This is a genomic window from Nannocystis punicea (assembly GCF_026965555.1).
GTDB lineage: Bacteria > Myxococcota_A > Polyangia > Nannocystales > Nannocystaceae > Nannocystis > Nannocystis punicea.
Genome location: NZ_CP114040.1, coordinates 13,124,700 through 13,182,370 on the forward strand (window position 1 = coordinate 13,124,700; position 57,671 = coordinate 13,182,370).

44 protein-coding genes (1 of these 44 only partly in view) are annotated in these 57,671 nt (G+C 71.2%); 18 read left to right on the forward strand and 26 right to left on the reverse strand.

Going from position 1 to position 57,671, the window contains the following annotated elements; all coding sequences use genetic code 11:
- Positions 1–140 precede the first annotated feature (140 nt).
- Positions 141–572 (forward strand): host attachment protein, encoded by a 432-nt coding sequence (locus tag O0S08_RS50645; protein ID WP_269036778.1) that lies wholly within the window; start codon positions 141–143, stop codon positions 570–572.
- Positions 573–672: 100 nt separating this feature from the next.
- Here O0S08_RS50645 and O0S08_RS50650 read toward each other — a convergent pair whose 3' ends face one another.
- The 3 genes from O0S08_RS50650 to O0S08_RS50660 all read right to left on the reverse strand — a co-directional run bounded on the left by O0S08_RS50650 (position 673) and on the right by O0S08_RS50660 (position 3,167).
- Positions 673–1,698, reverse strand: a complete 1,026-nt coding sequence (locus tag O0S08_RS50650) for an aldo/keto reductase (protein WP_269036779.1) — start codon at positions 1,696–1,698, stop codon at positions 673–675.
- Between the two features lie 206 nt (positions 1,699–1,904).
- Positions 1,905–2,084, reverse strand: a complete 180-nt coding sequence (locus O0S08_RS50655) for a hypothetical protein (protein WP_269036780.1) — start codon at positions 2,082–2,084, stop codon at positions 1,905–1,907.
- 327 nt (positions 2,085–2,411) lie between these two features.
- Entirely contained in the window at positions 2,412–3,167 is a 756-nt protein-coding gene (locus O0S08_RS50660; protein WP_269036781.1) for an EI24 domain-containing protein, read from the reverse strand.
- A 904-nt stretch (positions 3,168–4,071) separates the two neighbouring features.
- Here O0S08_RS50660 and O0S08_RS50665 point away from each other — a divergent pair.
- Together O0S08_RS50665 and O0S08_RS50670 are read left to right on the forward strand one after the other, a co-directional pair.
- On the forward strand, positions 4,072–5,292 hold the full coding sequence (locus O0S08_RS50665) for a metallophosphoesterase (protein WP_269036782.1): 1,221 nt from the start codon (positions 4,072–4,074) through the stop codon (positions 5,290–5,292).
- A 609-nt stretch (positions 5,293–5,901) separates the two neighbouring features.
- A complete protein-coding gene (locus O0S08_RS50670) occupies positions 5,902–6,651 on the forward strand; it encodes a hypothetical protein (RefSeq protein ID WP_269036783.1) in 750 nt (249 codons plus the stop codon).
- 11 nt (positions 6,652–6,662) lie between these two features.
- On the opposite strand, the gene O0S08_RS50675 is transcribed toward O0S08_RS50670, so the two are convergent.
- From O0S08_RS50675 to O0S08_RS50695, 5 genes are all read right to left on the reverse strand, one after another.
- Complete coding sequence (locus tag O0S08_RS50675) at positions 6,663–7,163, reverse strand: SRPBCC family protein (protein WP_269036784.1); 501 nt, start codon at positions 7,161–7,163, stop codon at positions 6,663–6,665.
- Entirely contained in the window at positions 7,160–7,504 is a 345-nt protein-coding gene (locus O0S08_RS50680; protein ID WP_269036785.1) for an ArsR/SmtB family transcription factor, read from the reverse strand. Before O0S08_RS50680 ends, O0S08_RS50675 begins: the two co-directional genes overlap by 4 nt.
- Positions 7,505–7,838: 334 nt before the next feature.
- Positions 7,839–8,204 carry a 6-carboxytetrahydropterin synthase QueD gene (queD, locus tag O0S08_RS50685; RefSeq protein WP_269036786.1) on the reverse strand — a complete coding sequence of 122 codons (366 nt, stop codon included), beginning with the start codon at positions 8,202–8,204 and terminating at the stop codon, positions 7,839–7,841.
- Between the two features lie 81 nt (positions 8,205–8,285).
- A complete protein-coding gene (locus tag O0S08_RS50690) occupies positions 8,286–9,311 on the reverse strand; it encodes a histone deacetylase family protein (protein ID WP_269036787.1) in 1,026 nt (341 codons plus the stop codon).
- Between the two features lie 48 nt (positions 9,312–9,359).
- The gene (locus O0S08_RS50695) at positions 9,360–10,259 is read right to left on the reverse strand and encodes a YihY/virulence factor BrkB family protein (RefSeq protein WP_269036788.1); all 900 of its coding nucleotides are present in this window, start codon (positions 10,257–10,259) and stop codon (positions 9,360–9,362) included.
- A gap of 247 nt (positions 10,260–10,506) precedes the next feature.
- Between O0S08_RS50695 and O0S08_RS50700 the strand changes: the two genes are divergently transcribed.
- The 5 genes from O0S08_RS50700 to O0S08_RS50720 all read left to right on the forward strand — a co-directional run bounded on the left by O0S08_RS50700 (position 10,507) and on the right by O0S08_RS50720 (position 20,809).
- Entirely contained in the window at positions 10,507–12,480 is a 1,974-nt protein-coding gene (locus O0S08_RS50700; RefSeq protein WP_269036789.1) for a BamA/OMP85 family outer membrane protein, read from the forward strand.
- 21 nt (positions 12,481–12,501) lie between these two features.
- Complete coding sequence (locus O0S08_RS50705) at positions 12,502–17,508, forward strand: translocation/assembly module TamB domain-containing protein (protein ID WP_269036791.1); 5,007 nt, start codon at positions 12,502–12,504, stop codon at positions 17,506–17,508.
- Positions 17,509–17,766: 258 nt separating this feature from the next.
- A complete protein-coding gene (locus O0S08_RS50710; RefSeq protein ID WP_096329507.1) occupies positions 17,767–17,961 on the forward strand; it encodes a CsbD family protein in 195 nt (64 codons plus the stop codon).
- A gap of 253 nt (positions 17,962–18,214) precedes the next feature.
- Positions 18,215–18,391, forward strand: a complete 177-nt coding sequence (locus O0S08_RS50715; RefSeq protein ID WP_096329508.1) for a DUF1328 domain-containing protein — start codon at positions 18,215–18,217, stop codon at positions 18,389–18,391.
- A 489-nt stretch (positions 18,392–18,880) separates the two neighbouring features.
- Entirely contained in the window at positions 18,881–20,809 is a 1,929-nt protein-coding gene (locus tag O0S08_RS50720; protein WP_269036792.1) for an IgGFc-binding protein, read from the forward strand.
- 85 nt (positions 20,810–20,894) lie between these two features.
- Here O0S08_RS50720 and O0S08_RS50725 read toward each other — a convergent pair whose 3' ends face one another.
- The 12 genes from O0S08_RS50725 to wecC form a co-directional block, all read right to left on the reverse strand.
- The gene (locus tag O0S08_RS50725; protein ID WP_269036793.1) at positions 20,895–23,171 is read right to left on the reverse strand and encodes a cation:proton antiporter domain-containing protein; all 2,277 of its coding nucleotides are present in this window, start codon (positions 23,169–23,171) and stop codon (positions 20,895–20,897) included.
- A 172-nt stretch (positions 23,172–23,343) separates the two neighbouring features.
- Entirely contained in the window at positions 23,344–25,596 is a 2,253-nt protein-coding gene (locus O0S08_RS50730) for a cation:proton antiporter domain-containing protein (protein ID WP_269036794.1), read from the reverse strand.
- Positions 25,597–25,620: 24 nt separating this feature from the next.
- Entirely contained in the window at positions 25,621–27,699 is a 2,079-nt protein-coding gene (locus O0S08_RS50735) for an AAA family ATPase (protein WP_269036795.1), read from the reverse strand.
- Between the two features lie 201 nt (positions 27,700–27,900).
- Positions 27,901–28,728 carry an STAS domain-containing protein gene (locus O0S08_RS50740; protein ID WP_269036796.1) on the reverse strand — a complete coding sequence of 276 codons (828 nt, stop codon included), beginning with the start codon at positions 28,726–28,728 and terminating at the stop codon, positions 27,901–27,903.
- Between the two features lie 2 nt (positions 28,729–28,730).
- The gene (locus O0S08_RS50745; protein ID WP_269036797.1) at positions 28,731–29,243 is read right to left on the reverse strand and encodes a hypothetical protein; all 513 of its coding nucleotides are present in this window, start codon (positions 29,241–29,243) and stop codon (positions 28,731–28,733) included.
- A gap of 111 nt (positions 29,244–29,354) precedes the next feature.
- A complete protein-coding gene (locus O0S08_RS50750) occupies positions 29,355–32,123 on the reverse strand; it encodes a beta-propeller fold lactonase family protein (protein ID WP_269036798.1) in 2,769 nt (922 codons plus the stop codon).
- A 158-nt stretch (positions 32,124–32,281) separates the two neighbouring features.
- Positions 32,282–33,181 (reverse strand): DUF2804 family protein, encoded by a 900-nt coding sequence (locus O0S08_RS50755; protein ID WP_269036799.1) that lies wholly within the window; start codon positions 33,179–33,181, stop codon positions 32,282–32,284.
- A gap of 118 nt (positions 33,182–33,299) precedes the next feature.
- Positions 33,300–34,754 carry a TIGR03790 family protein gene (locus O0S08_RS50760; RefSeq protein WP_269036800.1) on the reverse strand — a complete coding sequence of 485 codons (1,455 nt, stop codon included), beginning with the start codon at positions 34,752–34,754 and terminating at the stop codon, positions 33,300–33,302.
- Positions 34,755–34,816: 62 nt separating this feature from the next.
- Positions 34,817–35,548: a site-2 protease family protein gene (locus tag O0S08_RS50765; RefSeq protein WP_269036801.1), complete on the reverse strand. Its 732-nt coding sequence runs from the start codon at positions 35,546–35,548 to the stop codon at positions 34,817–34,819.
- A 532-nt stretch (positions 35,549–36,080) separates the two neighbouring features.
- A complete protein-coding gene (locus O0S08_RS50770) occupies positions 36,081–36,674 on the reverse strand; it encodes a nitroreductase family protein (protein WP_269036802.1) in 594 nt (197 codons plus the stop codon).
- 38 nt (positions 36,675–36,712) lie between these two features.
- Positions 36,713–38,326, reverse strand: a complete 1,614-nt coding sequence (locus O0S08_RS50775) for a heparinase II/III family protein (protein WP_269036803.1) — start codon at positions 38,324–38,326, stop codon at positions 36,713–36,715.
- Positions 38,323–39,594 (reverse strand): UDP-N-acetyl-D-mannosamine dehydrogenase, encoded by a 1,272-nt coding sequence (gene wecC / locus O0S08_RS50780; RefSeq protein ID WP_269036804.1) that lies wholly within the window; start codon positions 39,592–39,594, stop codon positions 38,323–38,325. Before wecC ends, O0S08_RS50775 begins: the two co-directional genes overlap by 4 nt.
- Before the next feature lie 33 nt (positions 39,595–39,627).
- On the opposite strand from wecC, the gene wecB reads away from it, so the two are divergent.
- From wecB to O0S08_RS50795, 3 genes are all read left to right on the forward strand, one after another.
- On the forward strand, positions 39,628–40,821 hold the full coding sequence (wecB, locus tag O0S08_RS50785; RefSeq protein WP_269036805.1) for a non-hydrolyzing UDP-N-acetylglucosamine 2-epimerase: 1,194 nt from the start codon (positions 39,628–39,630) through the stop codon (positions 40,819–40,821).
- 53 nt (positions 40,822–40,874) lie between these two features.
- Positions 40,875–42,347 (forward strand): glycosyltransferase family 4 protein, encoded by a 1,473-nt coding sequence (locus tag O0S08_RS50790; protein WP_269036806.1) that lies wholly within the window; start codon positions 40,875–40,877, stop codon positions 42,345–42,347.
- A 726-nt stretch (positions 42,348–43,073) separates the two neighbouring features.
- A complete protein-coding gene (locus tag O0S08_RS50795) occupies positions 43,074–43,271 on the forward strand; it encodes a hypothetical protein (protein WP_096329524.1) in 198 nt (65 codons plus the stop codon).
- 139 nt (positions 43,272–43,410) lie between these two features.
- Here O0S08_RS50795 and O0S08_RS50800 read toward each other — a convergent pair whose 3' ends face one another.
- Positions 43,411–44,982 carry a hypothetical protein gene (locus tag O0S08_RS50800; protein ID WP_269036807.1) on the reverse strand — a complete coding sequence of 524 codons (1,572 nt, stop codon included), beginning with the start codon at positions 44,980–44,982 and terminating at the stop codon, positions 43,411–43,413.
- A 218-nt stretch (positions 44,983–45,200) separates the two neighbouring features.
- On the opposite strand from O0S08_RS50800, the gene O0S08_RS50805 reads away from it, so the two are divergent.
- Positions 45,201–46,277 carry a type I glyceraldehyde-3-phosphate dehydrogenase gene (locus O0S08_RS50805; protein WP_269036808.1) on the forward strand — a complete coding sequence of 359 codons (1,077 nt, stop codon included), beginning with the start codon at positions 45,201–45,203 and terminating at the stop codon, positions 46,275–46,277.
- A 51-nt stretch (positions 46,278–46,328) separates the two neighbouring features.
- On the opposite strand, the gene O0S08_RS50810 is transcribed toward O0S08_RS50805, so the two are convergent.
- On the reverse strand, positions 46,329–46,640 hold the full coding sequence (locus O0S08_RS50810; protein WP_269036809.1) for a hypothetical protein: 312 nt from the start codon (positions 46,638–46,640) through the stop codon (positions 46,329–46,331).
- 84 nt (positions 46,641–46,724) lie between these two features.
- Between O0S08_RS50810 and O0S08_RS50815 the strand changes: the two genes are divergently transcribed.
- Entirely contained in the window at positions 46,725–46,913 is a 189-nt protein-coding gene (locus tag O0S08_RS50815) for an addiction module protein (protein WP_269036810.1), read from the forward strand.
- 422 nt (positions 46,914–47,335) lie between these two features.
- Here the strand turns inward: O0S08_RS50815 and O0S08_RS50820 are convergent, their stop codons facing one another.
- A complete protein-coding gene (locus tag O0S08_RS50820; RefSeq protein WP_269036812.1) occupies positions 47,336–48,730 on the reverse strand; it encodes an FAD-binding oxidoreductase in 1,395 nt (464 codons plus the stop codon).
- Between the two features lie 24 nt (positions 48,731–48,754).
- Entirely contained in the window at positions 48,755–49,150 is a 396-nt protein-coding gene (gene erpA / locus O0S08_RS50825; protein ID WP_267773565.1) for an iron-sulfur cluster insertion protein ErpA, read from the reverse strand.
- Positions 49,151–49,509: 359 nt separating this feature from the next.
- Between erpA and O0S08_RS50830 the strand changes: the two genes are divergently transcribed.
- Positions 49,510–51,057: a hypothetical protein gene (locus tag O0S08_RS50830; RefSeq protein WP_269036813.1), complete on the forward strand. Its 1,548-nt coding sequence runs from the start codon at positions 49,510–49,512 to the stop codon at positions 51,055–51,057.
- Between the two features lie 362 nt (positions 51,058–51,419).
- Here O0S08_RS50830 and ligD read toward each other — a convergent pair whose 3' ends face one another.
- On the reverse strand, positions 51,420–52,331 hold the full coding sequence (gene ligD / locus O0S08_RS50835; RefSeq protein ID WP_269036814.1) for a non-homologous end-joining DNA ligase: 912 nt from the start codon (positions 52,329–52,331) through the stop codon (positions 51,420–51,422).
- A 295-nt stretch (positions 52,332–52,626) separates the two neighbouring features.
- Here ligD and O0S08_RS50840 point away from each other — a divergent pair, with 295 nt between their 5' ends.
- From O0S08_RS50840 to O0S08_RS50850, 3 genes are all read left to right on the forward strand, one after another.
- Positions 52,627–53,259, forward strand: a complete 633-nt coding sequence (locus O0S08_RS50840) for a hypothetical protein (protein WP_269036815.1) — start codon at positions 52,627–52,629, stop codon at positions 53,257–53,259.
- 90 nt (positions 53,260–53,349) lie between these two features.
- On the forward strand, positions 53,350–54,333 hold the full coding sequence (gene dusA, locus O0S08_RS50845) for a tRNA dihydrouridine(20/20a) synthase DusA (protein WP_371879590.1): 984 nt from the start codon (positions 53,350–53,352) through the stop codon (positions 54,331–54,333).
- Positions 54,334–54,601: 268 nt separating this feature from the next.
- Complete coding sequence (locus O0S08_RS50850) at positions 54,602–55,549, forward strand: NAD(P)-dependent alcohol dehydrogenase (protein WP_269036818.1); 948 nt, start codon at positions 54,602–54,604, stop codon at positions 55,547–55,549.
- A gap of 109 nt (positions 55,550–55,658) precedes the next feature.
- Here the strand turns inward: O0S08_RS50850 and O0S08_RS50855 are convergent, their stop codons facing one another.
- A complete protein-coding gene (locus O0S08_RS50855; RefSeq protein WP_269036819.1) occupies positions 55,659–56,330 on the reverse strand; it encodes a TetR/AcrR family transcriptional regulator in 672 nt (223 codons plus the stop codon).
- A 95-nt stretch (positions 56,331–56,425) separates the two neighbouring features.
- On the opposite strand from O0S08_RS50855, the gene O0S08_RS50860 reads away from it, so the two are divergent.
- Positions 56,426–57,671: the 5' portion of an efflux RND transporter periplasmic adaptor subunit gene (locus tag O0S08_RS50860; protein WP_269036821.1), read on the forward strand. It continues 59 nt past the right edge of the window; 1,246 of the gene's 1,305 nt are visible here — the first part of the coding sequence; the start codon lies at positions 56,426–56,428; the stop codon falls past the right edge of the window.

Here is a 57,671-nt window from a genome sequence, read left to right on the forward strand (position 1 = left end):
AGTCCGGGGCGCCGCGCTGGGGGATCGCCGGGCGGGAATGGGCGGCCGTGGCCCCGAGGTTGTTCACGCGGCCGGGCGGCCCGTTCCGGCTTGTACGGCCCCCCGGCCTGCCCCAGCATCGAAAATGAGGAGGTACCGGAATGGAATCGACCTGGTTCGTCGTCGCGGATCGCAGTCAGGCCCTGCTCTTCGAGGTCAACGGCTCGCGCATGAAGCCCACGCTGACCCCGATCGAAACGCTCGAGAGCCCCGAACGCCCCCGCTACGAGCGACGCGGCGGCCAGAGCAGCGCCTCGGGCCGGCGCGACCTGGTCAGCGAGACCCGCGGCGCGGCCGAGGAGCAAGACTCGAAGTTCGTGCGCCAGATCGTCGAGCGGCTGACGCAGGCCCAGCACCAGCGCCAGTTCGGCCGCCTGGTCATCGCCGCCCCCGCCGACTTCGTCGGCCGCCTGCGCGAGGTCGCCAGGGGCGTCCTGCAGAAGTCTGTGATCCGCGAGATCATCGGCGACTACACCAACGACTCGGTCCAGGCGCTGCAAGAGCGGGCCCGCCGCCACGAGTGGCTGCACTGAGTCGATCCTCTCGGACATGTTGAAAGGGACAGGTCCTCTGGGACCTGTCCCTTTTCGCGAGCGCGTCGCGAGCCGGCGATGCGGCCGTCGCGAGCGCCCGCTACCAGCGGCCCTGGATGTTGCGGATCATCGCGTAGGGGTAAGGCAGCGGGCTGGCCGAGGCCTCGTCGAGGGCGCGCAGCTGCTCGCTCGACAGCTTGAGCTCGGCGGCCTTGAGGTTGTCGCGCAGCTGGTCCTCCGAGCGCGCGCCGAAGATGCACGAGGTGACGCCCGGCTTGTGCAGCAGCCACGCGAGCGCGACCTGCGACGGCGTGGCGCCGAGCTCGGCGGCGACCGCCCGCACGGCGGCGATGGTCCGCCAGTTGCGGTCGGTGTCGAAGGAGGCGAACCGCTCCTTCCACTTGTCGAGACGAGTGCCGGCCGGCGGCGGCGCGCCGCGCTCGAACTTGCCGGACAGGAAGCCGCCCCCGAGCGGCGACCACGGCAAGATGCCGAGGCCGTGGCGCAGGCACGCCGGCACCAGCTCGAGCTCGAGGTCGCGGACGATCAGGCTGTACTGCGCCTGCAAGCCGACGAACCGCTCGAGGTTCTTCGCGTCGCTGGTGTAGATGCTCTCGACCAGGCGGTACGCGGCGTAGTTGCTGCAGCCGATGTAGAGCACCTTGCCGGCGCGGACCAGGTCGTCCAGCGCGCGCAGGGTCTCCTCCTCCGGCGTGTCGCTGTCCTGCATGTGGATCTGGTAGAGATCGATGCGGTCGGTCTGCAGCCGGCGCAGCGAGTCGTCGACGCAGCGGACGATCCGCCGCCGCGAGGCGCCGGTGCCGTTGGCGCCCTTGCTCATGCGGAAGCGGAACTTGGTCGCCAGCACGACCTCGTCGCGGCGCTTGGTCTCGGCGAACCACCTGCCGATCACGCGCTCGCTGAGGCCGTCCTGGCCGTATACGTCGGCGGTGTCCCAGAAGTTGACACCTGCCTCGAGCGCCAGGTTCATGATGCGGAACGAGGTCGCCTCGTCGCACCCGACCTGGTGCATGAATGAATTCTCGTCGGCCTCGCCGAACGTCATGGTGCCGAGGCACAGCGTCGACACCGACAGGCCGCTGCGGCCGAGATTGCGGTACTCCATGGGTCCTCCCCCCGCGCGGTCGCGGGCGGGAGGACTCTACGGAAAGCCGGTTCCGGTCTGACGAACGGTTCGTCGAGAGCCGGCGACGGCCAGCAGCCTCTGCTGTGGATGTGACTGCCTGGGATCGATGCCCGCAAGCGCGGACGGGACGGGTTGTGGGGGTCTACAGGCGACAGTCGCCCGCGGCCCCCCGCAAGAACAGCGGTCTAGGCGCTGTCACGACGGGCGCCGAGCTTGCCCGGCGCTGCAGGAGTCGGGACCTCTGCGCTGTCGTTGGCCGGCCAGGTATGGGCTAGCCCCAGAGCCAGGCGGGCACCGACCTGCGGAAAGGCGTATTGCACCTTGAGGCACAGGTAAACCCAGGGAACTTCGGTCTTGGCGGACATGGCGGCTCCAGGGGGGGCATGTCTCCAACAGCAAGAAGCTTGCCAAGCGCGTGCAGCGTCAATTTGCCGAGAACGAGCCGCTAGGCCACCTTACGCGCCGACATAGCGGTGTTTATCCCACGTCGTGTGCACAGGGCTGGATGGCCCCGGGACAGCGGTCAGCTTGGGGGGGCGCGTCCACGCACCTCAGGGGCCTGACGAACGCGGTTCGAGCGCCGTCCCGATCGCGGACCCCGGGCCTCCGGCGGGCGCCGAGCGCGACCTGACCCTTCAGACAGCTCACGGACGATCGCCCGGACGGCCGTCCGATTGTCCCCGCGGACAGGATCAGTGCGCCGCGTCCGCCTCGAGCTCGTCGGCGACGACCGCCGCCACCGCCGCCTGCGCGAGACCAAAGAGCAGAGGGCCCACGAACGGGAGCGCCATGACGGCGACCCACGGGAGACCAAAGCCGGCGAGGGTCGCGCGATGCGCCCGCACGACGGTCTGCTGATGCGTGTAGTCGCTGCCGATCCGCTCGAAGTACGGATCCAGCAACTCCCAGGAGAAAGTCCGGGCGGCGTACCACAGCTGCAGCGGGGGCCCGAGCAGCGGGCCGACGAACGGCACGAGGGTGAGGCCGAACAGGACCACGGTGACGCCGAGGAAGTAGAGGGCGCGGCGAATGCTGCCGATGGTCGCGGCGACGAACCCGAGCTCGGACGACCGCTCGAGCCGGGTCGCCAGCGCCGGGTCGACCGCCCGCACGCCGGCCATGAACACGCCGTCGGCCAGGAACGGGAAGCCGATGCTGACGACGAAGTAGGCCAGCATCGGCGCGGCCACCAGCGCCAGCAGGCCGCCGCCGACGCGCAAGGCCCATCTCCCGAGCCATGTCGTCCAGGACATGTCCCCATCGACAGGTACCATCCACCACAAGAGACCGCCGAGCGCGACCGTCAGCGCGACGGCGAGGACGACCAGGACCACGGCCAGGCGAGCGTAGGCGCGGCGGACCTCGGCGCTGGCGAGGGCGAGCTGAAGGCCGCGACCGGCCAGCTGGAGGCCGCGCGGGAGGCTCGAGGAGACGGCAGCGGACGACATGACCTGCGAGTAGCACGAATCTCCGTTCGCGGCCGCGCCTCGGGCGCAGCAGCGCGAGGAGGACCGGCAAACCGGGGCAGGTCGATCGCGCCGGAGCCCGCGCCACGACGCAGACGCGTGCGTGGTTCGGGCCGGCGGCCTCGGAGCAGCAGGCGCAGGCGATCGCCGGCGTGGATCGGTTCGCGCGCCCGAGAGCGGGCAGGTTCGACGCCGGCGCCGGTGCTGCCTGGTATCGCTGGTTCGCGGCGGCTCGGCGCACGCGTGGGGGTTCACGTCGCGTGCGCTGCGGCTCTCGGGGGACGGAGTGAATGGGGCGCAGCACGGAGGCATCACGCGACGGCTCGGCTCGCACGGCGCTCGCGTCGCGTGGGCTGCGGCTTCGCTCGCATGGGCAGACCCGTCACGCAGTCAGCGGCGGCTCGGCTCTCACGTCGCGGCGCGAGTGGGGCGGAGCGAGCAGGCGCCAGTGGTGTGGGGCGCGGGCGAGCAGGCACTCGAGTTCGCGGTGCTTCGGCTCGTGCGCGGGGCTCACTTTGCCTGCGGCCTCGGCTCGCGCGGGGGCGGAGCGAGTGGACGCGCCAGAGCAGCGGCGCGAGCGTGCAGGTCGCGAGCGCGTGCAGGTGCGGTCGATGTTTTCCTCGCGCGGCGCGGGTGGTCGCGAGCCCGCTCGCGCGAGAGCGTGTCGCGGTCGTAATCGGCGCGGAATCACCGGACTTCGACGGCGCGTGCGGACGGACGACCGGCGTCGCGTCGAGGCCCCAGCAGTGACGATGGCAGAAGACCCGCGAGCTTGCGCACGTGCGTCGACGATCGGGAAGGGTTCACCCGCGCGTGTCCTTCCGGGCGCGCGGCGATGGGCCGCTCGTGTATATTGCCGCGGCCTGAGGGGATGATGGACATGAAGATGGTCAGCCGAATTGCGCATGGGACGGTGCTGGCGGCGATGTTCGCCGGTGGTTGCAGCGACGACGGGGGTACGGGCGCGGGCACCCAGAACGTCGACACCACGGCGCAGACGACCGAACCCGGCGCGACGCAGAGCCCGGGGCCGACCACGGAGCCGAGCGTGACCGGCTCGACCGGCGGCACCCAGTCGGGTGGCCAGACCAATACGACCAGCGAGCCCGATCCGACCGAAGGGCCGACGACCAACCCGCCGTCGACGACGACGACGACCGCGACTGCGACGACCACCCCCGACACGACGACCACCACCAACGCGTCCTCGACCACGGACGACGAGACGACCGGCGGCGCGGCCGGGCTGGTCCGCTTCGTGGTGCTCGGCGACGTCGGCGAGGGCAACGAGGACCAGTATCAGGTCGCCGACGCGATCATCGCCGTGTGCGAGCAGCGCGGCTGCGACTGGGCGATGCTCACCGGCGACAACTTCTACGACAGCGGCGTCGACGGCGTCGACGACCCGCAGTGGCAGGAGAAGTTCGAGCTGCCGTACATGGGCATCACGTTCCCGATCTACGCGGTGCTCGGCAACCACGACTACGGCGGCAACGGCATCGGCGTCGACTTCGACACCAACAAGTCCGACTACCAGGTCGAGTACACCCAGCACAGCGAGCTGTGGCGCATGCCGGACAAGTACTACTCGTGGAAGCAGGCCCACGCGGAGTTCTGGGGCCTCGACACCAACCAGGTGATGACCGACCCGATCAACGGCAGCCTTGAACCGCAGCAGAACTGGCTCGACCAGACCGTCGCCGCCAGCACCGCGACGTGGAAGATCGCCTTCGGCCACCACCCCTACCTGTCGAACGGCGACCACGGCAACGCCGGCGCCTACGAGGACCTCGAGGGCATCCCGCTGCCGTTCGTCGCCGGCGAGAGCGTCAAGGAGTTCATGGAGGAGTCGGTCTGCGGCAAGATCGACGTCTACATCTGCGGCCACGACCACACGATGCAGTGGCTGCAGGCGGCCTGCGGCACCGAGTTCATCGTCGCCGGCGCGGGCAGCAAGGCCAACACGATCGAGGGCGACAACCCGTTCCACTTCCAGATCGCCGAGATGGAAGGCTTCACCTGGGTCGAGCTCAACGACAACAGCTTCACCGGCGTGATCTACGACAAGAACGGCAACGAGCTGTACTCGCGCACGTTCACCAAGTGAGCGCGTGCCCGCGACGCGCCCTCGCAAGGGGCGCGTTGCTCGCGAGCGGCCGCCGGCGCATGCTTCGTGGATGAAGCGGCCGGCGGCGCTGGATGATGGGGTGCGGGCTGCCGTCGCTGCGGCGTTGGCGACCATGAGCGCTCGCGCCGGCGGTGCTCGAGTTCGATGAAGACGCGTCGTCCTTGCGGGTGAAGCGGACCTCAGCGGGTCGGAGCGCTCGAGCCTGGTGTTTGCAGCCAGGCGCGAGCGCCGTCGCTGTCGTGGGTGAAGGGACCTCGATTCGGAGGCGCGTCGCTCGCTCGGCCGGCGGCGTGTGCGAGCCCGTCGACGACTCCTTCACCGGCGTCAGCCTCGACTGGACCGGCGGAGAGACGCTCGTGGGCGTCGGCGAAGCCCGCGGCGGACTTCGGAGCGACGCCCGCACGTTGCTTGCGACGCCGGGGCGAAGCATGGTGAGTCCATTCGGAGGACGTCATGTCGCGGTTAGTTTCGCTCCTTTGCGTGTGGGCTATTGCAAGCGTTGCGTCTGCGGATGCGCCGGCTCAGCGCGGAGCGGACGCGGTCGCGGGGGCCGATCACAGGTCTGCCCGGGGACCCGGTGAGCCGGTGATGTGCCCGACGATTGCGACGATCGCCGAGGACGAGTTCGCCGCGCGCTTCGCCGCGGCGATCTGCGATCAGAAGGCGGCCTGCGGTTGTGGCGGAGGTGCGGACTGCGTCGCCGCGCTCGAGCCCCGGTTCGAGGCGGTGCTGCAGTACGCGCGCGACAACTCGCTGCAATACGATGCCGCGTGCGCGACGGAGCTCCTCACCGGTTCGGTGCTTCATCGCGGCTGCGGCCTCGAGTCCGATTACTACGGGCCGGTCTTCGAGTGCGGCGGGCGCTGCAAGGTCTTCCGCGGCGACATCCCGAGCGGCGGCGCCTGCACGCGCCCGGAGAACGACGTGTCCGCCTACGTCCACGAGTGCGCCGCGGCGGACGAGTACTGTCAGGGCGAAGGGACCCTCACCTGCCAGACGTACGACTTGCCGACCATGCAGCTCGGCGAGACCTGCATGGACGCGGAGTACAACGACCTCGGCTGGTGCGCCGAGGAGCTGTGGTGCAGCTTCGAATCGCTGGTGTGCGTGCCGCTGGTCGGCGAGGGCGAGGCGTGCGGCGCTCATGCCGAATGTTCGGTCGATCTGTTCTGCGGCGCCGGCGTGTGTCGGCGGCAGCGCCCGGGCGGCGACGCGTGCGAGGACGATCTGCAGTGCGGCTCGTCCGTGTGCCTCGACGGGGCGTGCCGCGACGAGCCGGTGATCTGCCTCGTCGACAGCCCGAGCGACCTGCGGTACTCGTTCACGCTGCGGCCGTGAGCCCGCGCGGCTCAGGCCGCGGCCTCGGCGGTGCGGCCGAACGACGCGAGGATGCTGCCCCAGCCGCCATCGCCGCCGAGAGTGGCGGCCATGTGCTCGGCCTTGTCGCCGTAGCGCTCGAGCAGGCGGTGCTCGAGCTCGACGCGGGTGCCGTCGCCCTCGCGGGTGAAGCGGACCTCGACCTCGGTCTGCTGGCCCGGGTCGTAGGTCCACTGGCAGTTGAGCTCCCACGACAGGACCAGCCGACCCGGCGGCTGCCACACCAGCACATGTCCCCAGAGACATTCGCTGCCGTCGACGCCGCGCTCGAACCAGCGGCCGCCGGCGAACGGCTCGACGACGGCGGTGGCGGCCGCGACCTGGCCGATGTGGTGGCTGACGAGCGGCCACCAGGTGCCGAGCTGCTCGGTGAACACGCGGAACGCCCGCTCGGGCGTGGTGGCGACGTGGATGGTCCTGGAGACGAGCAGGCTCTTGCCTTCGGTGGGGGGGACGGAGATCGGCTGGTTCATGGCGCTTCCTTGTCGTCGTCGTCGTCGTTGACGGGCTCGTCGGCCTCGGCCGCCCGCTTGAACGCCGACAACGCGAGCGTCCAGAAGCGGTCGAGGTCGGCGCGCAGCCGGGCGATGCCGGCCGTGTGGATCGTGTAGACGCGCCGCGTGCCCTCGGCGCGGTACACCACGAGCCCGGCCTCCTTGAGGACGCGCAGGTGCTGCGAGACCGCCGGGCGACTGATCGGCAGCTTGTCGGCCAGCTCGCCCACCGAGTGGGGCCGATCCGCCAGATGCTCGAAGATCACCCGCCGACTCGGGTCGCCCAGAGCGTCCCAGGGATTGGCTTGGTAAGTCGGCACGAACGGTAAGTAGCAACTGACATATGAGGCGTCAAGCGCTTCTGCAGCCGATGGGCGCGTTGCGGGAGACGCGCGCGGGTGGGTCACGCCGAGATGACCTGGAGTCAGATCGACGCTCGCAGACCAGCCGGCGGGGAGATCGAGCGTGGAGACATGTCCTTTTGGACATGTCTCCGACGCCGGGCGGTCTGGGCGAGCGGCTGAGTCCGAGGCCGCGCCGTCGCGGGTCGTGACGTGTCCTTCAGGACATGTTGAAGCCCGACGAGTGACCGCTCGTCGGGCCTGCGCTTACGGACATGTCCGAAGCGACATGTCTTCTGGATTCGAAAAATTTTCAGCGCTCGTCTTCGCCGCGGTAGATGCAGCCGGAGGTGCAGGTCTCGCGGACCACGACCTGCGACAGGCCCGGCAGGGCGGGCAGCAGGCGGCGCCAGATCCACCGGGCCAGCAGCTCGCTGGTCGGGTTCTCCAGGCCCTCGATCTCGTTGAGGTAGTTGTGGTCGAGGACGGCGTGGAGCGGCTGCCAGGCGGCGGCGATGTCGGCGAAGTCGAGGACCCAGCCGCTCGTCTCGCCGACCGGGCCCTGCACGTGGACCTCGATCATGAACGAGTGGCCGTGCAGCCGCGCGCACTTGTGGTTCGCGGGGACGTTCGGCAGGCGGTGGGCGGCCTCGAAGCGGAACTGCTTGAAAATGTCCATGGCTCGGCGGCGGAGGCGGAGAGTAACGGAAGCCGGCGCGCGCGCCGAGCTGGGCGAGCTCACGGGCGGCCGGCGACCCGGCTAGAAGCGCCAGTAAGGGGCCTGGGCGGCGCGGGTGCGGCGGACGGCAGCCTCGCCGCCGGCGCTCGCGGGGCCCCCGCCGGGCGGGGTGCTGCCCGCGAGCACGGCGGTGCAGGCGTGGACGCTGTCGGCGAGGCCGCGGAGGTCGTAGCCCCCCTCGAGCAGGAGGACCACGCGGCCGTCGGCGAGGCGGTCGGCGAGGTCGCAGACCACTCCGCAGAGGTGGGCGAAGCCGTCGGCGGTGACCTGCATGTCGCCGAGGGGGTCGTCGCGGTGCGGGTCGAAGCCGGCCGACACGAGGATCAGCTCGGGGGCGAACTGCTCGGCGATCGGGGTCAGCAGGTCGCGGTAGACGGCCGCGTAGTCGCCGTCGCCGAGCCCGCCGGGCAGCGGGACGTTGACGGTGAAGCCGCGACCGTCGCCGGTGCCGACCTCCCCGGCCGCGCCGGTGCCCGGGTAGTGCGGCGATTGATGGGTGTTGAACACCATGACGTCGCGCCGGCCCTCGAACAGGTGCTGGGTCCCGTTGCCGTGATGGACGTCCCAGTCGATCACCAGGACGCGCGACAGGCCGAGGGCGACGCGGGCGTGCTCGGCGGCCGCGGCGATGTTGCTGAACACGCAGAAGCCCATGGCCATGCTGTGCTCCGCGTGGTGCCCCGGCGGGCGCACGAGGGCGAAGGCGCGGCGGGCGGCGCCGCCGACCACCGCCTCGACGGCGGCGATACCTGCCCCTGCGGCCAGGTAGGCGGCGTCGACGCTGCCGGGCGCGAGCAGGACGTCGGGGTCGAGGTCGAAGGCGACGCCGCGGGCGCCGTCGACGGCGTCGACGTAGATCGGGTGGTGCACGCGGAGGACCTGCTCGCGCGTGGCCGGCGGGGCCGAGAGCCAGCGCGTGCCGGCGATCGGCTCGGCGCTCAGGCGCTCGCGGATCGCCCGCAGCCGCGCCGGGCTCTCGGGGTGGCGGGGGCTCTGCTCGTGGCCGAGCATGCGATCGTCGCAGACGAGGAGCGTATCGTGCGCCATGGCGTGGCTCGGCAGCATAGTCGCCGCCGCACGCCGACGCTACCGCGACTAACGACTCGAGGTCACGGCGCCCGCGGGGACCTCGGCGCCCTCCTGCCGCGCGCACGAGACGATCGCGCGACCGGAGCGCCGCGCGTGCGTCTGCGTGACCTCGGCGCCGAACAGGAGGATGAGCGACGAGTAGTAGACCCACGCCATCAGCACGACCACCGAGCCGGCCGCCCCGTAGGCCGAACCGACGGCGGCGCGGCCGATGTAGACGCCGATGCCCCACTGACCGATGGTGAACAGCAACGAGGTGGTGGCGGCGCCGACGACGACCTCGCGCCAGCGGACCTCGGCGTTGGGGAGCAGCTTGAACAGCAGCGCGAACAGGCCGGTCATCACCGACAGCGAGACGCCGAGGTCGACGAGCCGCCAGAACCACCCGAAGTCGGCGGCGCCGGACAGCGCCGACAGGCCGGAGACGATCGAGCCGGCCACCAGGAGGGCGACGACTGCGGCGCCGAGGGCGAGGATCAGGACGAGGCCGAGCAGTCGCCCGCGCACGGTGTTGCGCCAGCCGGCCTTGCTCGGAGCGGCGCCCCAGATGTGATCGAGCGCGGCCTGCAATTGCCCGAACGCAGTGGTCGCGCCGAACAACATCACCACGCCGCTGACGATCGCCGACAACCACCCGCCGCCGGCCTTGTGCGCGTGGGCGAGGATGTCCTGCGCCAGCCCGGCGGCCTGTTCACCGATGAGGTGCTGCAGCCGGTCGACGACCTCGCCGCGCGCCGCCTCCTCGCCGTAGATCAGGCCGACGATCGCCACCAGCAGCAGCAGGAACGGCGCCAGCGAGAACATCGTGTAATAGGACAGCGCGCCGGCCTGCGTGAACGGGTCCTCGCGCGAGAACTCGAGCGCCGCGTCCTTCAGCATCTGGTAGATCTCGCGCAACGTCCGCATGTCGCCTCCGGGCCTGCTCGGCGATTGTGATCCGGATCGGCGGGCGCGGCCAGCGATCGGAGAATGTCCGAAAGGCCATGTCGTTACAGTCATGTCATGATTGGCCAGCGCGCAGGTCGCCCGCTCGCGGAGTTTGCGCGGGCCGGCTGCGCGACGCCGCTGAAACGGCTGGAAGACCGCCAGGGCGAGGAATCTTGCGCAGCCGCGCTTGGCCCCTGAGGCCGGTCGGGATCATAGTTCGCGCGTCGTGCGCCAATTGTGGACATGTCTCTTCGGACTGGTGCTCGCGGTCCTCGTCGGCTGCTCGAGCAAGCTCGACGACGTCCGTGGGTCCGACGCCTATATCAAGGACGTCCAGTTCGTCGGGGTCGAGCGGTTCACCGAGGCCGAGCTGCTGGCCTACCTGCACATGGGGGAGACGTCGGTCCTGCCGTGGAAGGACCGCTACGCGTTCCTGCCGGCCAACATCCCGGTCGACGCCAAGCGCATCGTCGAGGTCTACAAGGCCCACGGCTACTACGACGCCGAGGTGGTGTCGATCACCCCGCACGTGAAGGCCGGGCGGGTGCGCCTGTTCACGCGCACCCCGGGCGAGCGCGCGCCCGGCAAGGCGACCATCAAGGTGGTCGTCCGCGAGGGCGAGCCGACGCTGGTCGAGGCCATCCAGCTGGCGTTCCCGGACGGCCGCCCCGGCAGGCAGGTACCTGACCCGAAGGTCAGCGAGGACGCGCTGCGCACGAGGATCGCGCTGCAGACCGGGCGCGCGTTCGAAGTGCCGAAGCTGAACCGCTCGGTCGAGCAATTGCTGGAGACGCTGCGCGACGCCGGCTACGCCAAGGCGGACGTGCGCGAGTCGGCCGAGGTGTCACCGGGCGTGGGCGCCCGCGTGCGCTTCGAGATCCGCCCCGGCCCGTACTACAAGATCGGCGAGGTCCGCTTCGAGGGCCTCGGCGACGTGCCGGAGCGCTTCGCCGCCAACGAGGTCGACTACGCGCCCGGCAAGCCCTACTCGCCCAAGCTGGTGAAGAAGGTCGAGGCCGCGACCTACGGCCTCGAGGTGTTCGACACCGTCACGATCGAAGAGAAGCCCTCGGAGTCGAAGCCGGGGACGATCGACCTGGTGGTCAAGGCGCGGCCGGCCAAGCCGCAGTCGATCAAGCTCGGCGTCGGCTTCGGCCTCGACCCGGTGCGCTGGGAGCAGCGCGGCACCCTCCTTTACACCCACAAGAACCTGTTCAAGAACCTGACCCGCTTCGACCTGCGCGCGCGCGCCGGCTACGCCGAGCTGCCGAGCATGTTCAACCCGCAGGAGCACGGGCCGGTGGTCAAGCTCGAGCCGACGCTGCGGCAGAAGGGCCTGATCGAGAAGCGCACCGTGGCGTCGCTGTCGCCGGCGTTCGAGCTGGGGATCTGGGAGGGCTACCAGTTCTACAGCCCGACGATGCGGGCCGGTCTGTCGCGCTTCTTCAGCCGCTTCGTCGAGGCCGAGCTCGCCTACAACTTCCGCTTCGTCGACTTCTTCAACGTGTCGCCGACCCTCGAGGGCCAGGACTCGATCCTCGGCCTCGACTTCCGCGACCCGTACACCCTCAGCTACCTCGAGCCGTCGCTGCGCATCTACCTCACCGACTCGGTGCTGCGGCCGAAGAACGGCGCGATCCTCGGGGTCGTCTACGACATCATGGGCCTGGGCGGCGACTTCAGCGCTCACCGCGTGCGCCCGAGCGTCCGCCTGTACTGGACCCCGCACTGGCGGATCACCTTCGCCGGTCGCTTCGAGATGGGGTGGATCGTGCCGTACGGCGCCAAGGGCGGCGCGCCGATCGACATGCGCTTCTACCTCGGCGGCGCCGACACCGTGCGCGGTTGGGGCCTGCGACGGCTGTCGCCGCAGGTGTTCCCCGACGGCTGCATCCCGGGCGACGCCGATTGTCGCGGGATCCCCGTCGGCGGCAACACCATGATCCTCGCCAACATCGAGGCGCGGGTGCGGGCCACCAAGATGCTCAGCTTCGTCGCCTTCGCCGACGGCGGCGACGTGCGCGCCGGCGTCAACGAATTCGCGCTGAATCAATTCAACTACTCGGCTGGGCCCGGTGTCCGCCTCGACACGCCGATCGGCATGTTCCGCCTGGACGTCGGCTTCCGCCTCAACGAGACCGTGTACGCCCTGGGCCAGAAGATCTGGGCCGTGCACTTCGGCCTCGGTGAAGCATTTTAACTTCGAGCTGCGGGGGATCGGATGACGACGAGGATCGGGAAGATCGCACGCACGACCGCCAAGGTGCTCGCGGCAGCGCTCCTTGTCGTGGTCGCGGCGGTCGTGCTGATCTTGACCACCAACGCCGGGCTGCGGCTGGCGCTGCGCGTCGGCCTGCCGATCTACAACGGCAAGATCGCCGGCAGCGTGGCGATCGAGGCGGCGGAGGGCACGCTGCTGGGCTCGTTCACCCTGCGCGGGGTGACCCTCGCCGACCGCGAGGGGCGCGCGCTGATCACTGCCGACGCGATCGCCCTCGACTGGTCGCCGCTGGCGCTGCTCGGTCGCGACCTCGCCGTCGACTCCCTGGTGCTCGAGCGCCCGCGCGTCTACCTGCCCGGACCCGGCGGCAGCTTCGCCGACATCGCGCCGCCCGGCGATGATGTCCCGAAGGACATGTCCTTGCCGCCAGGCCCGGACCTGCCGCTCGGCATCGCCGCGGTCCTGCGGCTGCGCGACGCCGCGGTCTACTTCGCCGACGGCGCGCCGATCGTCGAGGCGTTCGACCTCGACCTGCGCGCGCGCGGGGTCGGGCGCGCGGCCGAGGCGGAGGTGCTGGCGGGCCACGGGCGGCTGCTCGGCAGCCGCGAGATCGAGGAGCTGGTGCTGCGCGCGCGCTGGGGCTCGCCGGTGGCCGCGGTCGAGGGGCTGCGGGTGGTGGCCGACGCGGCGGTGATCCAGATCCCGCAAGCGCAGGTCGACGTCCGCTCGTGGCGGACGGTGCTCGACGTCGAGGCCCGGGCGGCGCTGGGGCTGCTGGCCGAGTACCTGCCGCCGGGGTCGGTCGAGAAGTTGATGGCGCCGGCGGGCACGCTCGAGCTGGCGGTCGCGGCCGAAGGTGTCCCCGAGGACATGTCCGCCGAGGTCCGGCTGGCGCTGGCGCCCGACCTGGCGCTGCGCCTCACGGGGGCGGGCGCGTGGCGCGGGGTCCCGGCCGCCGACGTGACAGTGGCGGCCGACGTCGACCTGGCGCCGTGGACGCAGGCGCGGCTCGGTCGGGTGCGGCCGACGCTCGAGCTGCACGCGCGGCAGATGCCGAGCAACAAGCGGATCGCCGTGGCCGGCGGCCTGCGCTGCCCGGAGTGCGGGCGGCTCGGCGGGGTGTCGCTCGACCTCGAGGGCGTGGTCGATCCGGCCGGAAAGAACCTGTCCCTTGCGACAGCCCTCGACGCGGCCGGGATCGGGGCCCTGGTCGACGTGACCGCCGTCGGCGGGGCGCTGCGCCAGGTCGACTGGCGCCTGGCGGTGGTCGACGTGGCTCGCACGGCCGGGGTCGCGCGCCAGTTCGCCGCGGTGCCCGAGCTCGCCGGGACCCTGTCCGGCCGCGGCGCCTGCGTCGGGCCGGAGCTGCGCTGCGCGGGCGCGCTCGAGCTGCGGCGGGTCGACGCGGCCGGCGTGGCGGTCGAGCGCGGGCGGGTCGACGTGGATGTACTTCAGGGCATGTCGGAAGGGACAGTCGCGGTCGCGGTCGACGGCCTGCGGGCCGGCGGGCAGGCGATCGATCGCGGCGAGGTCCGGCTCGACGTCGAGAAGCTGGCGCCGGGGCCGGTGGCGCCGCCGGTGCCGGCCGCGCTGCCGCCGCTGCACGCGCGGCTGCGGGCCGGGGCGCGCGGGCCGGGCTCGCGGGCGGAGGTCGATCTGTCTGTGCGGACAGGTCAGGAGCTGGGCGCCGAGCTGCGGACCTTGACCGCCGAGCACGCCGGCTTCCACGCCGAGCTCGAGCGGCCGGCGCGGGCGGTGCTGTCCGGCACGCGGCTGCAGGTCGAGGACCTGGCGCTGCAGATCGCCGGCGGGCGGCTGGCGGTCGGAGGAGTCGTCGACGCCGACGGGCCCTCCGACCTGAAGGTCGACCTGTCGGGCCTGGCGCTGGCGCGGCTGCGGCCGCTGGTGCCCAGGCTGCGGCCGGCGGGCCTGGCCTCGGCGCACGTGCGGGTGCACGGGCGGCCGGAGGCGCCGTCGCTCGAGGCCGACGTCAGGGTCGCCCGCGCGGGCCTGCGCGGCAACACCTTCGGCGACCTCGACGTCGCGGCCCGGCTGGCGAGCGGGCGCGCCCAGGTCGACGTGAACCTGCGCGGGCCGCTGGCGCGCGAGCTGCGGGTGCGCGCCGAGGCGCCGGTCCATGTGGACATGTCGCAACGGACAGGGTCCATTGGACAGGCGTACACCAAGCTCGATCTGCAGGCCCGCGAGATCCAGCTGGCGCGGCTGCGGCCGTGGCTGAAGCGGCCGGAGATCGACGGCCGGCTCGACGGGATGGTGCTGTTCGAGGCCTACACCGAAGAGGGGCCGCTGGCCTCGCCGCGGGTGGTGACCGAGTGGCGGGCGCGCGGGCTGACGATCTCCGGCGCGCCGGTCGGCGACGTCGCGGTCAGCGTCACCCACCGCGGCGAGTGGCTGCAGGGCAAGGTCGACCTCCACCGTAGCGGCGGGCGGGCGCAGCTCGACGTGCAGGTGCCGCTCGAGTTCGACCCGCTGCACGGGCGCTTCGCGTGGCACCGCGAGCGCGAGCACCGGGCGCTGCTGCAGCTCGACGACATCGACATCGCCGACCAGCTCGACGCGATCGCGCCGGGGCACGACGCCGGCGGCAAGCTGACGCTGCGGGCCGAGATGACCGGCCCTGCGACGAGGCCGGCGCTGGAGGCGGAGCTGCACGGCGAGGGCTTGATGCACCGGCGGATCGCGCTCGGCTCGCTGTCGCTGGTGGCGACCATGCGCGACGGCGGGGCGGCGGTCGACCTGTCGGGCGGCGGCGGCCAGGTCGGACGGTTCCAGGTCCGCGCCCTGGCCCCGGTCGCGCTCGACGACTCGGGCGTGCGCTGGCGTCGCGACGGCTGGTACGCGCTGATGCTCGACCTCCGCGAGCTCGAGCTGACGCCGCTCGAGCCGCTGCTCGGCCTCAACCTCGGCGGGCGCATCACCGGCGGGGTGACCTTCGACGGCGCGGGCCGCCACCCGAAGCTGCGCGGAGCTGTCCGTGCGGACAGGTTGTCGTTCAAGGACCAGCCGGTCGGCGCGCTGCGGGCCGAGCTCGAGTTCCGCGACGGCCTGGCGAAGGTCGGCGGGCACGGGCGGCTGGGCAAGCAGACCACCATCGACCTGGCCGGGCGCGTGCCGATCGACGTCGACCTGGCGAAGGGCGAGTTCGCGTGGGCGACGGAGCGGCCGGGCAAGGTCAAGCTCGACATCAACGACCTCGACCACGACGCGCTCGAGCCGTTCAGCCCGCTGCCGCAGCAGGCGCTGGTGGCGCTCGACATCCACGCGCAGGCCGAGGTCGACGCCGAGCACGTGCGCGGCAAGACCGAGGTCACCGGCGAGATCGGCCACAAGGTGCTCGGCGGGCTGCCGCTCAAGATCCAGCTCGACGTCGACGACCTCGAGCAGAGCGTGCGCGGCAGCCTCGGCCGGCGCACCGAGAAGGGCTCGCTGACCTTCGCGGTCGACACGAAGGCGTCGATCCCGAAGCTGCGGGCCAAGCAGGCCAAGCTCACCGACGCGCCGCTGCGCGGCGAGCTCAAGGCGAGCGCGACCGACCTCCGTTACCTGAGCGGCTTCTTCCCCGAGGCGATCTACGACTTCACCGGCCACTTCTCGAGCGATGTCACCGCCGGCGGGGTGATCGGCAAGCCCAAGCTGCGCGGGTCGGCGCGGCTGCAGAAGGGCGGCGTGACGGTGGTGGCGCTGCAGCAGCGGTTCCGCGACCTGAACTTCCAGATCGACGCCGACGGGCCGAAGGTCACGCTCACGGGCCTCACCGCGACCAGCGGCGAGGGCCGGCTCAAGGGCAGCGGCGGGGTGACCTTCTCCAGCGGCGGCAAGCTGAACGCCGAGGCCGAGCTCGACCTGCGCAAGTTCCCGGTGGTCCGCCCGGGCCTGCCGCAGATGATCGTCGACACCCACGTGCGCGCCGGCGTGAAGCGCAGCCCGGCCGGGCTCGGGGTGGCGATCGACGTCGACGGCGCGGAGGTGTGGGTGTCCGACCTGACGACCCGCGCGCCCGATCCGCTGCCCGAGAACGAACACGTCAAGATCGTCACGGGGCCGTTTCCGGAGCTGCAGGCGGCCGTGGGCAGCCAGGCGGCCGCGGCGAGCGACAAGGAGCCGCCGGTGGTGGTCGCCGAGGAGCGGACGATGCCGCCGTCGAAGACCCCGCCGACGGGCGACGTCGAGGGCAGCCACCTCGACCTCGAGGTGCGGCTCAAGCAGCCGGTGCACATCAAGGGCCCGTCGATGGACATGAACTGGAGCGGCGCGCTGGCGCTGCACCGCAAGGGCGAGGAGGCCGAGGTGACCGGGGGCTTCCGCGCCGACCGCGGCCGCTTCGAGCTGCTCGGCAACCGCTTCACGATCGACCAGGGCCGCGTGTTCCTGCCGGAGGACGGCTCGACGATCGACCCGTACCTCGACCTGACCGCCGACACGACCACGCCGCAGGCGGAGGTCAACGTGGCGATCCGCGGCCGCCTCAGCCGGCCCGAGCTCAAGCTGCGCTCGCGCCCGTCGCTGACGGAGGGGCAGATCTTCGCGCTGCTGCTGACCGGCACCGCCGACACGCAGGAGAGCGACCCGAAGAAGACGCAGGCCAGCGCGGCGGGCCTCCTGGTCAACTTCAGCAACCCGACGCTGTCGCGCTTCGCCGACCAGAAGCTCGGCATCGACCGCATCAAGTTCGGCTTCGCCGACGACGTGACCCAGCCGGTGCTGAGCGTCGGCAAGCACCTGACCAAGAAGATCTACGCCGAGACCACGTACCACCACAACGCGCCCGCGCGGACCAACCGCATCGAGGGCTCGTTCGAGTACCGCTTCAAGCCGCAGTGGTCGGTCGAGACCTTCTTCGGCGACGCCGCCGTCGGCGGCCTCGACCTGTTCTGGCGCCGCACCTTCGGCCGCACCGGCGCCGAGCCCAAGCCGGCGAGCGAGCCCCGCCACGAGCCGGCGCCGACGCCGACGAAGCAGACGGCGAAGGCCGCGACCACGCGCTGACACGCCGCGCGAATGGCCGGAGTTCGGCGCTGCCCTCGAGTCGAGGGCAGCGCCGAATGCCTATAGGACAGGTGATGCATTCCCGAGGATTCAGCGGCGTCTGCGCCGGCAGTGGGCGCGCTCGCCGCGTCGCCGGCCGCGCGGGCGAGGATCGGGCGCAAAATCCCGAAATAACGCCGTTCTGAGAGCGTAGTCGACTTCGCCCTGGGGGCAACAGCGATCAGACTGTGAGCAGGAGAAGAGAGCCAAATGCGATCGATGAATCAGGATCAGGCGCAGGGGAAGTGGGACCAGCTCAAGGGCAAGGCCAAGCGGATCTGGGGCGAACTGACCGACGACGATTTCCTCAAGGCAGAGGGCTCGGCCGACAAGCTGTACGGCATCATTCAGGAGCGCTTCGGCGACGGAAAGGAGGCGATTCAACGCAAACTCGAGGACCTCCATCTGCCATAGCAACGAAGCGCCGGCGACACGCAGCCGCCGGCTGAATCACCGCGCCTGCCCCTCACGCGATCGGGGGGCAGGCGCGGTCCCTTTTTAAAACGGGCTAAAAAGGCCTATGGAGCGGCGCTGGGCCCGCTCCGCGGGCCTTCGTCGCAATGTGGGCAATGGGTTGAGGGTCGCCGACGAATGATTAAAATACGCCAATGTCGAGCTTGCCGCGGTGGCGAACCTGGCTATGAATATAGTAGGAGGAAAAGTTACCATGCTTCGTTGGGCCGTCGTGTTCTTCATCATCTCCATCATCGCTGCGATCTTCGGCTTCGGCGGGGTCGCCAACGCCGCCTCCGACATCGCGCAGGTGCTGTTCTTCATCTTCATCGTGATCTTCGCGGTGATGCTGGTGGCCGGCCTCGTCGCGGGCAAGAGCATCTCCGGCTGACGCGCCTCCGGGCGCGCGCTGTCCCGCCGACGGGACGGCCGCGCCGGACGGCGCCCGCGTCCGTCACGGGCGCAGGCGTGGAGGATGCGAGCGACAAGTCAGACGTGAGCCGTTCGACGACGACGTCGCGGGCCGCCTCGCGGGACCTGGTCTCGCGGCGCGCGCCACGCGACGTCTTCGCGTTCGCAGGTCGGCCGCACGAGATGTCTCGAAAGACAGATTGGACCGCGCAGCGCGCGTCCCGCGGCTTTCCTGGGCGGCCGGGATGTCCCGAACGCCAGGTGCTCCCAAGGACAGGCGCAGCGGGCCACGGGTGTCGCCTTCGATCCGCAGACGCGGAGTTGCGAGTCGAGCGCACGGGCGCGAGCGCGCCGAACCGCCGCACATGCAGGCCGGCAGACTTCCTCGACCGCCGGGCGCGGCTGCTCGGGGGCTGCGCGCCGACACTTTGCGTTTGAGCGGCCCGCCCGTGTGTGGCACACGTGGCTGATGATGAAGCGGGAAGACTTGCTCAAGCTTGGGTTGGCGGCGGCCGTGGTGCTGCCGGCGTGCGGCGACGACGGCTCGACGACGGCCGTGACTGCGACCAACGTGACGGGGGCGACGGAGGCGACGACCTCGCCGGGGACGACCGACACCCCGACGTCGACGGCCGACACGCCGACGACGTCGGTGGGCACCACCGACGGCACTGGCTCCGCCAGCGCGAGCGAGGGCACGACCGACACCTCGACCACGAACGCCACGTCGAGCACGACGGACGCCTCGAGCACGACCTCGACCGACACCACCGGGCCGATCTCGGGGACCACGACGACCACCACCGGGGAGACCGACACGACCGCCGGTCCGTGCGTGTGCAACCCGGGCGACCTCAACGGCTGCGAGGGCGACCAGATCCTCGTGTGCAGCGACGACTGTCAGGGCTTCGAGCCGCAGCCGTGCCCCGACAACGGCGAGACCTGCGAGAACGGCGCGTGCGGCAGCAAGCTGTGCAACCCGGGCCAGGTGGTGTGCGAGGGCTTCGACGTCGAGAAGACCTGCAACGCCAACGGCGACGGCTACGACCCGCCGGTCCAGTGCAGCGCGAGCCAGCAGTGCGACTTCGGCGGCTGTACCGAGCTGTGTGACCTCGTGCAGTCGAGCCCGAGCTCGGTCGGCTGCTCGTTCCTCGGCCACAAGATGGACAACTTCAACGACGGCCAGGCGGACTCCCTGATCGTCGGCAACACCCACCCGACCAAGACGGCCCAGGTCCAGCTGTACTTCGTGCCGAACGGCACCAACGTCGAGCAGCCACAGGGCGCGGCGATCAACCTCGCGCCGGGCATGACCTACACGTTCCAGATGAGCAACGCGGCGCTCGACAAGAAGTCCGAGCTGCGCAAGGGCGGGATCTACCGGGTCAACAGCAACATCCCGATCATCGCCTACCTGCACTCGCCGCTCGGCTCGCAGGCGACCAACGACGCGTCGATGCTGCTGCCCGAGTACGCGCTGCGCCAGAACTACATCGTGGCCTCGTGGAAGGACACGCACAACGCGTACCCGAGCTACTTCAACGTGATCGCGCTGCAGGACGGCACCACCGTCAAGTGGACGCCGCCGCAGAACACCCTGGCCGGCGCCGGGGTGCCGGCGGTGGGCGCCGGCGCGACCGGGCAGGTGACGATGAACCGCTTCGACACGCTGCAGGTGCGCGGCCCGCAGGCGGGCAGCGACGTGTCGGGCACCTACATCGAGGCCGACAAGCCGATCTGGGTCGTCGGCGCGGTCGAGTGCGTCAACGTGCCGACCAACCAGGTCACCTTCTGCGACCACATCGAGGAGCAGATGCTGCCGCTCGACTATTGGGGCAAGACCTACGTCGGTGCCCACTCGCCCGACCGCGGCAACGAGAAGCACTACTGGCGCGTGTTCGCCGGCGAGGACGCGACCACCGTCACCACCGACCCCGCCCAGCCCGGCACGCCCTTCACCCTCAACAAGGGCCAGTACAAGGACATCGTGGTGGCCAACAACACCAGCTTCATGTTCTCGGGCGACAAGCCGTTCCTGCCGGTCCAGTACCTCGAGAGCCAGGACGGCGGCGCCGGCACCGGCGACCCCGCCATGTACCAGATGATCCCCGTCGAGCAGTTCCTCGACCGCTACGCCTTCGCCACCGGCACCGGCTACACCGCCGACTACGTCCAGGTCATCCGCCAGAAGGGCGGCGCCGACGTCAAGGTCGACGGCGCGACCGTCGGCAACTACTACACCGTGGGCGACTACGAGGTCTCCGACTGGAAGATCGGCCAGGGCGGCCACCTCGCCGAGAGCGAGCAGCCGTTCGGCATCGTCAGCGTCGGCTACACCGGCGTGACCTCGTACGCCTACCCGGGCGGCATGCGCCTCAAGATCATCAACCCGCAGTGAGCCGGGCGCGCGCGGGCGACCGCTCGCGCATGAACAAAAGGACATGCCCTCTCGGGCATGTCCTTTCGTCTTGGCGGCCGCGCGCTCAGCCGGCGCTGAGCAGGACGACCGGGCAGGGCGCGTTCTTCAGCATGCTCTCGACGCGGTGGCCGAAGAAGGCGCGGGCCGAGACCGCGCGCAGGCTGCTGCCGACGACCAGCAGGTCGTAGCCGCCCTGCGCGGCGATGCGGACGATGTCCTCCTCGGGCCGGGCGCCCTCCATGACCACGGTCTCGACGCTGGCGCCGAACTTCTTGGCCCGCTCGGCCTCACGGGCGACGATCTGCGCGCCGATCTCGTGCGGCCGGGCGCTGTCGACGTCGTTCGAGCCGGTGCGCGAGATGTGGATGATCGTGACCTCGGCCCGGGTGCTGACGGCCAGCACCGCGGCCAGCTCGACCGCGTTCTTGCTGTACTCGGTGCCGACCGTGGGCACGAGGATCTTCTTCGGCGACCACAGCCGGTAGAGCGGCGGCTTGCCGCCCTCGGCCTTGACCACCGGCTCGCGCACGATCAAGGTCGGGCACGGCGACTTGTGGATGATGCGGTCGGCCATCGGCCCGAACAGCGCCTCGGTGCTGCGCTGCGTCTCGCCGAGGACCAGCAGCTCGTAGTCCCGCGCGGCCTCGGCCAGCACCTGCTCGGCCGGGTCGGCGTCGGTGATCAGCTTGAGCTCGGGCCGCGAGCCCTTGAGCAGCCGCAGCGGCCGGCCGATCCGCTCGAGCGCCTTCGAGCCGGTGGCGTGGTAGCGCCGCACCCGCCGCGCCAGGCCGCGCCACCACGGGGTCTTCACCGCCTGCGGCCGGGCGTACACCGCGGTGACCTCGATCGGCTGCTCGTGGCTGAGGTAGCCGAGGATCTGCGCCGGCAGGTCGACGCTGTTGGCGTTGCGGCTGACCATGAGGACCCGTCGGACCTGCCGGATGAAGCTGCTCGCCGCCAGCGCCTCCATCTCGAGCCGCTTGGCCTCGCTCTCGCCCATCTTGACCTTCGACAGGGTCCAGCGCAGGAGCGGCGGCGCCATCAGCGAGGTGGCGATCGCGACCATGACGACGATCGAGTACATCTCGACGCTGAGGACGCCGAGGCTGAGGCCGATGGTGGCGACGATGATCTCCATGGCGCCGCGGGCGTTCATGCCCGAGCCGAGAGCGAGCCGCTCCCAGTGGGAGATCCCGCAGACCCAGGCGCCGAGGTAGCAGCCGACGAACTTGCCGAAGCAGGCGATGCCGAGCACGATCGCGCCGACGGTGGCGACGTCGGGGTCGGCCAGGCGCATGAGGTCGACCTTCACGCCGGCCGAGGCGAAGAAGATCGGCGCGAGGAAGCTGGCAGTGACGAGCTCGAGGGTGTGCCCGACCTCGTGGCGGAACCGCGGCGCCTGGCCGGCGAGGATGCCGACGGTGAAGGCGCCGAGCACCGCCTCGATGCCCATCTCGTGGGTCAAGGCCGCGGTCGCGAACGCGATCGCCAGCACCAGCGACATCTGCGAGCCGGCACCGCCGAACCGCTTGTCGACCGTGGCCATCACCCGCGCGATCAGCGGCGCGCCGAGAGTGAAGGCGAACAGCATGAAGAGGACCGCGCCGCCGACCGACTTGAGCGCGGTGACGACGTCGACCACGCCGGTCTTGGCCAGGCCGGCGACCACCGCCAGCAAGATCCACCCAATCGTGTCGTCGGTCATCGCCGCGGCCAAAATCAGCTGGCCGATGTCGCGCCGGATCAGCTTGAGGTCCATCAGCACCTTGGCGATCACCGGCACCGCCGAGATGCTCATCGCCACCGCCATGAACAGGCTGAACACCAGCCGCGCGTCGGGGTTGGCGAGGTAGACCTCCGGCAACATCTCGCCGAGCGCGAAGCCGGTGGCGAACGGGACGAGGATGCCGCCGGCCGAGATCATCAGCGCAGTCTTGCCGCGCCGCTTGATCAGGCCGAGGTCGGTCTCGAGGCCGGTGCAGATCAGCAGGAAGAGCACGCCGATCCACGAGATCGCGGCCAGCAGGTCGGCCAGGTGCTGGTCCTTCGGGAACAGGATGTGCTGAGCCTCGGGCCACACGAGGCCCAAGACCGACGGGCCGAGGACGACGCCCGCCATCAGCTCGCCGACCACCGGCGGCTGCTTCAGCTTGCGCATGATCTCGCCGAGGAAGCGCGCCATCGCCAGCAGCACGGCGATCTGGATCAGCAGCATCAGGACCGCGTGGTGCGCGAGGCCCTTGATGACGGCGGGCGGGGCAGCGGCCGCGGCGGCGTCGCTGAGGAACGCGAATAAAGCGGAGAGATCGAGCGAGGACGCGAGGGTGGAACAGAAGGACATGGTCGAAGTCACAGGTCCCTTGGGTCCGCTCAGGACGCGTCCGGGAGGGAGTCGGTGGCGCGAAGGTCCCCGGCGAGACCGGTCGCGACGGCGATTCTTGCCCTTTCGGTGTATCACGAAGCGCGCTTCGTGAGCCGCGCCGCAGCGGCGCTATTTCGAGCCGCCGCAGAACTCAACCGGCGCTGAGCAGAAGGACCGGACAGGGGGCGTTCTTCAGCACGCTCTCGACGCGGTGGCCGAAGAAGGCGCGGGCCGAGACGGCGCGCAGGCTGCTGCCGAGCACGATGAGGTCGTAGCTCCCCTGCGCCGCGAGTCGGACGATGTCCTCCTCGGGCCTGATGCCCTCGAGGACGACTGTCTCGACGCTGGCGCCGAACTTCTTGGCCCGCTCGGCCTCGCGGGCGACGATCTGCGCGCCGATCTCGTGCGGCCGGGCGGTGTCGACGTCGTTGGAGCCGGTGCGCGAGATGTGGAGGATCGTGACCTCGGCCTTGGTGCTGGCCGCGAGGACAGCCGCGAGCTCGACCGCGTTCTTGCTGTACTCGGTGCCGACGGTGGGCACGAGGATCTTCCGCGGCGACCACAGCCGGTACAGCTGCGGCTGCCCCGGGGCGACCTCCCGCGCCGGCTCGCGCACGATCAGGGTCGGGCACGGGGCCTTGTGGATGATGCGGTCGGCCATCGGCCCGAACAGCGACTCGGTGCCGCGGTGGACCTCGCCGAGCACGAGCAGCTCGTAGTCGCGGTGCGCCTCGCCGAGCACCTGCTCGGCCGGGTCGGGGTCGCTGATGATCTTGAGCTCGGGCCGCGAGCCCTTGAGCAGCCGCAACGGCCGGGCGATCCGCTCGAGCGCGCGCGCGCCGACGGCCGCGTAGCGCCGCTTGCGTCGGCTCCAGAACTTCCACCACGGGCTCTTCACCGCCTGCGGACGGGCGTACACGGCGGTGGCCTCGATCGGCTGCTCGTGGCTGAGGTAGCCGACGATCTGCGCCGGCAGGTCGACGCTGTGCGCGTGCCGGCTGACCAGGAGGACGCGCCGGATCTGCCGCACGAAGCTGCTGGCGGCGATCGCCTCGGCCTCGAGCCGCCTCGCCTCGCTCTCGCCCATCTTCACCCGCGACAGCGCCCACCGCAGCATCGGCGGCGCCATCATCGAGGTCACGATCGCGACCATGACGATGATCGAGTAGAGCTCGATGGTGAGGATCCCGAGGCCCAGGCCGACGGTGGCGACGACGATCTCCATCGCGCCGCGGGCGTTCATGCCGAAGCCCATGGCCAGCCGCTCCCAGTGCGACAGGCGGGCGAAGGTGGCGCCGACGTAGACGCCGGTGATCTTGCACGCGCACGCGAGGCCGAGCACCGCAAGGCCGACCAGCGCGACCTCCTGGTTGGCGAGCCGCGCGAGGTCGACCTTGACGCCGGCGGAGGCGAAGAAGATCGGGGCGAGGAAGCTGGCGGTGACGACCTCGAGGGTGTGGCCGACCTCGCGGCGGAACCGCGGCGCCTGGCCGGCGAGGATGCCGATGGCGAAGGCGCCCAGCACCGCCTCGATGCCCATCTGGTGGGTCAGCGCCGCCGCCCCGAGCGCGAGGGCGATGACCAGCGAGGTCTGGGCGTTGACGCCGCCGATCCGCCGGTCGACGCCGGAGATGATGCGGGCGACGATCGGCACGCCGACGGTCAACATCAGGCCGAGGAACACCAGCGCGCCGCCGACGGCCTCGGCGACCGAGATCGGGTCGACCTGCCCGGCGGTGGCGAGGCCGGCGACCACCGCGAGGAGGATCCACCCGACGGTGTCGTCGGTCATCGCCGAGGCGAGGATCAGCTGGCCGATGTCGCGCCGGATCAGCTTGAGGTCCATCAGCACCTTGGCGATCACCGGGACCGCGCAGATGCTCATCGACACCGCCATGAACAGCGCGAACACCAGGCGCTTGCTCGGGTCCGCCAGGTAGACCTCCGGCAGGTACCAGCCGAAGGTGGCGCCGGCGATCAGCGGGATGGTGATCCCGCAGCTCGAGATCAGCAGGGCGCTCTTGCCCCGGCGCTTGATCAGGCCGATGTCGGTCTCGAGGCCGGTGACGATGATGAGGAACAGGACGCCGAGCCACGAGACCACCGAGAGCAGGTCGGCCTGGTGCTGGTCGCGCGGGAACACGTAGTGCTGCAGCTCGGGCGCCAGCGCGCCCAGCACCGACGGGCCGAGCAGCACCCCGGCCGCCAGCTCGCCGATCACCGCCGGCTGCTTCAGCTTGCGCATGATCTCCCCGAGCAGCCGCGCGGTCGCCAGCAGGACCGCCAGCTGCAATAGCAGCAGGAACACCGCGTGGTGACCGAGCGACTTCAGGACGGTCTGACCGGCCGCGCCGGACTCGGCGGCGGCTTCCGTGAGCATCAAGGCGACTGTGCCGAAGACCATGGCGTGAAGGACAGGTTCTAAGGGTCAGATCATGCTGCGCCAGCGCAGGTCGTGGGTGACGGGGCCGACGGCGGTCGGTCGGAGGGTGAGGAACCCGCCCGGGCCGCCCTGATCGACCAGATGGCGGCGGCGCAGGTCGTCGATCTCGGGGCCGATCCCGCCGCCGCTGGTGCGCACGATCTCCTGCAGCTGCGACTCGGTCAGCGCGCCGTGCTGGACCAGGCTGACCAGCACCTGCCGCTGCGGCAGCGACAAATCGTTGAGGACGGTGCCGCGGCGGCGCGGCAGCGGGCGCACGAGGACGTCGTGCTCGGTCTTGGGGTCGAGCCGGGCCGACAGCAGCCAGTAGTCGAGGGCCTGGCGCAGGTTGCCGGCGCACATTCGCTCGAGGTCGATGAACCACTCCTCGCCGGGGTCAGGCAGCATGTCTGCGCGGGTGAACGGCCGCCGCAGGCGCTGCAGCGCCGGGGTACGGCGCTCGCGGAAGCGCAGGCCGAAGCCGCTGACGCGGTGACGCGAGCGGATCACGTTCTCGATGAAGCGGCCGGTCTCGGCCGGGACCTCGACCACCTGGCCGAAGTAGAGCGGCAGGCGCAGGCAGGTCTCGAGCAGCGTGGCCGCCGGCTTGGCCATCAGCACGATCCACAGCATGGCCCCGTCGGTGACGCGGACCATGTCGAGGAAGGCCTGCATGCGCGCGAGGCCCTCGGGGGTGCGCACGAACAGCTGCTCGGCGTTCTCGAGGATCAGCACCCGCCGCCCGCCGACCAGCGGGAGCATGCGGCCGAACTCGGCGAAGCTGGCGGCGTAGGGGGCGCCGGTGGCCTCGCACAGGGCGGCGCACAGGCGGGCCTCGCTGGCCAGGTGCGGGCCCATGGAGATCCAGTGCACCGGCAGCTCGCCGTGCAGCTCGGCGCGCACGCGGTTGACGAGGGTGCGCTTGCCGGCGCCGCGATCGCCGGTGACGAGCAGCGCGGTGCGCTGTCCGTCGAGCCATGTCTGAAAGACCTTGCGGCAGGGGGCCTCGAGGCTCGGGCGCGGCTGGTAGAGGTCGGACAGACCGAGCGGGACCTCGCCGAACAGGCGGCGGTAGATCGCGGGCAGGCGGCCCGAGTGGTTCTCGCCTGCGATCAGGAGGTCCCAGTAGCCGATCCGCGGGCCCTCGCCGGTGAAGGTGCGCCGCACGTCCTGGGCCAGCTCGCGCACCAGCGGCGCGGCGCGGGTGTAGAGGGCGGAGGCGCCGTGGCGGGCGCGGTCGCGCTGGGCGCGGAGCCACGACGGCCGGGCCCGGGCCGCGCGCGCCTCGAGCTGCTGCATGAGCTCGTCGGGCCGGTGGGCCCGCAGGGGCGCGAGCGCGTCGTCCATGCGCGTCGAGCTCTCGCTGATGAACCACGCGAACAGGCGCCGGACATCGCGAGCGACGCGCTCCGACAGCGCGCGGACCAGGCGGATCGCGTGGCTCAGGCCGGTGTGGGCCGACTCGTCGCGCGCCTCGGCCTCGCGGCTGTCCTCGACGATGAAGAGGTGATAGTCGAGGACGGTCTCGATGCGCTCGAGCTCGGCGGCGGCGTCGCGCGCGAGGGCGGCGGCGCGGCGGGTGAGCTCCTCGACGAGGCCGCGGACCGGGCCGGCGAACACCTCGTCGAGCCAGCGGCGCAGGGGCACTGCGATCTGCACCGGGTCGGTCGGCGCGGCGACGCCGGAGTCCTCGGCGGCGCGATCGAGGAAGTACAGTTCGGGCTCCTCGGCGATCGTGCGCGCGAGATCGGTGAGCAGGCCGGCGGCCGCCAGTCCGCCCTCGAAGGCGGCGGCGGTGGCGGTGAGGGTGTCGCGCGCGCCGTGGATCGACGGGCGGATCTCGTGCTCGAGCACGGTGCGCCAGCGCGTCCGCGACAGCGGGTGACGGTTGTCGTCGTCCGCCAGGGTGACGAGCGCCTCCTCCGGCGCGCCCGACGGCTGCATCTGCTGCTCCAGCGTCAGCGCCACCTGTTCCAGGCCGCCGAGGCAGTCTCCGCGCAAACGCTGGTCGAGCAGCTCGCCGGCCCGCCCCTGGAGCGCCGCGAACCACTCAGCGAGCCGAGCGAGCTGAGGGTCGAGGATCACGTTCCGAGGATATCAGCTCGAGCACCCGCGACGGTGAAGGCGATGAAAGGTGCGTTCCCGCGCCGCGCGCGCGGGCCTGAACAGGCGCACACCTGCGCGCATGCGGGTCCGCCGGCGCCGACTCGGGTGGAGCTGGGGTGTCCTTCGAGACAGGTTCGAATCGGCTCGAGGTGCCCCACGCCACATGTCCCCAAGGACATGTCATCGCCTGGCGACGGCGAGGCCGAGGGTCGCCAGCGCGTGAGACAGGCCCTCCTGCAGGCTGCGACGGACCACCAGCTCGCTGGTGTCGAGGTCGAGCCCGGCCATGGTGCGGGCGAGCTCGGCGGCGATGCCGATGAGCACGGTCTGGCAGCCGAGCAGGCGGACCGCGCGGGTGGTGCGGAGCAGGTGGTCCACGACCTCCTGATCGACCTTCGGCACGCCGCTCACGTCGAGCAGGAGCAGGCGCGCGTGGCTGCGGCCGACGACCTCGAGCACGCGCGTGGTGAGCACCTGGGCGCGGTAGGCGTCGAGGTTGCCGACCAGCGGGGCGAGCAGGACGCCCTCGTAGATCGGGACGATCGGGATCGAGAGCTGGCGCTGCTCGGCCAGCTTGACCTCGATCTCGCTGGCCTGGCGGTCGATGAGGTGCTCGCGCTGGGCCAGGAGGTAGAGGCTGCACTGGTGGGTGAGCTCGTGGAACCAGTCCTCGACCGCGCGCAGCGCCGCGAGCGGCAGGTCGGCGGCCTCGATGCGCGTGAACAGGTCGGTGCGCAGGGCCTCCTGCACCAGCCGCAGATCGCGGAAGCTGATCGCCTCCTCGCTGAGGCGGGACAGGATGTCGCGCAGGCCGGCGCGCAGCTGCTTGCCGTTGCCGGCGGCGACGTCGGCGACCATCGCGGCGACCAGATCGCCGACCGCGCGGCCCGTCGCGACCACGCCGCGGGCCCTGTAGACGCTGCCGCTGCGCTGGCTCAGCGCGCCGGCGACCTCGCGGACGATCGCCGGCGCGGCTTGCTCGAGGAGGGCCGACAGCTCGTCGCGCATGGTCACCACTCGACGTGGAAGCAGCAGCTCGGGCCGTTGCGGTCGACGCAGCCCTCACGGCTGTGCTCGATGAGGGCGTCGGGCGCGAACTTGCGGGCGCAGCCCTGGAGGATCCCGCGGGTCAGGGCGCACGGGAACGGGGTGGCGAAGGTGACGCTCGCGGTGTGGTCGCCCTCGAGCTCGCAGATGATCGCGCCGATCTCGGGGCCGCGACAGTTCATGCGATAGGCGGCGTCGAGGCTCTGCAGGACGGCGCGGATGTCGTCGATGCCCGGCGGGAACTGGGCGGCGTCGATCATCTGCAGGCCGACGCCGTGCAGGCTGCGCTCGCCGACCTGCGCGCCGACGGTGTAGTAGATCGACCGCGCGGTGTTGAGGTCGTACCACTGCTCCTCGTCGATCCGCTCGAGGCCGTGGTTGCGCAAGATCTGGCGGAGCACCGCCTCGCTCTGGTGGAGGGCGCGCACGAACGAACGCAGGGCTGCCCCGAGGTACTGACCCTTAAAAGACTTCATCGTCGACCCCTAGCGTGGATCATGATGCCACACCGGGATCGACGATGAACGGGCGCAGTTGAAGACCGCCGCGCTCGCCATTCGTGCGGGCGCGGCCGGCGATGACTGCGTTCAGGGCGTATCGTTGGGGTCGGCAGGATCGCTGTGGTGGAGCAGCTCGTCGCCGTCGCGGTGACCGTCGCCGTCGCGATCGACGCCGAGGCGGAAGCCCGAGCCTGGCGGCGTGCACGTGTAGGTGACGGGCTTGCCGGTCTGAGCCAGCACGCGCACGGCGAGGTCGCTGAGCGGCGGGAGCGCCGAGAAGCTCGTGACGTAGGCGCCGCCGGAGTAGTAGAGGCCGAGCTCGTGGCCGCCGACGTGGGCCTTGGCGATCAGGTCGCAATCGCCGGCGTCGGCGCGCTGACGCAGGAGATTGATGCGAGGGCCGACGACGGCGCTATTGGTGGCGGTGAGGCTGATCTGCTGGCCGACGACCGGCTTGAGGTTGGTGTCGAAGGCGAACGTGAACTCGGCGACCTGGCGCATCTGCTCGAAGTTTGTGAAGCCGTTGGGGGTGACCGGCGTGGCGACGAAGGCGTTGAAGAAGCGCATCGGCGTGTCCTTCGAGCCGTCGTGGGTGTAGCCGAAGCTGCGGATCTGATCGCCCTTGTGCGCGTCGTCGAAGAAGGCGCTGACGCCCTCGGTGTTGAAGACCGGGTCGCCGCCGGGGAAGCCGAAGGTCCCGACCTTGGTGTACATGTTGCGGAGGTGCGGGATCTTGAAGGTCTGAGAGAACTCGCCGCCGACGATCTCGCCGTCGCTGCCGAAGAAGCCGGGGTGCGGGTCGGTCGGGTTGGCGGTCGGGTCGAGGCGGTGGCAGCCCTCGCAGGTGAACTTGCGCTGGGGCACGAACGAGAAGGTCTCGACGTTCATGAAGAAGTCGCGGCCGGCGGCCTGGTCGGCGTTGAGGCTGTTGTCGAGCGCGCGGATCGGGTTCGGCGGGTACATCACCTGCAGCTGGAAGTCGGTGAACGCCTGCATCTGCTGCGGCGTCAGCGGCCCGTTGCGCCCGACCAGGCCCTCGAAGGCGACGTTGAAGGCGTTGAAGGCCGCGACCTCGCTGAAGGCGCCGCCGTCGGGCTGGACGTTGGCGCCCTGGCCCTCGCCGTTGCGATCGCCGCGCCAGTGCATCGGCCCGTGGTTGGCGAGGCCGCGCAGGCTCTGGGTGGTCATCGGCCCCTTGTTGGGGTGGAACGGGACCTGGAAGTCGAAGAACTCGTCCTTGAGGATGTCGGGCGGGTCGGTCACGTCGTGGTCGGGGTCGCCGAGGTCCCACGCGAGCTCGTCCTTGTCGCCGAAGATGTGGCACGACGAGCAGGCCTGGTCGCCGTTGCTCGAGGTGAACGCGGCGTCGTAGAGGTACCGGCGGCCGACCACCAGCGACGCCGGCTCGGGGTTGTGCATGGTGACGTGGCCGATCTCCTCGCGGTCGTCGGTGTCGATGATCGAGATGCCGTTGTCGAAGCGGGTCAGGACGTACAGGCGATCGCGGTGCTCGTCGAGCACGAGGCCGGTCGGGCCGCCGCCGCTGACCTCGATCTGATCGATGTCGTCGGGCCAGTGGTCGTCGCTCTCGAGGTCCTGGGTGTCGTAGAGGACGACCTTGTCGTTGCCGAGGACGGCGGTGTAGAGCGTCCTGCCGTTGGCGGTGATCGCCATGCCGAGGGTCTGTGAGACGCTGAGGGCGTTGGTGTCGTTGGGGATCGCGCCGCAGCAGTCGTCGCGGTCGATGTGCTTGTTGAGGTCGCGCGGGTGCACCGAGTTGCCGCTGCCGAGGACGGTGATGCGGTTGTCGACGGCGTGGCCGCGGACGGTGGTGCCGGCGAACTCGCCGTGGCCCTCGAAGCGGACCTCGTTGCGCGCCTCGGTGTTGGAGACGTAGACCTTCCCGTTCTGCGGGTTGACGATCATGTTGAAGATGACCGTGCCGACGCTGCGGAAGAAGCCGGCGTTGCCGGGCACGAGCGCCGGGGTGGCCGCGTTGGCGTCGATGACGAAGACGTCCTTGTCGGGCAGGTTGAACTTGATCTTGTCGTCCCACCAGCGGCCGAGCTCGTCGACCCAGTGCGCGCCGTCGTACTTGACGATGAGGCTCATGTCGGGCTCGGGGATGCCGGCGTGGTTGGTGTTCGGCAGCGGGATGCCGCCGTCGGCCTCACCGGTGTCGGGGATCAGCGCGAGGGCGACGACCGCGGTGCGGTTGCCGGACACGAACGAGGCGGCGTAGACCTTGCTGCCGTTCGGCGAGACGGCCAGCGCGCGCGGGACGTCGCTGAACAGATTGACGATCGTCAGCGGGGTGCCGCCGAGGTTGTTGCCGAGGTTGTTGGCGTTGAAGACCCATACGTCGGCGCGGCCGATCCCCGGGGTGGTCAGCTTCGGGACGAACGGGGCGTTCTGGCCGCGGTGCGCCGCGGTGATGAAGGCGCGCGACTTGCCGGGGCCGGCGAACACGATATCCCGCGGCTCGTCGCCGACCAGCAGGGTGCGCTTGACATACGGGGTGTCGTCGTCGACATCGACGACGCTGACGCTGTCCGAGAGGTGATTGACGACCCACACCTCGTCGTCGTTGCGCACCGCGACGGCGACGGGCTCGAGTCCGACGGGTACCGACGCCTCGTGCTCGAGGCCGCCGTTCGACTTGATCTTGTAGACCTCGAGACGGTTGTCCGGGGTGTTGACCGCGTAGAGGCGGGTGCGGGCCTGGTTCATCGCCAGCGGGCGCACCTGGCCGCTCTCGAAGGCGGCGAAGGGCGTCGCGGCTTGTGCGGACTCAATGGTGCCGCCTATGGCGAGGAGCGTGACGAGCGAGCTGATGCACAAATTGCGAGTTTCCATCGCAGTCACAGTACCGAGGCGCCGACGCCGCCGACAAGGACTGATCGATGTCTCCTTTGATCATTTTGAATGTCATGTGAAGACTGAATAAAGAGCACATGTATGTACAGTGCGCAGGCGGATCATCAGGGGCGTCCCGAACACGCCGGCGCTCTTTATCACCAGCGTCCGTCGTGCTCCTCGGCGACCCCGGTGAGGCCCCGAAGGGGCACGGAAACCCCTCCCAGGCGCAATTCGCCCTCGACCTCGACGAACAATTCATTGTGCTGAAGGTCGACGAGGAAGGGCACGAGCGGGGGAATGGTGACACGGTCGCGATGGACGCGCCGAGGCCGCACGACGAGGTCGAGCTCCCGCGAGCGGACCCGCCAGGGGGCAGCGAGGTCGCGCTTGTCGTAGTCGAAGTCGACGTCGGGGTCGAGCCGGTGCCAGGCCCCCTGCCAGTACACCTGGGTGTAACGCTGCGCGTACGGGCCGTGGTTGACCAGAGACGCCAGCGCGATGTCGTCACCCTGCACCGCGAGCCATTGCCAGGAGGCGCGCCGCGGGACGACGCCGAAGCAATGATCGTAGTAGGAGCGCGCGGTGTCGACGGCGAACCGCCGCCCGCCGACCTCGACCTCGCCGCGGACTCGGTTGAAGAATTGGTGCAAGAGGGAGTAGCTACAACGGAAGTAATTGTCGCGTCGGGTGAAGGGCAGGCCCTCGCGGCAGATCTCGAGGTCGACGCGCAAGTCCGGCGTGCGCGCGCGGAAGACCGCCCGGCCGTCGCCGTCGCCGCGGTACTCGAGGTCGACGGAGCCGCGGTGCCGCAGGTCGAGGACGCCCGGGGCCTGCGCCGGCTCGAGGTAGAGGTTGTGGTCGACCGACCAACTCTCGTCACCGGCGAGGTCGCACAGCCACAGGCGAAACTTGTCGACCGCGAACGCGCGCGCGAACGACCAACTCATGTAGACCTGCGAGCCGGGGTCGTGCAGGTCGGAGAACCACCACTCTTTCTGCCGCAGGGCGCCCTCGACGCGCGGGGTGCGGACGAGCCACTTCTCTTCGAGTTGCATAAGAAAGTCCTGTCAATAACGATGTTTCATTAGCGTCGCGGCCGACGACCGCGGATCGCCGCGCGGGCGTGCGGAAGCGTCGCGCGAGGCGATGAAACACCGGCAAAATGACAGTAGTTCAGCCGGGCCCGACGATCCGGTAGAAGGGTTCGGTCGCGCTCGCGATGTCGACCTGGTGGACCATGTCGACGGTCGGGGTGAATTCGCCCAGCGCAGTCCACGGGCCCGCCTCGCTCGGCCCCGATTCGATGGTGTACGTGACGCCCGGGACGAACTGTGTCGTGAGGATCTGGAGCGAGAGATCGTCCGGGTCGAACTCGACGGTCGCGCCGGCGTACGGGCGCGCGAGCGGCTCTCCGACGAATACGCCCTCGCCGGGCCAATTCACCGACTTCCAGTAGGCCTCGATCAGCGTCTCGCCGCGCCAGTAGTGCGGCACGAACACCTGCGTCTCGGGGAACTTCGCCGGGTAGTTGCACGGCTCGGTCGCGGTGCCGTAGCTGCCGGTCGCGCCGGCCTCGAGCCAGCGGCAGATGCTCATCTGCCCGCTGTCGCAGATCTGCCCGCCGTAGGAGGTGAGGTGGTCGGCGACAGCGCCGGGCAGGTAGGTGTTGGCGGCGATCCCGGGGACGTCGGCCAGGCCCGTGAAGTAGAAGAGGATGTCCGTCTTGCCTTCGAGCGTGTTCGAGCCCATGCCCATGGCGTTGTCGATGTACTCCATCGAGATCGGCTGCGGGCTCCACTGGTCGACGGTGGCCACGAAGGAGGGCCAGCGGACGCTGCGTGCCTCGTCGGTGGTGCGCACGAAGTAGCCGGTGCCGATCGGCGCGCTGCCGTCGGCCGCGACGCCGCGATCGATCACCGCCTGCACGTTCTCCACGGAGGTGCCGGCGAGGTGCATGGCCGGTCGCAGGCCGTGATCGGCGAACGGCCGCAGGGAGCTCGAATTGTAGTAGCCGCTCGGGTCGGTCTCGCTGCACGGCTGACTGCAGTACTTGCCCGGGTCGTGGCCGAGAGCGAGGGCGCTGACGAGCGACTGACACTCGACGCGATACGGCTTGGTCCACGCGATCGCCAGCGCCTGGATGTCGGGGCCGAGGGCGGCGTCGACCTGTCCTTGGAGACCGGCGAAGACGTCGGCCGCCAGCGCGTCGCCCGGCGGGGCGAAGCTGAGGACGACGAGGTTGTCCGCCGGCAGGCCGCGGGCGGCCATGTAGTGGGCGGCGACGGCCATCGACTGCGGGTCCTGGTCGTTGGCGAGGACGGCCAGCTCCTCCGGCTGGATCGACGCGCGCGGGAGGATCACCGTCGGCGCGACCGGTCCGCCGGTGGTGCTGCCCGTGGTCGTGCTCGTGGTCGGGTCGGCGGTCGTGCCGGTGCTCGAACTGGTCGAAGAGACAGGTTCCTCGCCGGTGGTCGACGAGGTCGGCGCGAGGGTGGTGGGCTCCTCGCCGGTCGACGTCGATGTGCCTGCGCCGGTGCTCGCGGCCCCGTCGGTGGTCTCGGCCGGGCCCTGGCTGCAGGCGCAGGCGAGGAGAATGAGCGCGGAGAGAGGGCGCGCGGGCCGGGGCATCCCGCGATCGTATCAGCGGGCTTTACGCGCGCCGTGGGGGCCGGAGACGACGTTCCAGGGCCTCACCAGCCCCGGCCGCCCTTGCGCGGGAAGCCGCTCGTGCGGCGCCACAGCGCGGGGTCCTCGGGGCCGCGTGAGTAGCGGCGGGCGGCGAGTCCGGCCTCACCGTTCGCGGCGAACCAGAGGAAGACGGCGACGACGGTCATCATCGTGCGACCGCTGGCGATCGCGTAGGCGCCGAGGCCGAGGGCGGCGAACTTGCCGACGGCAGCGGCGATCTCGGTGGCGCGCAGGGGGCCCATGCGCGCCGACAGCAGGGCGCGGAAGACGCGGCCACCGTCCATCGGGAAGGCCGGCAGCAAGTTGAAGACGCCGAGGCCGAGGTTGGCCCACGCCAGCGCGCCGAGGAAGGAGTGCGGCGTGAAGTCACCGGTGAGCGCGGCGACGGCGAAGAACAGGCCGGACAGGAGGAAGCTGACGAGCGGGCCGGCGAGAGCGACCATGAACTCCTCGCGCGGAGGCATGTGCGCGCCGTCGATCTGGGCGACGCCGCCGATCGGGAGGAGCAAGATCTGCCGGGTCGAGATCCCGAAGCTGCGCGCGGTCAGGGCGTGGCCGAACTCGTGGGCCACGACCGAGGCGAACACCGCCAGCAGGAAGGCGAGACCGTAGGCGATGGCGGCAGGACCGCCGCCGTAGCTGCTCAGTACCGCCCACAGGAGCACGAGGACGAAGGAGGCGTGGACCCGCGTCTCGATGCCGAACAGTCGGCCAAGCGACCATGACCATTGCATGATGAAGCCACCATGCGCACGCGTCGGCGAGGGTCAAGGTCGCTGGCCGCGCCAGGCAGGCAGCAGTGAGGCGAAGCGCACGGGGACGCTCGTCGGCGCAGGCGGCGGCGATGGCGCTGCGAAGAGGTCTGCGCGCTTCTGCAGCGAGGTGCGCGAGCGGACCTGGCGCGAAGGACAGGTGATTCGCAGGGGTTATTCCCGGGCGAGGCGCGGGCGGGATGGTGCGGTGCCCGGGGCTCGGAGACGGCGGTGGTGCAATATGTCCTCCGGGACAGGCTGAAAATTGAAGGCTGCGAGGGAGGTGGCTTCGCCCCGCGAAAATGTCCTCGAGGACAGGTGTGGCGCGACAGCCGGCAAGCCGGAGTGGCGGCGGCGACTTCATCGAGGTCGTGAGCGACGACCGTGACCGAATGCCCGCGGGTCGCGGCGGAGGGTCCCGCGTGCGGCCGAGATGTCCGCGGGGACAGGTGGCGGCCGCTGATGAAAGGAGCCGTCCTGGGTGCGGGGCGGTCGGGATGTCCGCGGGGACAGGTCAGCCGGCGGCGGTGAAGCGGCCGCGGTGGAGGAAGCTCGACGTGGGGACGCGGGCGCTGGCGCCCTCGCGGGCGCGGAGGCTGTCGGGCAGATCGGCGGGGTCGCCCTGGACGCCGACGGCGATGGCGGCCATGGCCTCGAAGTCGGGCTCGGGGACGCCGAGCTCGGTGTAGGCCTTGGCCTCGTCGAAGCCGGCCATCGCGTGGGCGTGGAGGCCGAGGACGCGGGCTTGCAGGGCGAGGGACATCCACGCGCTGCCGCAGTCGAAGCCGGCGTGGCGGTTGGGCTTGCCCGAGGCGGCGAAGCGGCGGCGGCCGAACAGGATCATCACCAGCGGGGCGTTGTGGGCCCACGACTGGTTGAACGGGACGAGGCAGCCGAGCACGCGCTTGTGATCCTCGGTGCCGGGGCCGTGGCCGTACACGACCATCCACGGTTGCTCGTTGTAGCTGGACGGGGCCCAGCGCATGGCCTCGAACAGGCTGGCGAGCTGCGCGTCGGTCAGCGGCTCGGGCCGGAAGGCGCGAGGCGACCAGCGGTCGAGGAACATGGGGTGGACGTCGGCGTCGGGCGAGCGAGGGGTCGCGGTCATGCGCCGACCGATCTATCACAGGCCCGGACTGCCCGGGCTCAGGGCTCGAGCTCGAAGACGATCTCGAGGCCGGCGGGACCCGCGGGCAAGGCGAGGCAGTGGCGCGGTGCCGGGCTCGCCATGGCGGTCCAGCCCGGCGCGGCGCTGGTCTGCCAGCGCAGGTCGTCGGGGCCGCGGACGGCGAAGCGGCGGCCCTCGGGCGTGCGCACGCGGACCCGGGGACCGTCGACGGCGAGCTCGCAGGCCCGCGGGAGGTGGACGCGCATGGTCGCGGGGACAGGTTCGCCGTGGTCGGGGACGACGCGGTCGAGGCAGCGCAGGCGCTCGCCGTCCCACGACAGGCGCCGGTGATGCACGGCCGGCGACCGGAAGCCGCGCACGCCGGCGGAGAGCTCGGATGTCCCGAAGGACAGGTCGACGAGCTCGCCGCGGCCGCCGATCCGGTGGCTGGCCCACAGCTCATGTTGATCGGCGTCGCCGGGGCCGACGGTGACCGTGTTGTGGGCGCGGGTGCTGCGGGCGTAGGTCCGCTCGGGGCCGACCTCGTAGGTGCCGACGCCGGCGTCGACGACCACTCGCTCGCCGCCGAGCGAGAGCTCGTAGCCGAGCCAGTCGCCGTGGATGTGGCCGACCTGCTGCGGCATGCCGAGGCCGCCGGCGTTCCACAGCAAGGTCCACGGGCCCCAGGCGCGGCGGAACAGGCCGGAGGCGGGGGCGTTGTAATCTGTCCCTTGAGACAGGACCGAGCCGCAGCGGGCGGCGAGCGCGGCGGGGCTGACGAGGCCGCGCTGGCTGTCGCCGAACAGGGCGACGTCGCCGTCGGGGTGGGTGAACGCGGGCAGGACTGCGAGCATGCGCGCGAGGTTGTCGCGCAGGAGCGGGGCGGCGCGCGGCTCGGCGCGCTCGGGGCCGAGAGCGACCACGCCGGCGAGCTGTTCGGCGAGCAGGCAATGATAGGAGGGCGTGCGCTCGCGGTGGAAGCCGTCGAGGGCGAGCTGCTTGGAGGTGACCGCGGCGAAGCGCCCGACCGCAGGCGCGAGCAGGTGCGCTCGCGGGCCGTCGAGGGCCAGGGCGCCGGCGGCCAGCGCGGCGAGGTCGGTCCAGAGGTGGTTGCCGTCGAGGTGGTGCTCGAGGTGGCGCTCGAGGTGCCGCAATTGCCCGGCGAGCGAGGCGAGCAGCCGTCGGCGGGTCATGCCGTCGAGATCGTCGATATGTCCCGAGAGCCAGCCGAGCCAATGCAGCGCGCGCACCGCGGTCGGGTAGGGCTCCCAGCCGACGCCCTCGGTGTGATTGGCGATCCAGTGCTCGATCGTCGCCAGCGCGACCGCGGGCCGGAGCCGCTGCAACCACCCGTGGTAATGCAACGTGTAGAGGTAGAGCAGGCCGACCGGCGGCTCCCAGCCCGCGCGCAGCGGGTCGTGCGGCGGCTGTCTCAAGAGACAGACGCCATCGGGACCCGGCTCGCCCTCGGGTGTGGGCGCGGGCATGCGAGCGAGCAGGCCGGTGACGCCCTCGAGGCTGGTGGCCTTGGGCCGGCGCGCGGGGCCGCCGAGGCGCCTTCGCAGCTGGTAGGCGATCTGCCGCGGAGGCAGGTGCGACGCCGTGCGGAAAAGCGTCCCGGGGCCGTGACGGAAGAGCCGGGGAGTGGTCATACGCGCTTGTTGTCGGCGCCGGCCAGCAGGCCGACCGCGTCGACGACCATGACGCGCAGGAGGTCGGCGGAGCGCAGGCGGCGGAAGTCGCGGTGGGCGACGAGGATGGCGAGGATGTCGGCCCGCGCGAGCGCGTCGTCGAGCGAGACGAGCGGGCAGCCGGCGATCGGCGAGCTCTGGAGGTGCGGCTCGACCAGCAGCACGTCGCCGAGCGCCTCGCGGTGCACGGCCTCGGCGATGTGCAGCGCCGGGCTCTCGCGCAGGTCGTCGATGTCTGGCTTGTAGGACAGGCCGAGGAGGGCGATCGTCGGCGCGCGCAGCTTGCCGGCGAGGCCGCGGACCTGGCCCAAGATTCGCTCGGGGCGGCCGTCGTTGACCTGGCGCGCGGCCTGGATCAGCGGGGTGTGCTCGGGCGCGCTGGCGGCGATGAACCACGGATCGACGGCGATGCAGTGCCCGCCCACGCCGGGCCCGGGGCGCAAGATCTGGACCCGCGGGTGGCGGTTGGCCAGCCGGATCACCTCCCACACGTCGAGGTGCAGGTGGGCGCTGACGTTGGCCAGCTCGTTGGCGTAGGCGACGTTGACGTCGCGGTAGGCGTTCTCCGCCAGCTTGGTGAACTCGGCCACCTCGGCGCTGGTGCGGTGGACCTCGGCGCGCACGAAGCCCTCGTAGAAGGTCGCGCAGCGGTCGGTGCAGGCGTCGGTGAGGCCGCCGACGATGCGCTCGTTCTCGACGACCTCGCGCAGGACGGCGCCGGGCAGCACGCGCTCGGGGGCGTGCGCGACGAACAGATCCTTGCCGACGACAAGCCCGCTCTGGCGCAAGATCGGGGCGACGAGGTCGCGCAAAGTGCCGGGCGGGACGGTCGATTCGAGGACGACGAGGTTGCCGGGCCGCAACACCGGCACGAGGGCGCGGCTGGCGGCTTCGACCGCGGCGAGGTCGGGGCGGTGGTCGGAAGTGATCGGTGTGGGTACACAGATCAGGAAGGTGCGCGCGGGGACGGGCTCGGCGACGGCGCGCAGGGTGCCGGCGAGGACGGCGGCGCGCACGAGGGCGTCGAGCTCGGGCTCGACGATGTGGATCCGCCCGGCGTTGATGGTGTCGAGGATGTCGCGCCGGAGGTCGAAGCCGGCGACGCGACGACCGCGCGTGGCGAGCACTGCGGCGGTAGGTAGGCCGACGTAGCCGAGGCCGACGACGCAGACGTCGAGATCGAGCGCGGCCGCACCGTCGGATTGGGGTTCGTTAAGTGAAATGGTCACCGGCTTTTCAGGCATGCTATCTGGGTCGCGCCGATGCCGTCCACTGGGCCCCGGATCCTCATCGTTCTTGGCACTCGCCCCGAGGTGATCAAACTGGCGCCGGTGGAGCGCGCGCTGCGGACGTACACCGACTGGCAGGTGTCGCTGTGCTGCACCGGGCAACACCGCGAGCTGGTGCCGCCGATCCTCAACACGTTCGGGCTGCAGTGCGAGGTCGAGCTGAGCGCGATGACGCCGGCGCAGTCGCTGTCGAGCTTGATGGCCCGCCTGCTCGACGGGATCGACCCGGTGCTCGACGCCCTGCGGTTCGACTGGGTCGTCGTCCAGGGCGACACCACCACCGCGCTGGCCGGCGCCCTCGCGGCCTTTCATCGCCGGATCCCCGTCGCCCACGTCGAGGCCGGCCTGCGCACCCTCGACCTCGCGGCGCCGTTCCCCGAAGAGGCCAATCGCCAGCTCATCGCCCGCCTCGCCACCCTTCACCTCGCCCCCACGCCCGCCGCCCGCGAGGCGCTGCTCGCCGAGGGCGTGGCCCCGGAGGCGATCGAGGTCACCGGCAACACCGTGGTCGACGCGCTGCGCTGGGCCTCCAGCCGTCTGCCGCTCGAGGGGGCCCCGGCGCCCGAGTTGGTCCGCTTCGCCAAGGGCCGGCCGTTCGTGCTGGTCACCGGCCACCGCCGCGAGAGCTTCGCCGGCGGCCTGGCAGCGGTGTGCACCGGCCTGGCCACGCTGGCCCGCGCCTATCCCGGGGTCGACTTCGTGTATCCGGTCCACCTCAACCCGGCGGTGCAATCGGCGGCGCGCGGGCTGCTCGGCGGGCTCGGCAACGTATTTCTGCTCGAGCCGCTCGAGTACATGTCGGCGGTGTGGCTGCTCAAGCGCTGCATGTTCGTGATCACCGATTCGGGCGGGCTCCAGGAGGAGGCGCCGGAGTTCGGAAAGCCGGTGCTGGTGACCCGCACGGCCACGGAGCGCATGGAGGGAGTGGCGGCCGGTTGCGCGGTGCTGGTCGGCTATGACACCGACCTGCTGGTCGCGACTGCGCGGCACTGGCTCGACGATCCGGCCGCCTACGCGGCTGTCTGTCCGCGCAAGAACCCGTACGGGGACGGTCGCGCGGCTTCGCGCTGCGCTGCGGCGTTGCGCCGGCGCCTCGGCCTGCCGGCGGCGTCGGTGACGCCGTGGCCAGAGGCCCGGAGCGAGCGAGCTGCGACCGACATGAGGTAGGATCGCCGGGTGACCGTCGGCGCACGTGGACGCGGGAACGCCGGGAGGCCCCGGTGAGCGCCGCGACGTGGGTGCTGTGGATCGCCGCGCTCGTGGCGTTCGTGCTGGTGGCCGTGGCCATGCCGTGGGCCATTCGTGGCTGGCGCGCGCTGGGCCGGTCGGACCGCGAGATCAGCCTGCGAAAGGTCCATCAGGGCGAGATCGCGCGGGTCGGCGGATTCGTGATGATGGTGGGCATCGGCGCGGTCGCGTTCCGCGGGCTGGTCGGCACCAGCGAGCTGTCGCTCGTGCACGAATGGTTGTCGCGCAATCCGCTCAGCGGGGCGCTGCTCGGGGCGCTGCTGTGCGGCCTGGTCGGGCTGTACGACGACCTGGTGGGAGCGCGGGCGCGGGTCAAGCTGGCGCTGCAGCTGTTCGCGGCGGGGGTGGCGGTGTTCGCCGTCGGGCTGCGCTGGCCGGCGATGGCGGAGCTGCTCGGGCCGCTGGCGGCGGTCGAGCCGGTGATCACGCTCGGCTTCTTGGTGGCGTCGGTCAACGCGATCAACCTCAGCGACGGGCTCGACGGGCTCGCCGGCGGCAACACTGCGATCGGCTTCGCGGTGGTGCTGGCGGCGACGCTGCTGCATCCGCAGCCGGACCTGGCGCTGGGGTGGGTCAGCGCGGCGGCGCTGGGCGGGGTGCTCGGGTTCCTCGTGCACAACCGCCACCCGGCGCGCGTGTTCATGGGCGACGCGGGCAGCTACTTCCTCGGCTTCCTGCTGCCGGCGCTGCTGCTGCAGATCGCGCCGGTGCCGGAGCGGGTGGCGATCATCGACGTGTCGCTGCCGCTGCTGGTGCTGGCGCTGCCGCTGCTCGACATGGGCCTGTCGATCGCGCGCCGGGCCGCCCGCGGCCAGCCGATCTTCGCGCCCGACAGCGATCACATCCATCACCGCCTGCTCGCCCGCGGCTTCACGCACGGGCGCGGGGTGGCGGTGCTGTGGCTGACGACGGGGATGTTCGCCGCGCTGGCGCTGCTCAACGTGATCGGCGTCGGCGGCTGGTGGACGCTGACGGGGGCGGGGGCGGGGCTGCTGGTGGTCGCGGGGCTGCTCGGTTACCACGAGCTGCTGCGCCACCTGCCGGCGTTCACCGGCGACCGCCTGGTGCTCCGCGACCGCCGGCGCGCGGTGGTCGAGCTGCTGGCCGACCTCGATCGCCTGTCCGAAGAGACAAGGCGAAAGGGACATGACTTCAAGGACATGGAAGATCCGGCGCTGGCGCGCTGGCGCGAGCTGTCGCCGTCGCTCGCGCCGATCCTGGCGCGCATCGGGGTGCCCGGGTTCGAGCTGCGGCGCGGGACGGCGACGGCGGTGAAGTGCGGCGACGACTCGCAGGCGTGGGGCTTCCTCAGCCTGCCGCTGCCGCAAGGAGCGGAGCTGCGGCTGGCGCTGGTGGCCCGATTGCCGGAGCTGCAGCCGGAGCAGCTGGTGCTGCTCGAGCGGGTCGTGGGCCTGCTCGCCGACCAGTCGCCGTCGCGGCGTTAGTCGCGACGGCGTAATCGAGAGCACACCGCGCGCCGCAGCGGCTGGCCGGTAACGGCGATGGATCGACGTTCTGCGCGGCCCACCGGGCTCACGACGAGGAGCTGGCCGCGGGTGGCGGCGACGCCTCGGTCGTGGTCCCGGTCATGTCCAGGTCGTGGCCGGGTCGGCGAGTCCATGCACAATTCGTCGTGTCGCGCGGCGACAAAGGAGGTCCCAAAGGCCAGTGCTCTTCAATCACACCACCATCTTGCTCGCGAGCATCATGCTCATGGTGCCGTTCCTCGACGACGGCAGCCTGTTCGACGACGACGGCTGAACTCGTGCGCCAATCGGCGTGATGGTCGCCCGCGGCGCTTTTTTCCCGCGCGCGCCCGAGCCGTCGCTTTCATCGCTCCGGCGAAATCTACACACCACGCCCGCAAGGACGGATCCCCCTCGCCCTTGCGGGCGCTCGACGTCGGGTCCAGTCATTGTCACGCGTCGGTCGCGACTGGCATGATTGCGCGCGCCGGACGGTGACGAGACGTCGCATCGCGCGGGATGGAGGGGCAGCCGTCGGCGGTGGCCCGAGGCGGTCGACCGCGAACCCGGGCTCACGCTGCCTGCGCAAGGTCCGGGGGATGAAGACCTCTGCATCGAGATTGCGCCCGCCGAACCGGGGAACTCCGGAATTGCGGGCGGCTTGGCCGCGACCGGGCCGCTCGTCTATAGTCCAGCCAGGTCCTCATGAAGTGGGTCGAGATCAGGCACGAAGGAGACGGCAACCGCGGCGCCGCTTACGCGGCCGAAGTACCCGGCGGCGTGCTCGTGCGGACGGTGACGCACCTGATCCTCCACACCGGCCTTTACGTGTCGGAGGCGCTCGCGTTCGTGCCCAACGTCGGCCTCGCCGACTTCGAGCGCAAGCCGAAGGACGAGGACTAGGCCGCGGGGTCGCGGGGAATTTCGCGGCGGCTTCGGCGCTGTCCGCGAGATGGTCGCTACGACCCCGGCGGGCGCGTGTCCTGCACGTAGCGCGGGTCGCTCCGCCGAGCTCGAGTCCGCGGCGGCGGTGCGTCGCGAATCAATTGCCTTTGCGGCCGGGCTCGAGCTCGGGGCCGCGGATGGTGGTGAAGTAGCGGTCGGGTTTGCGCTGCAGGACCATGAGGGTGGGGGCGCGGTCGGCCTCGAGGCCGAGGGCGCCGGTGACCAGCATGGACTGGGACGAGGCGGTCTCGAGCAGCGGCTTCAGCCGTTCGGGGCCGACGGCGAGCGCGGCGGAGAGCAGATCGTTCGTCGAGTCCTTGGCCGGCTCGCCCTCGGCCGCGGCCTTGGCCCAGCGCTGGACGACGGGGATCGGTTCGGGGCCGATGACGACGAGCAGGCCGCCCGCGCGCTCGTTGGCGGCGAGGGCGACGCGGAGGCGGCCCTTGTCGTCGAGCAGCGGCTTGCCGACGGCGGGGACGTGGCGCGAGACGCCGTCGACGGTGAGCAGATAGACGGTCGGGTTGTCGCCGACTTTCTTGAAGCTGGCCCCGGGGACATCCGCGAACATGCGCGCGAGGCTGAGGTTGTCGACCAGAGTGCGCAGGCAGCCGACGAGGTCGCGATAACCGGCCGCGGGGTCGTCGGCGCCGAAGCCGAGCCGCAGGTGACGCGCCGGGCCGGTGCCGAGCAGGACGCGGCCGTTCCAGCGCCGCAGCGCCTTGGCGGCCTGGTCGACCAGCGGGTCGAGCATCAACTTGGCGGCGAACCCGGCCCGGTCGACGCCCGCGTTCATCTGCTTGATCGCGTCGGCCACCGCCTTCTTGTGGCCGGGCCAGCGCGTGCTGACGCCGGCCGCGAGCTCGGGGACCTTGAGCATGCCGGTCAGGGCGCCCTCGCCGAGGTCCGGCGAGCTCGGCAGCGGCTTGCCGGGCGCCTCGAGCACGTGGACGTCGAGCGAGTGCAGGCCCTGGCCGGCGGCGGCGACCCGCGCGTAGGGGAAGTCGGGCGAGACGGCGCGCGCGCGCGTGTCGGCGAGGGTGAACCACAGCGGGCGTGAGCCGTAGGTCGCGGGCAGCTGGCGGCTGGTGGCCAGGCCCTGCAGGGTGGCGGCGAACACGAGGTTGTTCGTCTGTCCGTCGAGCCAGGCGAGCTTCGGAGCGGGCGGCTTGCCGTCGTTCGGGGTGGCGTCGCCGGCGGGGGCGGGCAGCTGGACGGCTCCGAAGTCGCCGACCGACTCGAAGCCCTTGAGCGCGTCGGCGACGGCCGAGCCGGGGCGCACGGGCAGGACGACGATGTCCTCGCCGGCCACGTGGACGCCCGCCCACGGCCGGTCGCCGACGACCTGCGGGGCGAGCTTGTCGGCGAGCTCGGCCGGAGCCTGCATGCGCAGCGTGAAGCCGGCGAGGGCTCCGAGCGCGGGCACCTCGGGCAGGTAGGCGTCGATGCCGGCGAGGACCTCGGCGGGCCGGGCGATGAAGGCCCCGGCATCTGGCATTTGGGACAGCTGGTGCGGCGCCGGCAGGGCCGGACCGGCGGGCGTGCGGGCGCGCGGCGTGGCGCCGGCGGAGGTGGAGGGGACGCGCTGCGGGGCCTTCTTGCAGCCGGGCGCGGCCGAGATCGTGGCGGTGACGAGGGCGGCGGCGAGGGCGACGTGGCGAGGTCTCGGCATCGGGCGTGCGTACCGTAGCAGGTGGGCGCGCTGGACGCATGCGCGGGCTCACGGCTTCATTGCGAGGCCGAGGCTCGCGGACGAGAATTCTCGGAGCGAGCGGCCGCGCAGAGAATTCTCGCAGCACGGAGGAGCGGACGCCGCGACGAGCGGACACGGTCGCGGACAGGCGCGCGGCATTGCGAGGGCGGGGGGGTTGCCCTATCCTCCGCCGCGTCATGACGATCCGCCTGGGAATCAACGGAATGGGCCGCATCGGGCGGCTCGTGCTTCGACACGCGCTCGCGCGGAGCGCCGACTTCGCCGCCTCGGGCGCGGTGCGCAAGGGGCCGGCGATGCAAGTGGTCGCCGCCAACGACCTCGCCGACGCCGACGAGCTGGCCTACCTGCTCGGCCACGACTCGGTGCACCGCTATCAGCTGCCGAAGGCCCGCGCGGAGGGCGGCGCGCTGCACCTCGGTGACGGCTCGATCTCCCTGTTCAAGGAGCGCGATCCGAGCAAGATCCCCTGGGCCGAGCACGGCGTCGACATCGTCATCGAGGCGACCGGCAAGTTCACCACCGGCGAGCAGATGGCCGGCCATCGCGCCAACGCCAACGGGCCGTCGCACGTCATCCTCGCCGCGCCCGGCAAGAACGTCGACAAGACGCTGGTCGTCGGCGTCAACGAGGAGACGTTCGACCCGGCCAAGGACCGCCTGGTGTCCAACGCGAGCTGCACGACCAACGCGCTGACGCCGGTGCTCGCGGTGCTCGACCGCGTGTTCGGCGTGCGCTGGGGCCTGGTCGGCACGACGCACGCGTACACCGCCGGCCAGGGCCTGGTCGACGGCCTCGCCGGCAAGGACCTCCGCCGCGGCCGCGCGGCGCCGGTCAACATCGTGCCGACGTCGACCGGCGCGGCCAAGGCCATCTCCGAGGTGCTGCCCAACCTCAAGGGCAAGTGCGACGGCACGGCCGTGCGCGTGCCGGTGGTCGACGGGTCGCTCTACGACGTGGTCTGCCAGCTCGAGGGCGAGCCGTCGCTGGCCCGCGTGATCGAGGCGCTGCGCGAGGCGGCCGCCACCGAGGCCCTCCGCGGGGTGCTCGATGTCCGCAAGGAGGCGCTGGTGTCGAGCGACATCCTCGGCGACCCGCACTCGAGCATCGTCGACGTCGACGCGTGCATGGGCCTCGGCGCGCTGGTGAAGATCGTCGGCTGGTACGACAACGAATGGGGCTACTCGGGCCGCGTGCTCGACCTCGCCGCCATCGCCAGCAACTGGATCGTCGCCAATCGCGGCAGCAAGAGCTGAGCCTCGGCGTGACGCGAGAGCGGCTTTGTCTCGATCGTGAGGCGGGGCCGCTCAGCGCGCGGTGAATCGCAGGCGGCGCGGGTCCTGGCGCCGGTCGGCGATTCCCAGGACGAGAATGTGGTCCTGCACGACCACATAATAGATGGCCAGGAGGAATCGCCGGGTGACGATCCGGCGAATGTTCTTGCGCCAGGGCGGATAGGCGAGTGGAAAGTCCTGGATCTGCCGGAACAGTCGATCGAGCGCCAGATCGAGCTGAAGGCGGCGAAGATGAGTTCCGTGCGGATGCAAGTTGTCCCGGAATGCATACAGCGCAGACGGATCGGCGGTGGCGAAGCCCGACAGGCGCACCGGCAGGGACATGTGGCGAGGATAGCGGCAGGCGCCATTCGCGCGCATTTTCGCGCAAAACTGGAGGGCGCTCCGGCTGCGTGCTATCAAAGGGCGATGGGAGCGCCCACCAAACCCGCGGAGGAGCTCGTCGACGAGCCGGAGCCGAGCGAAGAGCAGCTCGCGGAGATCGAGGCCGCCTGGGAGGAAGAGGTGTTGTGGCGCGCCAAGGAGCACGAGGAAGGGCGCGCGGAGTCCATCCCTTGGGAGCAGGTGCGGGCGGAGATATTCGGCAAGCGCGCGTAGGAGTCGCGCGGCGGATGGCCCAAGAGACAGGTCTGCGTCGGTACGTAGCTCGTGTGCCGGCTGTTGCTCGATAAAAAACTTCGTCCGCGCGAACTGACAGGCCGAACGATAGGTGACCGGCGAAAGGTCCGACGGTTGCGCAAAAAGGACAGGTCGCTCGCCGTCCCGAGGGACAGGTGGCCGGTGGGAGTTCGACAGCTGTCCTGAAGGACAGAACGAGTACGCGGGCGATCCGGCTCGGTCTCCGCTCGGTTGGAGCGCATAACGAGTTCCGAGGACAGGTGGCTCGAAGGAAAGAGCGAGTGCGCGGGCGATCCGGCTCGGTCTCCGCGCGGTTCGAGCACCGAGTCCGAGGACAGGTGGCTCGATGAGAGTTCGACAGCTGTCCTGAAGGACAGAGGGGGCGCGCCGTCCGTGCGGGCTCAGCCGGGCGGGAACACCTTGCCGGGGTTCAGGATGTTCTGCGGGTCCCAGGCGCGCTTGAGGGCGAGCTGGAGGGCGCGGAGCTCCTGCGACTGCTCGAGCGGCATGTACGGGCGCTTGCTGAGGCCGATGCCGTGCTCGCCGGAGAGCGTGCCGCCGAGGGCGATGGTGGCGGCGAACAGGTCGGCGACGCAGCGGTCGACGCGTTCGCCGATGTCACGGCTGGCCTTTGGGTCATATAGGAAATTGACGTGGAGGTTGCCGTCGCCGGCGTGGCCGAAGCTGGCGACGTCGACGCGGTGACGGGCGCCGATCTCGCGCGCCGCGGCGGCGAGGTCGGGCAGGCGCGCCAGCGGGACGGCCACGTCTTCGCTGATCTTCTTCGGCCAGTGGGCGCGCAGGGTGTGGCTGAGGGCGCGGCGGACGTCCCACAAGGCCTCGCGCGTGGCCGGGTCGGTGGCTTCGGCGACGGCCAGCGCCCCGGCTCCGCGGCACAGGTCGGCGGCGCGCAGCAGGGCGCGGTCGAGGCCGGCGCCGTCGCCGTCGAGCTCGACCCACAGCAGGGCGCGCGCGCCGGGCGGCAGCTCCACCGCCAGAGTGCCGCTGCGCGCCAGCAGTTCGGTACATGTCCGATCGGCCAGCTCGAGCGCGGCCGGGGCGACTCCGCCGGTGAGGCAGCGATGGACCGCGTCGCAGGCGGCGGCCTCGTCGGCGAACGAGGCCAGCAGGGTGACCGCGAACGGCGGGCGCGGGACCAGCCGCAGGATGCAGCGCGTGATGACCCCGAGAGTGCCCTCGGAGCCGACGAGCAGGCCGGCGAGGTTGTAGCCGGTGACGCCCTTGATCGAGCGGTGGCCGACCTCGTGGCTGGCGCCGGTGCCGGTGACGACGTCGAGGCCGAGGACGAAGTTGCCGGTGACGCCGTACTTGCAGGCCCGCGGACCGCCGGCGTTGGTGGCGACGTTGCCGCCGACGCTGCAGATCTTCAGACTCGCCGGATCGGGCGGATAGAACAGGCCGCGCGCCTCGACGGCGCGGTGGAGCTCGGCGGTGAGGACCCCGGGCTCGACGACGGCGAGCATGCTGCGCTCGTCGATGTCGACGATCGAGCGCAGGCCGCCGAGGTCGAGGACGACGCCGCCGTGGTCGGCGAGGCAGCCGCCGACGGTGCCGGTGCCGGCGCCGCGCGGGCTCAGCGGGACGCCGAACGCGTGGCACAGGCGGACCAGCGGGGCGACCTCGGCGCGCTCGCGCGGGCGCACGACCAGGCCCGGCATGTACGGGCCCTCGGCGCCGTCGTCGCGCGCGTAGGGCTCACGGTCGCGGACGAGGACGTCGGACCCGAGCTCGGCGGAGATCCGCTCGTGCAGGGCGGCGAGGTCGAGGACGGCCATGGCCCAAGAGATGGACGCGTGGTGCTAGACGGAGAACGAGCTGCCGCAGCCGCAGGAGCCGGTGGTGTTGGGGTTGTTGAACTTGAACCCCGCCCCCTGCAGGCCCTCGACGTAGTCGATGCTGGTGCCCATCAGGTACATGAAGCTCATCTGGTCGCAGACGAGCTTGACGCCCTGGCTCTCGAAGTGGTTGTCGCCCTCGACGGGCTCGTCGAAGTAGAGGTCGTACTGAAAGCCGGCGCAGCCGCCGCCCATGACCTTGACGCGCAGGGCGTAGGTGCTCTCGATCGCCTCGGTCTCGCGGATCTCGCGGATCTTCGCGGCCGCGGTCTCGGTGACCTCGAGTGCGCCCGTCATCTGCGGGTCGTGGGCTTCGTGCTGGGTCGGCGTCGCGGGCGCGGTCTCGGTGGCTGCAGACATCAGGGCTCCCAAAGTTGACGTTCGGGTAGAATGGTGCGCTGCCCCGGGCGGGTCAAGCCTGCGGCCCTGCGGCTCAGGGTGCGGCAGGCCACGCGACGCCGAGGTTGGTCGTTCAGGACGATGGTCGCGAGTCATCGCTGCGCCTCGCGTTCGCGGGCGATGCAGCGCGCCGACGGATGCTCGCGGCGCTCGCTCGAGGTCACCCGTGGCAAGTAAAGTGAAATCCTTCACCCACGCTGCGTGGCCAGGTGAGAATGGGCGGCAGGGCGATGTTTGACAGCGACGGCGACCTTCCCCTACCGTGGCGATGCGGCAGTTTTGCCGCAGCCGCACGAAGTCGGCCGGAGCACGGAGAACGCATGCGACGAACCCACGCCACCCCCCTCACGCTCCTCACGCTCGCGCTGTTCGCGGGCGCGCTTCCCGCCTGCGGCGAGAGCCGGCAGGAGATGCTCGAGCGCGAGATGGAGTACCAGAAGGCGGGCCGCAAGGACGACAAGGGCGTCCCGATCCCGGAGATCCCGCCCGACGAGATGCGTGAGGCGCTGCGGCCGCTGCTGACCCAGATCTACTCGAACACCGAGCGCCTGCCGGACGTGACCGAGGGCGACGTCGAGCCGACGGGCGGCCGCAACTACGTGCTGCAGCCGGGCGTGCTGGCGGTGGTGACGGTCAAGAAGGGGCTCAGCAAGGCCGACAAGGCGCGGGCGATCATCCTCGGAATAGCCGACGCCGACGCGTGGACGTTCCGCAAGAACGCCCGCAAGGAGTTCGCGCTGATCGTCGAGAAGCTGAAGTACAGCTACGGCGACGAGACCAGGACGAAGGTGCTCGACGCGTACCCCGAGCTCAAGCTGCTGAGCTTCTTCGGCACGCCCGAGGCCGACAAGGCGATCGGCGAGCTGTCGGGCGAGGCCAAGAGCACGGCCGAGGCGATGCGCAAGGAGTACACCGACGGCAAGCAGGACATCTGGAAGAAGTGGATGGGCGTCAAGATGTACGCCCGCCGCCTCGTCAGCCAGGACGAGCCGTTCCGCGGCGTGTTGAAGAAGATCGCCAAGGACTTCGGCCAGGAAGAGGTGCCGCCGCGGCCGTTCAAGGAGTCGGTCGACGCGCCGTTCAAGGACTGGGCGGAGGCGATCGAGAAGGACGAGAAGCTGCTGACGGTGCTCACCAACTACAAGGAGCTGCGCGACCGCGTCGACTTCCTCGGCGAGGCGCACACCCTGTGGGCGATCGAGGGCTCGCCGCTGGTGCCCGAGCGGGCCCAGGGCGTCGCCATCGACAAGAAGATCGGCTACGGCTTCTTCCGCGAGGACCTCGGCGGCGGCTACAACGACCTCGTGTTCGTGTTCAGCAAGAAGCTCGGCGGCACCGAGCTCAAGCGGGCGTTCCTCCACTCGTTCCTGTTCCGCCAGCTGCTCACCGACTTCCAGCTGCTGTCGACCGCCGGCACCGACTTCGCCAAGCGCGGCCCCGACGGCTCGATGGACATGGGCACCGCGACGGTCCCCGACAAGTACGACCCGCTGTACGCCAGCTGCGGCGGGACGGCGGCGCTCGAGACGATGCTGTACAGCTTCAACTCCGAGTTCCCGCTGCTGAACGGGGTGCCGTCGAAGGTCAAGGACTCCGAGGCGGCCCTCAAGGTCGCCCACAAGTGCATCGTCGACGGGGCCGCCGGCGACATCAAGATCCCCTCCAAGGACGACGAGTTCGACACCGAAGGCCCCGCCCCCGCGTCGCGCCTGGCCCTGTTCCAGATGCTCGCCCGCTTCGAGAACATCAAGGTCAACACGGCCGTCCTCGCCGGCGACCAGCGCACCGCCGAAGACGACGCGATCGACGACGGCGAGAAGCTGCTCAAGCAGCTCAAGGCCGAGGCCGACGCGAAGAAGAAGGAGTAGCTGTCCCGCGGGACAGGTCGCGCCGAGAGACCTCGCCTCCGGGCGGGGTCTCGGCAATTTTAAAGACGACGCGATCGGCGAGGGTGACAGTAGCTGTCCCGAGGGACAGGCTGCTCCGAGCGGCGACGCGAGCCTCGCCCCCGGGAGGGTCTCGGCCATCTCGAGGGCGAAGCGGTCGACGAGGGCGAGGAGCAGCTCGATGCCCAGGCCGACGCGAAGGCCAGATGGCCGAGCACCGACGCGATCGACGACCTCTCGTGCATCGGGAGGGCGGTGCTGTCCTGAAAGACAAGCTGCCTCCCGTGTTGCAGGCGGTCTCGACCTCGCTGTCCCGAGGGACATGTGAACCGAGCGAGGCGCGATCAGAGGCTCGCGAGGGCTTCGCAGGCGTCGGGGAGCGAGCGGGCGTGGCTGTGGAGGTCGCGCCAGAGGTCGCCGAACTCCCACAGGCGCTCGCGGACGTTGCGGACGTGCCAGCGGCGGGCGTCGAGCTCGGGGTCGTCGAGCTCGTCCCAGCCGATCGGGACGGCCACGGGGGCGCAGGGGAGGGCGCGGGCGCTGTAGGGGGCGACGGCGGTCTGGGCCTGGCCGTTGCGCAGGTAGTCGACGAACACCCGGTCGCCGCGCTTCTTCTTGTTGATGTCCATGGTGAAGCGGGCAGGGTCGCAGGCGACCAGGTACTGCGCGACCTTGCGGGCGAACTCGCTGACGCCGTCGCAGTCGAGCTCGCGGTGGATCGGCGCGACCACGTGGAGGCCGCGCGAGCCGGTGGTCTTGACGAACGGGACCAGGCCGAGGGCGGGGAACAGGTCGCGCAGCAGACGCGCGCCGTGGCGGACCTTCGAAAAGTCGTCGTCGCTCGGGTCGAGGTCGATGATCACGAGGTCGGGGCGGGCGAGGCTGTCCCGGTGGACGTGGCAGGGGTGGAACACCAGGCAGTTCTGACTGGCGAGGAAGACCAGCGTGGCGGCGTTGTCGGCGACCGCGTAGACGGTCTCGCCGCTGTGACTGGCGAGCGCGAGGCGGTGCACGTAGGCCGGGAAGTGCTCCTGCGCGGCCTTCTGAAAGTAGCCGCGGGCGGCGATGCCGGACGGGAAGCAGTGCAGGGTCAGCGGCCGGCCGGCCAGGTGCGGGACCATGAACGGGGCGACGTCGCGGTAGTAGGTGACGAGCTCGCCCTTGCTGATCTGCTCGTCCGGAAACAGCAGCTTGTTCGGGCTCGTGACCTCGATGCTCTCGCCCTCGACCTCCAGTGTCGTGATGCCCTTGGCCACGCGCCCGCTCCCCCGTGAGGGCCGCATGCTGCCTCGAGCGGGCCGGCGACGCCACGCGCGCAGCCGCGCGAGCCGATGCGCGAGGCCGCGCAGGCGGGCGGCGCCCCGACCTGGCGTAACGGTCAGGTGGCGCGGGGCCGACTCCGGGGCGAGCGGTCGCGCTTCACTCAATGTCTCTTTGGACATGTCCTTGAGAGCATGTTGAAAACGGCGCGGCGGGCGGCTCGCGGCCTGCGTGCGCGCGGCGTGACACGCGTCGGGTGGCGGTCCTGGCGATCGAGCTACCTTTGCGAGCATGCGGCAGATGCTCCTGACCACGTGGGTCGCCATGGCGGCGGCCGGGTGCCACTTCGAGAGCGGCGGGGTGACCGCGGGCGCGACCGACTCCGAGGCGAGCGACGAGACGACGGCGGGCTCGGCGACGGAGACGGGCCCGGCGCCCGGCGCGACCAGCGAGCTGGCGGTGAGCTACTGCCACGGGTTCCAGGCCGCGGCCGAGGCGCCGTTCCTGTCGCTGTACATCGTCGGCGGCGAGGCGCTGACCGACGGCGAGGCGTGGCCGATCGAGTGCAACGAGGGCCGGTGGATGTTCGGGATCTACCCGTCGCTCGGCGGGTGGGACCCGAAGGCCGACGAGGTGAAGTTCACGGTCGCGGTCGAGGTCGACGGCTTCAACCTCGACGGCGCGGGCCACTTCTTCCGCGACGAGGTCGACTACCACATCGGTTGCGACGATCCGTGGGCGGGGCTCATCGGCGTCGCGCCGGTGTACCTGCCCGAGGGCGTCACCGATCCGGAGCAGCTCGACGGCAAGCCGGCGAAGATCCTCGTGACCGTGCTCGCGGGCGGCATGGAGCTGCGGGCCGAGGCCGCGGTGACGCTGTCGGCGCCGCGCGACGTGCTGCTGCAGGGCTGCACGTCCCCGTGAGGGGTTGACGCGGCCGGCGCGATCGGTCATCCCACCCCGGTGTCGACGGCGGGCAGGCGAGGGGTCGTGCGCGCGCTCAGCGTGGCGCCGATGATGGAGTGGACCGACCGCCACTTCCGCTGGCTGGTGCGCCAGATCAGCCGGCGCGCGCTGCTCTACACCGAGATGGTGACGACCGGCGCGGCGCTACACGGCGAGCGAGAGATCGTGCTCGGCTTCGACCCGTCCGAGCGGCCGCTGGCGCTCCAGCTCGGCGGCGACGACCCGCAGGCGCTGGCCGAGTGCGCGCGGATCGCCGAGGGCATGGGCTACGACGAGGTCAACCTCAACGTCGGCTGCCCCAGCGACCGCGTCCAGGGCGGGAACTTCGGGGCATGTCTGATGGGACAGCCGAGCCGGGTGGCCGCGTGCGTGGCGGCGATGCGGGCGGCGGTGTCGCTGCCGGTGACGGTGAAGCACCGGATCGGCATCGACGGGCGCGAGCGCTACGAGGACATGCTGGAGTTCGTCGACGCGGTGGCCGCCGCGGGGAGCGACCGCTTCACCGTGCACGCGCGGATCGCCATCCTCGCCGGGCTGTCGCCCAAGGAGAACCGCACGGTGCCGCCGCTGCGCTACCCGGAGGTGTACCGGCTCAAGGCCGAGCGCCCGCAGCTGGTCGTGGAGATCAACGGCGGCGTGCGCAGCCTGGACGCCGCGGACGAGCACCTGCGCGCGGGGGTCGACGCGGTGATGATCGGCCGCGCGGCCTACGAGGACCCGTACTGCTTCGCCGAGGTCGACCGCCGCTTCTTCGCCGAGGCCGAGGCGCCGCCGAGCCGCTTCGAGGTGGCGCGCCGCTACGCCGAACACGCGGAGGCGCACCTGCGGGCGTACCCGCGGCGCAAGGCGTCGGCCGTGCTGCGGCACGTGCTCGGGCTGTTCACCGGCCAGCCCGGGGCGCGCGAGTTCAGGCGGCTCCTCAGCGAGACCCGCGACGAGCGGCCGCCCACCGTGCGCATGGAGGCGGCGCTCGCGGCGGTGCGACGGGCGCACGAGCGGATCGCCGAGCACCGCGCGGCCGCGGGCTCGTGATCGGGTGGCCTTTGGGGCATGTCCTGATGGACATGTCTTTATGGTCATGGCGTGAAGCGTGCGGTGCGGCGGCGCACGAGCGGCTCGCCGAGCGCTGCATGTCCTGATGGACATGTCCTTCGGCCGTGGCACCGAGCCGCGGGGAGGCGAGCCGGAGGCGGCTGGTCGCGGGGGCGGATCGCGGCTACCATGCGCGGGTGCTGCGCCCGGGCTCGTCCTTCAGGTCATGCGCTCACCCGTTCGCGCGGGAGGTCGGGTGATGCGGGCGATGGCGCAGAGGAGCTGGGCCCAGGGCGAGCCGCTGGTGCTGACGGAGCTGCCGACGCCGGCGCCGCGGCGCGGGGAGCTGGTGGTGCAGGTGCAGGCGATCGGGGTCAATCCGGTCGACTGGAAGATGCGCACGCGCGGGCCGCTGCGGCTGGCGGCGCGGCTGCTCGGGCCGCGGCCGCCGGTGGTGTTCGGGGTCGACTTCGCCGGGGTGGTGACTGCGGTCGGCGAGGGGGCGCGGGTGCAGGTCGGCGATCGCGTGGTCGGCGGGACCAACTTCGCCCGCAAGCAGCGCGGCAGCTACGCCGACACCGTGGTGGTCCGCGACGATCAGGTGGCGGTCTTGCCGGCGGACTTCGACATGGTCGTCGCGGGGGCGCTGCCGGTCGCGGGCGTGACCGCGTCCATGTGCGTGGTCGAGGTCGGGCGGCTGCAGGCCGGGCAGCGGGCGCTAGTGCTCGGGGCCTCGGGCGGAGTCGGGCAGCTGGCCGTTCAGTTCGCGCGGCACGTCGGTGGCAGCGCGGTCGGGGTGTGTTCGACGCGGAACGTCGAGCTGGTCCGCTCGCTCGGGGCGGCGGCGGTGATCGACTACACGCAGGGCGATCCGCTGGTCCAGGCGCGGGCGCACGGGCCGTTTCACCTGGTGGTCGATTGCGCCGGCGGCTACCCCGGGGCGGCCTGCCGCGCGCTGCTCGAGCGGGGCGGCAGGCACGTGATGATCGCCAACGAGTCGGCCGGCGAGTCGCTGAACGTGCTGGTGCCGCCGTTCTCGTCGAAGAGCGTGCTCGGGCGGCCGACGCGGGGGCGGCTCGAGGCGGTCGTCGCGGCGGTGGCGAGCGGGGCGGTGAAGGTCCGCATCGAGGCGACCTTGCCGCTGGCGCAGGCGGAGCAGGCGCTGGAGCGCAGCCGCGGCGGGCGCCTGACGGGCAAGCTGGTGCTGCTGCCCTGAGTCGGCGTGTCCGATGTCCTGAAGGACAGCTCGTGAAGATGTCGCGAGTGACATGTCTCAAGGGACATGTCCTCGAGGGGCGGCAGGCCCGCCGTCTCGCGGATGGGACTCAGTCCTGCGCGGCGGCTGGCCGCGGGCTCGGGGTGCCGTAGGCGGCGAGGAACACGTGGACGGCGCGCTGGACGGTGGCGACGATGGCGGGCTCGAGCGGGTCGGGGAGGACGCCGAACTGCGAGCGGACCGCGAGGTCGCCCTTGCACAGGAGGAAGAACTGGACGCCGGCGGCGTGGACGTCGGGCAGGTTCAGGGCGCCGAGGTCGTGCCAGCGGCGCAGGTACTCGGCCATGGCCGCGTGCATCGCCGCCGGGCCGCGCTCGTACAGGAGCGCGCCGAGCTCGGGGAAGCGATCGATCTCCGCCGAGGTGTTGCGGTAGAGGGCGACGATCGCGGGTGCGAGGACCAGCGACACGAGGTGCTCGCCGACCGCCTGCAGGGCCGGGCCGATCTCCCCGGCCGGTTCGCTGCGCAGCAATTTGCAGCGAAGTGCGTCACGCAGCTCGTCGGCCTCCTCCGAGAAACAGGCGACGAACAGGGTCTTCTTGTCGAGGAAGTGGTTGTAGACCGTGGCCTTCGAGACCCCTGCGCGAGCAGCGACCTGGTCGACGCTGGTCCGCTCGAAGCCCATCTCGCCGAACACTTCGCGCGCCCCGGCCAAGATCTGGCGCTTCTTCGGGGAGTGCTCCAGAGCGCACGGGCGCGCCGATTTGTCCGGGTGAGTCATCTGACTCGATTAAACTGAACGGTACAGTCTTGACCGTCAAGGGCCCACAGAGCATTGTTTGAGAGGTCGCGGCCTCCGCCGCGCAAATTCGCTCCATGCTCGCGTCTCGGCTCTTCCCCCTGGTCTTGCTCGCGCTCGTGGCCTGCGGCTCGCAGGGGTCGGCAGCGGCTCCGAAATCGGCCCCAGGGCCGGTCGAGGTCGCGGTGCTGACGCTCGCGCCGACCCCCGTGACTCTGACCCGCGAGCTGCCGGGGCGGGTTTCGGCGCTGCGGATCGCAGAGGTCCGCGCCCGGGTCAGCGGGGTCGTCGAGAAGCGGCTGTTCGTCGAGGGCAGCGACGTGAAGGAGGGCGAGCCGCTGTACCGCATCGAGGCGGCGCCGTACCAGGCGAGCCTCAGCTCGGCGCAGGCCAACCTGCGGCGGGCGCAGTCGGGTCTGGCCTCCGCGCAGGACATCGCCAAGCGCGACGAGGATTTGCTCAGCAACGCCGGGGCCGTCAGCCTCGAGACCGCCGAGCGCTCGACGGCGTCGCTGCGGTCGATCGAGGCCGACATCGCGGCCGGCAAGGCGGCCGTGCAGACGGCCAAGATCAACCTCGGCTACACCACCGTGACGGCGCCGGTGAGCGGGCGGATCGGCCGCTCGGCGGTGACGGAGGGCGCATTCGTGCAGGCGTCGCCGGCGACGCTGATGGCGACCATCCAGCAGATCGACAAGGTCTTCGTCGACGTGACGCAGTCGACGGCCGAGCTGCAGCGGCTGCGCCGCGAGCTCGAGAGCGACAAGCTGCGTCCGGCCGGAGCGGCGACCACGGTCACTCTGTTGCTCGAGGACGGCAGCAAGTACTCCGAGACGGGCACGCTCGAGTTCACCGACGTCACCGTCGAGCCGGGGACCGGCTCGGTGCTGCTGCGCGCGGTGTTCCCCAACCCGCGAGGCGAGCTGCTGCCGGGCATGTTCGTGCGCGCCCGCATCGATCAGGGCGAGGACCCGGCGGCGATCCTGGTGCCGCAGCGCGCGGTGACCCGCGACACTCGCGGGCAGGCGTGGGCGATGGTGGTCGGCGCCGAGAACAAGGTCGAGCGGCGCAAGCTGGTCGCCGATCGCGTGGTCGGCAACAACTGGCGGGTGACCTCGGGGCTGTTCGCCGGCGAGCAGGTGATCGTCGACGGGTTGCAGAAGATCCGCCCGGGAGCGGTGGTCACCACGGTGGCCGCGCCGCCCGAGGAGCAGCCGGCCGCCGGCGCAGCGCCGCCCGAGGCGGTGGCGTCGGCGGGCGAGGCGGGCGACGCCCAGGGCGAGCCCGCGAGCGAGGGCAAGGCCGAGGCTCCGGCCGCGGCGA

Bases quoted from the DNA above. Each gene is read 5' to 3' on its own strand.
- O0S08_RS50645 (WP_269036778.1), top strand. From the start codon at position 141: ATGGAATCGACCTGGTTCGTCGTCGCGGATCGCAGTCAGGCCCTGCTC.
- O0S08_RS50650 (WP_269036779.1), bottom strand. From the start codon at position 1,698: ATGGAGTACCGCAATCTCGGCCGCAGCGGCCTGTCGGTGTCGACGCTG.
- O0S08_RS50655 (WP_269036780.1), bottom strand. From the start codon at position 2,084: ATGTCCGCCAAGACCGAAGTTCCCTGGGTTTACCTGTGCCTCAAGGTG.
- O0S08_RS50660 (WP_269036781.1), bottom strand. From the start codon at position 3,167: ATGTCGTCCGCTGCCGTCTCCTCGAGCCTCCCGCGCGGCCTCCAGCTG.
- O0S08_RS50665 (WP_269036782.1), top strand. From the start codon at position 4,072: ATGGTCAGCCGAATTGCGCATGGGACGGTGCTGGCGGCGATGTTCGCC.
- O0S08_RS50670 (WP_269036783.1), top strand. From the start codon at position 5,902: ATGTGCCCGACGATTGCGACGATCGCCGAGGACGAGTTCGCCGCGCGC.
- O0S08_RS50675 (WP_269036784.1), bottom strand. From the start codon at position 7,163: ATGAACCAGCCGATCTCCGTCCCCCCCACCGAAGGCAAGAGCCTGCTC.
- queD (WP_269036786.1), bottom strand. From the start codon at position 8,204: ATGGACATTTTCAAGCAGTTCCGCTTCGAGGCCGCCCACCGCCTGCCG.
- O0S08_RS50690 (WP_269036787.1), bottom strand. From the start codon at position 9,311: ATGGCGCACGATACGCTCCTCGTCTGCGACGATCGCATGCTCGGCCAC.
- O0S08_RS50695 (WP_269036788.1), bottom strand. From the start codon at position 10,259: ATGCGGACGTTGCGCGAGATCTACCAGATGCTGAAGGACGCGGCGCTC.
- O0S08_RS50705 (WP_269036791.1), top strand. From the start codon at position 12,502: ATGACGACGAGGATCGGGAAGATCGCACGCACGACCGCCAAGGTGCTC.
- O0S08_RS50710 (WP_096329507.1), top strand. From the start codon at position 17,767: ATGAATCAGGATCAGGCGCAGGGGAAGTGGGACCAGCTCAAGGGCAAG.
- O0S08_RS50715 (WP_096329508.1), top strand. From the start codon at position 18,215: ATGCTTCGTTGGGCCGTCGTGTTCTTCATCATCTCCATCATCGCTGCG.
- O0S08_RS50720 (WP_269036792.1), top strand. From the start codon at position 18,881: ATGATGAAGCGGGAAGACTTGCTCAAGCTTGGGTTGGCGGCGGCCGTG.
- O0S08_RS50725 (WP_269036793.1), bottom strand. From the start codon at position 23,171: ATGTCCTTCTGTTCCACCCTCGCGTCCTCGCTCGATCTCTCCGCTTTA.
- O0S08_RS50730 (WP_269036794.1), bottom strand. From the start codon at position 25,596: ATGGTCTTCGGCACAGTCGCCTTGATGCTCACGGAAGCCGCCGCCGAG.
- O0S08_RS50740 (WP_269036796.1), bottom strand. From the start codon at position 28,728: ATGCGCGACGAGCTGTCGGCCCTCCTCGAGCAAGCCGCGCCGGCGATC.
- O0S08_RS50745 (WP_269036797.1), bottom strand. From the start codon at position 29,243: ATGAAGTCTTTTAAGGGTCAGTACCTCGGGGCAGCCCTGCGTTCGTTC.
- O0S08_RS50750 (WP_269036798.1), bottom strand. From the start codon at position 32,123: ATGGAAACTCGCAATTTGTGCATCAGCTCGCTCGTCACGCTCCTCGCC.
- O0S08_RS50755 (WP_269036799.1), bottom strand. From the start codon at position 33,181: ATGCAACTCGAAGAGAAGTGGCTCGTCCGCACCCCGCGCGTCGAGGGC.
- O0S08_RS50760 (WP_269036800.1), bottom strand. From the start codon at position 34,754: ATGCCCCGGCCCGCGCGCCCTCTCTCCGCGCTCATTCTCCTCGCCTGC.
- O0S08_RS50765 (WP_269036801.1), bottom strand. From the start codon at position 35,548: ATGCAATGGTCATGGTCGCTTGGCCGACTGTTCGGCATCGAGACGCGG.
- O0S08_RS50770 (WP_269036802.1), bottom strand. From the start codon at position 36,674: ATGACCGCGACCCCTCGCTCGCCCGACGCCGACGTCCACCCCATGTTC.
- O0S08_RS50775 (WP_269036803.1), bottom strand. From the start codon at position 38,326: ATGACCACTCCCCGGCTCTTCCGTCACGGCCCCGGGACGCTTTTCCGC.
- wecB (WP_269036805.1), top strand. From the start codon at position 39,628: ATGCCGTCCACTGGGCCCCGGATCCTCATCGTTCTTGGCACTCGCCCC.
- O0S08_RS50795 (WP_096329524.1), top strand. From the start codon at position 43,074: ATGAAGTGGGTCGAGATCAGGCACGAAGGAGACGGCAACCGCGGCGCC.
- O0S08_RS50800 (WP_269036807.1), bottom strand. From the start codon at position 44,982: ATGCCGAGACCTCGCCACGTCGCCCTCGCCGCCGCCCTCGTCACCGCC.
- O0S08_RS50805 (WP_269036808.1), top strand. From the start codon at position 45,201: ATGACGATCCGCCTGGGAATCAACGGAATGGGCCGCATCGGGCGGCTC.
- O0S08_RS50810 (WP_269036809.1), bottom strand. From the start codon at position 46,640: ATGTCCCTGCCGGTGCGCCTGTCGGGCTTCGCCACCGCCGATCCGTCT.
- O0S08_RS50815 (WP_269036810.1), top strand. From the start codon at position 46,725: ATGGGAGCGCCCACCAAACCCGCGGAGGAGCTCGTCGACGAGCCGGAG.
- O0S08_RS50820 (WP_269036812.1), bottom strand. From the start codon at position 48,730: ATGGCCGTCCTCGACCTCGCCGCCCTGCACGAGCGGATCTCCGCCGAG.
- erpA (WP_267773565.1), bottom strand. From the start codon at position 49,150: ATGTCTGCAGCCACCGAGACCGCGCCCGCGACGCCGACCCAGCACGAA.
- O0S08_RS50830 (WP_269036813.1), top strand. From the start codon at position 49,510: ATGCGACGAACCCACGCCACCCCCCTCACGCTCCTCACGCTCGCGCTG.
- O0S08_RS50840 (WP_269036815.1), top strand. From the start codon at position 52,627: ATGCGGCAGATGCTCCTGACCACGTGGGTCGCCATGGCGGCGGCCGGG.
- dusA (WP_371879590.1), top strand. From the start codon at position 53,350: ATGATGGAGTGGACCGACCGCCACTTCCGCTGGCTGGTGCGCCAGATC.
- O0S08_RS50850 (WP_269036818.1), top strand. From the start codon at position 54,602: ATGGCGCAGAGGAGCTGGGCCCAGGGCGAGCCGCTGGTGCTGACGGAG.
- O0S08_RS50855 (WP_269036819.1), bottom strand. From the start codon at position 56,330: ATGACTCACCCGGACAAATCGGCGCGCCCGTGCGCTCTGGAGCACTCC.